Consider the following 44,110-nt stretch of genomic DNA (forward strand, 5'->3'; position numbering starts at 1 on the left):
GCACCGCGCTGATCGACTGTCCGCCCAGTTCGAAGAAGTTGTCGTGGATGCCGATGGTGTCGATGCCGAGGACGTCGGACCAGACCGCGGTGATGGTCTCTTCCGTCGAGTTGCGGGGTGCGGTGTAGGTGGTGGCGAGTTCGGGGCGGTCGTGGCCGGGTGCGGGCAGTGCCTTGGTGTCGACCTTCCCGTTGGGGGTGAGGGGCAGCCGGTCGAGGGGGACGTAGAGGGCCGGGACCATGTAGTCGGGCAGCAGCCGCTGGAGATGGGTGCGCAGTTCGAAGGTGTCGGGGTCGTGTCCCGGGGCGGGCACGATGTAGGCGACCAGCCGCTTGTCCCCGGGGGTGTCTTCGCGGGTGGTGACGGTGGTGGTGTGGATGTGGGGGTGGGTGGTCAGGGCGGCTTCGATCTCGCCGAGTTCGATGCGGTAGCCGCGCAGTTTGACCTGGTTGTCGATCCGGCCGATGAACTCCATCGTGCCGTCGGGCCGCCACTTGACCAGGTCCCCGGTGTGYTAGACCCGCGGGTCGGGGCGGGGCGGGGCMAGGGGGTTGGGAGTGAAGCGTTCCCGGGTCAGGTCGGGGCGGTCGTGGTAGTGCCGGGCCAGGCAGATCCCGCCGAGCAGGGCGTGGCCGGGGATGCCGACGGGTGCGGGCTGGTTGTGGTGGTCGACGATGTAGGCGGTGGTGTTCGTGATCGCCCGGCCCAGTGTGGTGGTGCCTCCGTGCGGGTCGGGGGCGGTGGTCAGGCTCATCACGTTGGCCACCGAGCCCTCGGTGGCACCGTACTCGTTGCTGATCGTCGTCCGTGTGCTGCTGGCCTCCAGGAGCCGGGACACCAGCTGGGGGGTGAGGTTCTCACCGCCGGCCACGATCGTGGTGATGCGATGTCGGGCGCCCCGGGTCTCCAGGTGCGCGGCCAGGACCTCCAGGTGGGAGGGGGTGGCCTTCAGGAAGCTGATCGGGGTGTCGGTGCAGATCAGGTCGATCGCCGCGTCGAACGCCGTCCGCTCCGGCCCCGTGACCGGGATGACCAGCTGCTGGCCCTGGATCAGGGGCAGGAACAGTGCCGTGATCGTCAGGTCGAACGTCACCGACGAATACAGAACCGACCCGACACCCCCCGAAGCACCGGCCGGGTAGTTCCGGTCGCACCAGTGCAGATAGTTCACAACACCCCGGTGCTCCAGAGCCACCCCCTTCGGCCGGCCCGTCGAACCCGACGTGTAGATCACATAGGCCAGATCGTCCGGCACCGCCACCGGCACGGGATCCGTCTCCAAACCCTCCGGCCACTGCTCATCGACCAGGATGCGCTCGACCCCGTCGGGCAGCCGGCCGGCCAGATCCGTGCTCGTGATGACCAACGGGGCATTCGCGTCCCGGACCATGTAGGTGATCCGGTCCGCCGGATACTCCGGATCCACAGGAACGAACGCCGCCCCCGCCTTCAAAATGCCCAACAGCGTGGCGATCAGCTCCGGCGAACGATCCAGACACACCCCGACCAACGTGTCCGGGGAAATACCCATGCCCCGCAGATGATGGGCCAGCCGGTTCGCACGCGCGTTGACCTCACCATAGGTCCAGCACCGATCCCCATGCGTGACAGCAACCACACCCGGCCCCGCCGCCACACGCTCCTCCACCAGCCGGTGAATGGTCGCCGTATCCGGATACGGACCAGCCACACCATTCCACCCGACCAACACCTCCCCCAACTCCCCCACCGTCAACATGTTTCGCACGCGCGTTGACCTCACCATAGGTCCAGCACCGATCCCCATGCGTGACAGCAACCACACCCGGCCCCGCCGCCACACGCTCCTCCACCAGCCGGTGAATGGTCGCCGTATCCGGATACGGACCAGCCACACCATTCCACCCGACCAACACCTCCCCCAACTCCCCCACCGTCAACATGTTCAGCTCCGACAGACGCGCACCCGGCGCCGCCGCGACCGACCCCGCCAGAGTCACGAAATGCCCCGCCAACCGCTCGATCGACGCCCGCTCGAACAAATCCGTCCGATACTCAAGGGCTGCCAACAGCTCACCGTCCGTCTCCGCGGCGGTCAGCTGGAGGTCGAACTTGGCGTCCTGACCGCCCACCCCGACCTGCTCGACCGTCAGGCCGGGCAGGCTCCACGATTCCCCGTCCGGGGTGTTCTGGAAGACGAAAAGGGTCTGGAAGAGGGGGTTGCGGGACAGGTCGCGGTCGGGTGCCAACTCGTCGACGAGGCGTTCGAAGGGCAGGTCCTGGTGGTCGTAGGCACCGAGCGCGGTGTCCTTGACCCGGTCCAGGAGTTCGGTGAACGCCGGATCGCCGGACAGGTCGGTGCGCAGGACCAGGGTGTTGACGAAGAAGCCGATCAGGTCCTCCGTCTCGGCACGGTTGCGGCCGGCGATCGGGGTGCCGACCGCGATGTCGTCCTGGCGGCAGTAGCGGGCCAGAACGATCTGGAACAGGGACAGCAGCGCCATGAACAGGCTCGCGCCCTGCCCGCTCGCCGTCGACCGCAGCGCCTCCGTCACCTCCGCCGGCACCGAGAAGTACACGGTGTCGCCCTCGGCACCCTCCCGCTCGGCCGGCCGGCCGTGGCCGGTCGGCAGTTCCAGGGCCGGGACCCCTGTGAGGCGTTCGCGCCAGTACGTCAACTGCCTCTCCAGGAACTCCCCGTCCAGCTGCTTCCGCTGCCAGGCGGCGAAATCCCCGTACTGGATGGAGAGCTCGGGAAGCGACGCCTCACGCCCGGCAACCGCGGCCGCGTACAACTCCCGCAACTCACGGGCCAGAATCCCGGAGGACCAACCGTCCGAGACGATGTGGTGCAGCGTGATCAGCACGTACTGGTCGTCGTCGGCGACGCGCACCACGTCGACCCGCAGAAGCTGCCCACCGTCCAGCTCGAACGGTCGTCGTGCCTCGGCCGCCATGATCTCCAGTGCGGCCTCCTCCCGCTCGGCCGTCGGGCGGTTTCGGATGTCGTGCACCACCGGAGTGACCGCCCACGGTGCGTCCACGATCTGCGAGGGGCGTCCCGAGTCGTCCGTGACGAACCGGGTCCGCAGCACCTCGTGCCGGGTCACCAGACCGGTGAACGCCGCACCCAGCGCACCGGCATCGAGCGTGCCACGCATCCGCAGGCCGAACGGCACGAGGTACTCGGCACTGTCCGGTGTCAACTTGTCCAGGAACCACAACCGCTGCTGCGCGAACGAAAGGGGCAGTGGGCCGCTGCCGCGGTCGAGAGGTATCAGCGGCGCCTCCTCGGCGGTCTCCAGCTCTCGCACGACTCCGGCCAGCGAGGCAGGGGTGGGCGAGGTGAAGAGGGCACGCACCGGGACGTCCAACCCGAGCCGCTGCCGCAGGCGCGACGTCACCTGGGTCGCGAGCAGTGAATGTCCGCCCAGTTCGAAGAAGTTGTCGTGGATGCCGATGGTGTCGATGCCGAGGACGTCGGACCAGACCGCGGTGATGGTCTCTTCCGTCGAGTTGCGGGGTGCGGTGTAGGTGGTGGCGAGTTCGGGGCGGTCGTGGCCGGGTGCGGGCAGTGCCTTGGTGTCGACCTTCCCGTTGGGGGTGAGGGGCAGCCGGTCGAGGGGGACGTAGAGGGCCGGGACCATGTAGTCGGGCAGCAGCCGCTGGAGATTCGCACGTCGCACGCGCGTTGACCTCACCATAGGTCCAGCACCGATCCCCATGCGTGACAGCAACCACACCCGGCCCCGCCGCCACACGCTCCTCCACCAGCCGGTGAATGGTCGCCGTATCCGGATACGGACCAGCCACACCATTCCACCCGACCAACACCTCCCCCAACTCCCCCACCGTCAACATGTTCAGCTCCGACAGACGCGCACCCGGCGCCGCCGCGACCGACCCCGCCAGAGTCACGAAATGCCCCGCCAACCGCTCGATCGACGCCCGCTCGAACAAATCCGTCCGATACTCAAGGACCGCGCGCAGTCCGTCCGCCGACTCGACCGCCGTGAGCGTCAGGTCGAACTTGGCGACACCCCGCTCTATCTCGACCGACTCGGTCCGTGCGCCCGCCAGTTCCCATGCCTGGTCCTCCGCGCTGCCGGGCGCCTGGAGGACGAACATCGTCTGGAACAGGGGGTTGCGGGACAGGTCACGGTCGGGGGCGAGTTCCTCCACGAGGCGTTCGAAGGGCAGGTCCTGGTGGTCGAAGGCACCGAGCGCGGTGTCCTTGACCCGGTCCAGCAGCTCCGTGAACGCCGGATCGCCGGACAGGTCGGTGCGCAGGACCAGGGTGTTGACGAAGAAACCGATCAGGTCCTCCGTCTCGGCACGGTTGCGGCCCGCGACCGGGCTGCCGACCGCGATGTCGTCCTGGCGGCAGTAGCGGGCCAGAACGATCTGGAACAGGGACAGCAGCGCCATGAACAGGCTCGCGCCCTGCCCGCCCGCCGTCGCCCGCAGCGCCTCCGTCACCTCCGCCGGCACCGAGAAGGTGACCACGTCGCCGTCGCCGCTCGGCTGCGCCGGGCGCTGGTGGTCGGTGGGAAGTTCGAGCGGCGTCACGTGGGCGAGGCGTTCGCGCCAGTAGGCCAGCTGCCTCTCCAGGAACTCCCCGTCCAGCTGCTTCCGCTGCCAGGCGGCGAAATCCCCGTACTGGATGGAGAGCTCGGGAAGCGACGCCTCACGCCCGGCAACCGCGGCCGCGTACAACTCCCGCAACTCACGGGCCAGAATCCCGGAGGACCAACCGTCCGAAGCGATGTGGTGCACCGTCAGCAGCAGGAAGTGGTCGTCGTCCGCGAGCCTCACCACGTCGGCCCGCAGGAGTCGCCCGGCCTCCAGGTCGAACGGCCGCGTCGCCTCGGTGCGCAGTACTTCGCCCGCACGGGTCTCCGCGTCCGCCTCGGCCCGCAGGTCGTGGACCGTGACCTCCACCGGCCGGGGGGCGCCGATCACCTGCCGCGGTGTGCCGTCGTCGTCCGCCCGGAACGCCGTCCGCAGCACCTCGTGCCGGGCCACCAGAGCTGACAGTGCCGTGCCGAGCGCGGGAACGTCCAGCGTGCCGTGCACCCGCAGCACAGTCGGCACCAGGTATTCCGCGCTGTCCGGCGTCAGCCGGTCCAGGAACCACAGCCGCTGCTGCGCGAACGACAGCGGCAGCGGTCCGGCCTCCCGGTCGGTCCGTACGATTCGAGCCGCTTCCGCACGCCGCCGCATGCGGGACAGCAGCCGTGCCTCCACCGAGTTCTCGCCCATGATGTTCCGTCCTCTTCGTCTTCTCGCGTGGGCAATGGGCCGCTGTTTCAGGAAAGCTGTTCCTGCGCGTCGAACAATTCGACGAGCTGTTGCTTGATGCCGATGACGGTCGGCGACTGGAAAAGTCGTCGCAGGCCGATGCGTACTCCGGTCACCGACTCGACCTGGTTGACGAGTTGGAGGGCGAGCAGGGAATGCCCGCCGGCGTCGAAGAACCCCTCGTGGATTCCCATGCGCTCGACGCCGAGCACGGCGGCCATGATCCCGGCGATCTCCGCCTCGATCTCGTCCCGTGGCGCGGTGTATCCGGCCGTGCTGTCGCCGTCGTTGCCGGGGGCCGGCAGTGCCGCGTGGTCGACCTTGCCGTTCCGGTTGAGCGGCAGTTCCGGCAGGATCGCGAACGCGGACGGCATCATGGCGCGGGGCAGGCGTTCGGCGGCCCACTCGCGCAGCGCGCCGACGTCCACCGCGGCGCCGGGTGCGGGCACGCAGTAGGCGACCAGTCGCTTGTCGCCGGGAGTGTCCTCCCGGACCACCACCGCGCAGACCCCGACCGTGCCGTGGGTGAGCAGCGTCGCCTCGATCTCGCCGAGTTCGACGCGGACACCGCGCAGTTTCACCTGGCGGTCGATCCGTCCCAGCAGGTCCAGTTCGCCATCGGCGGTGAACCGGCCGAGATCGCCCGTGCGGTACATCCGGCCGCCGCGGAAGGGGTCGGCGACGAAGCGTTCGGCGGTGAGGTCGGGCCGTTGGTGGTAACCGCGTCCGACGCTGTCGCCGCCGAGGTACACCTCGCCCAGCACCCCCGCGGGCACGGGGCGGCGGTCCGGGTCCAGGACGTACACGGTCTGGTTGACCATGGGACGGCCCGCGAGGACCGGTCCGGTCGGGTCGGTGCGCGAGGCACGCCAGTACGTCGTGTCCACCGATACCTCGGTGGCGCCGTACAGGTTGACGAGGTCGCCGGGGAAGCGCTCGGTGAACCGGCTCACCAGCGTCGGCTGGAGCGGCTCGCCACTGGCGAAGGCGTACCGCAGGTGCGCGCAGTCCTCGGGCCGCGCCTGGGAGACGAACATGTCCAGCAGGCTCGGCACGAAGTGCAGGCCGACCACGCGGTGGGCGCGCATCAGACGGGACACCTCGGCCATGTCGAGCCGGTCCGATCCCGGCACCAGCACGACCGTGGCGCCCTGCCACAGGGGCCAGAAGATCTCGTACGCCGACACGTCGAAGGACAGCGGTGTGGCCTGGAGGAAGCCCTCGCCCGGAGCGATCGGGAACGCGTGCTGCATGCCGGCCAGGTAGTTGACCACTCCGCGGTGTTCGATGCGGACGCCCTTCGGGCGGCCCGTGGAACCGCTGGTGTAGATCAGGTAGCACAGGTCGCCGGGGTCCGCGACGGGTTCCGGCGCGTCCGTGGGCAGGGTGTCCGGCAGGTCGGCGGGGCGGTCCACGGCCAGCAGGTCCGGACCGTCCGGCAGCAGGGCGGAGTGCGCGATATCGGTGACGATCAATGGTGCGCCGGAGTCCGCCACCAGGTACGCCAGCCGTTCCTCCGGGTGCTCCGGGTCGAGCGGGACGTACGCGGCGCCGGCCTTGAGGATGCCGAGCAGCGTCCACACCATGGCGGGCGAGCGTTCCAGGCAGACCCCCACGGGTACGTCGGGGCCGATGCCCGGCACGGCGCGCAGCCGGTGGGCCAGGCGGTTGGCCCTTTCATCGAGTTGACGGTACGTCATGCTTTCCGTGCCGCAGACGACCGCGACCGCGTCCGGGTCCTGTGCCGCCCGCTGCTCGAACAACTGGTGCAGTGTCGTCGCCGGAACGGGCTCGGTGGTGTCGTTCCATTCGGTGAGGACTCGGTGCCGCTCCCCCGCGTCCAGCATCTCCACCTCGGACAGCGTGCTGTGCGGGCGAATCGTGGCCGCGGCCAGCAGGTTGGTGAAGTGACCGGCCATGCGGCGTGCGGTGTCCTCGGTGAAGAGGTCGTCGGCGTAGACCACTGCGCCGTCCAGGGTGCCGTCCGCGGCCTCCGCGAGGTACATCGACAGGTCGAACTTGGCGTCCCGGACGGGGGACTCGACGGGCTCCGCGGTCAGGCCCGGCAGGTTCCAGGCGTCCGCGCCCGGTGTGTTCTGCAGTGCGAACATCGTCTGGAACAGGGGGTTGCGGGACAGGTCGCGGTCCGGGGCCAGTTCTTCCACGAGGCGTTCGAAGGGCAGGTCCTGGTGGTCGTAGGCGCCGAGCGCGGTGTCCTTGACCCGGTCCAGCAGCTCGGCGAACGCCGGATCGCCGGACAGGTCGGTGCGCAGAACCAGGGTGTTGACGAAGAAACCGATCAACTCCTCCGTCTCGGCACGGTTGCGACCGGCGACCGGGCTGCCGACCACGATGTCCCGCTGCCCGCTGTAGCGGGCCAGCAGCAGCTGGAAGACTGCCAGCAGGGTCATGAACAGGCTCGCGCCGCTCTCGGCGGACACCGTGCGGGCGCGGGCGGCGACCTCGGCGGGCACCGAGAACCGGATCACTTCGCCCCGCCCGCCCCGCTCCGCCGGCCGTACGTGGTCGGTGGGCAGCTCCAACGGCTCCAGTCCGCCCAACTGATCGCGCCAGTAGGCGAGTTGTCGTTCCAGCGGCGCGCCGGACAGCCAGCCGCGCTGCCACACCGCGTAGTCGGCGTACTGCACGGGCAGCGGATCCGGCCCGGTCGTGCCGGAGCGGTCCGAGAGGGCTTCCGCGTACCGCGCGGACAGCTCGCGCACCAGTACGCCCACCGACCAGCCGTCGAAGGCGATGTGGTGCACGGTGACCGCCAGGACGTGCTCCTCGTCGGTCAGCCGCACCAGCAGTGCGCGCAGCATCGGTCCGGTGCCGAGGTCGACCGGCCGCAGTCCGTCCTCGCGCAGCACCTCCGCCAGGGCGTCCTCGCGGGCGGCCGTGTCACCCGTCCGGCGCAGGTCCCGTACCAGCATCCGTACCGGCCGTGCCGGGTCGATCAGCTGCGCCGGGGAGCCCGTCGCGTCCGTGCCGAACCGGGTGCGCAGGATCTCGTGGCGTGCCACCACCGCGGTGAACGCGGCGTTCAGCGCGTCGGTGTCCAGGGGGCCCAGGATGCGGAAGGCGAAGGGCAGCAGGTATTCGGCCCGGCCCGGCTCCAGCTGGTCCAGGAACCAGAGCCGTTGCTGCGCGAAGCTGAGGGGCGGCGGAGTGCCGTGGCGCGGTGCCGCCGGAATGCGGTCGGCCTCCGTGCCGTCCAGTTCCGTCACGGCCGCGGCCAGCAGCGCCGGGGTCGGTGCGCTGAACAGCGTGCGCACCGGCACGTCGGCGCCCAATCGCCGGCGCAGCCGCGACACGACCTGGGTGGCCAGCAGCGAGTGCCCGCCCAGTGCGAAGAAGTCGTCGTGCACGCCGATCCGGTCGACGCCCAGCACCTCGGACCACACCTCGGTCACCGTGCGTTCGGTGTCCGTGCGCGGCTCGGTGTACGCGGCGTCCAGTCCGGACCGGTCGGAGGCGGGCGCGGGAAGTGCCCGGCGGTCGGTCTTGCCGTTCGGGGTGAGCGGGATGCGTTCCAGCGGGACGAACGCCGTGGGCACCATGTAGTCCGGCAGGTCGCGCTGGAGGTGGGCGCGCAGCGCGCTCGCGTCGAGGGGGCCCACGGGCACCACGTACGCCACCAGTCTCTGCACGCCGGGGGCGTCCTCGCGCAGCACGACGGTGGCGCCGGTGATCGTGGGGTGGGCGAGCAGCGCCGTCTCGATCTCGCCCGGTTCGATGCGGTAGCCGCGCAGCTTGACCTGGTTGTCGGAGCGGCCCACGAACTCCAGCCGCCCGTCCGGCAGCCATCGGGCGAGGTCACCGGTGCGGTAGACGCGCCGCGGCGTGCCGTCCACGTCCACGACGGTGAACTTCTCGTCGGTCAGCTCGGGCCGATTCAGGTAGCCGCGGGCCAGCCCGGGGCAGCCGATCCACATCTCGCCCGGCACGCCCACCGGCACCGGCCGGCCGTGACGGTCGACCACGAACACCTTCGCGTTGGCGACCGGCCGGCCGATCGGCACCCGGTCGACGGGGCCGTCGATCCTGGCGGTCGTCGCCTCCTGCGCGGCCTCCGTGGGACCGTAACCGTTGATCAGGGGCACCGCGCAGTGCCGGAACCACTGCCGGACCTGTTCCCGCTGGAGCGCCTCGCCGCCGAGCCGGACCAGCCGCAGCCGCGGTCCCAGCGCGTCCGGACCGTCCAGGTCGGCGGCCAGGGCCCCGAACGCCGACGGGGTGAGCCATGCCACCGTGACCCGGCGCTCGCGCAGCGCCGCCGCCAGTCGGCCCGGGTCCCAGGTGTCGTCGCGCAGCACCAGAGCCGCCCCGGAGACGAGCGGGGCGAACATCTGGCCCACCGACGAGTCGAACGCGATCGAGGCGAACTGCAGGACCCGGTCCTCGGACGTGAGCCCCAGCTCACGGCATGTCTCCCGCATCCGCGCACGCAGCGCGCCGTGGGTGATCTGCACGCCCTTGGGGCGGCCGGTGGAACCACTGGTGTAGATCACGTAGGCCACGTCGTCCGGCCCGGCCTGCGCCACCGGACCGGCGGGGGCGGTGTGCGGCGGCTCCGTCCGGTGTCCGTCCAGCAGCAGCGTCGGTGTGCGGTCGGGCAGGCGGCCGGTGTGCGCGGACTGGGTGACGATCAGTGGGGCGCCGCTGTCCTCGACCATGTGGGCGAGCCGGTCCGTGGGGTACGCCGGGTCCAGCGGCACGTATGCCGCCCCCGACTTGTGGATGCCGAGCAGCGTGCACACCATGTCCGTACCGCGGTCCAGGCAGACCGCGACCAGGGTGCCCGGCCCGGCACCGCGCTCGCGCAGCCGGTCGGCGATCCACTCGGCCCGCTCGTCGAGTTGACGGTAGGTCAGCTCGTCGGTGCCGCAGGTCACGGCCGGTGCGTCGGGGTGGCGAGCGGCCTGTTCCTCGATCAGCCGGGTCACGGTCACCGTGTCCGGCGCGTCGGTGTCTGCCCCGTTCCACTCGCCGAGGATCGTCCGGCGCTCGGTGGCGGTCAGCATCGGGAGCTCGGACAGCCGGGCGTCGGGGGTGGCGCAGGCGGCGGCCAGCAGCGTCTCGAAGTGCCCGGCGAGCCGTACCATCGTGGCCTCGTCGAACAGGTCGGTGGAGTACACGATGGTGCCGTCCAGAGCACCGTCGGCGGCCTCGGTGGCGTAGAAGGTGAAGTCGAACTTGGAGTCCTGGGCGGACACGTCGAGCTGCCGCACGGTCAGGCCCGGCAGTTCCCAGGACCGGCTGTCGGGGGTGTTCTGGAGGACGAACATCGCCTGGAACAGCGGATTGCGCGACAGGTCCCGCTGCGGGGCCAGCTCCTCCACGAGGCGTTCGAAGGGCAGGTCCTGGTGGTCGTAGGCGCCGAGCGCGGTGTCCTTGACCCGGTCGAGGAGATCGGTGAACACTGGGTCGCCGGACAGGTCGGTGCGCATGACCAGCGTGTTCACGAAGAAGCCGACCATGTTCTCGATCTCGGCCCGGTTGCGGCCCGCGATCGGGGTGCCCACCGCGATGTCCTCCTGGCCGCTGTAGCGCGACAGCACCGTCTGGAAGACCGCCAGCAGGGTCATGAACAGGCTCGCGCCGGCCTCCTTGGAGAGCCTGCGGGCGCCGTCCGCGGTCCTTGCCGGTACGCGGAAGGTGAGCATGGCGCCGTTGCCGCTGCGCCGCGCCGGGCGCCGGCGGTCGGTGGGCAGCTCCAGCGGTTCGGTGCCGGCCAGCCGGGCGCGCCAGTAGTCCAGTTGCTCCGCCAGCACCTCGCCGGTGAACCACTGGCGCTGCCAGGACGCGAAGTCGGCGTACTGGAGGGAAGGTTCGGACAGTCCGGTGGCCGTTCCCGCGACCCGTGCGCCGTACAGCGCGGTCAGCTCCCGGGACAGCACCCCCGACGACCAGCCGTCGAAAGCGATGTGATGCACCGTCAGAGAGAGCAGGTGCTCCTCGTCGGCCAGCCGGACCAGCAGTGCGCGCACCATCGGTCCGGTGCCGAGGTCCATCGGCCGGAAGCCCTCGGTGTCCACGAGCGCGGCGGCCGCCTCCTCGCGCGCGTCCCGTCCGACGACGGACCGCAGGTCGTGAACGGCGAGCGGCAGCGGCCGGGGCGGGTCGACGACCTGGCCGGGGTTGCCGTCCGCATCGCCGACGAAGCGGGTGCGCAGCACCTCGTGCCGGGCCACCAGATCCGACAGCGACGCGCGCAGCGCCGGGACGTCCAGCGGGCCGCTGATGCGCAGTCCCATGGGGATCAGGTACTCGGCCCGGCCGGGCTCCAACTGGTCCAGGAACCACAGTCGGTGCTGCGCGAACGACAGCGGCAGCGGACGTCCGTGCCGGGGCGCGCGGGGTATGGCAGGGGCGTCGTCCGGAGTCCCGGCCGCCGCCAGGGCGTCCACGGCGTCCGTCGGGTCCCCGGCATCGAAGTCGGCCGACTCGAACAGCCGGCGGGCCCGCAGCAGGGCTTCCTCCGCGAGGAACGACGCCACCGCCCGCACCGTCAACGGCTCCGGCAGTTTTTCCGCGCCGAATTCCGAACCGAATTCCTCCGCGATCCGGACCGCCATTTCCGTCGCCTGCGGGAGGGTTCCGCCGAGCCGGAAGAATTCGTCCTCCGCCCCGGTCACCTCGGTGCCGAGCACCGCGTTCCACACTGCCGCGATGCGGGCTTCCGCGGGAGAGAAACCGCCCTGCTCGACCCTCTGGCCGGAGGTCGCGGCCATCATCGGGTTCGTCGTCATGTGTCCACCAGTTCCTCGTCATCGACCGTCTGCGAAAACCCTCGGAAACTCAGCCGAATCCGATGCTCGCAGAGCGATCTGGAGGAGATAACTGGTCACTTCTGCCCGCCGGACGTGGTCACTTCTGCCCGCCGGGCGCGGACGCCCACGGCTGTCGGAGGCGGGCGCCCACGCCCTTCGGGCATGGACGCTCACGCCGGTCCGGGCGCGAACACAACACCCGGTCGGCAGGGTTCCGCCGACCGGGCAGGGCAGTGGCAGTGGTACGGGACCGGCGGCCGACGGGCGGTCCACCGCCCGGCCGGTGCCGGCCCCGTACCACCGATCACACGGCTTCCTTGACCGCGTCTTCCCCGGGAGCCGGAGCCGTGCCGGTCGCGCTCTCCTTCCCGTGCTCGGCGCCGCCGGGGCTCGTGTCGGGAACCGTCTGCTTGCGCATGCCCGACCACTCCCGGTTCAGGGCCGGCACACCGATGGCGACGAGGTAGAGCCCGCCCACGATCCACAGCGCACCCGAGGTGCCCGCCACCGTCACCAGTCCCGCGCCCAGCAGCCCGCCGAAGGGGATGCCCGCCCAGGTGACGGCCTGGGCCATCGTCTTGACCCGTCCCAGCAGCGGAGTGGGGATCAGCTCGTACGTCACGGCCCCCACGATCGGGTTGACGAAGCCCGAGCCCAGGCCGCCCACCGCCAGCACCGCCAGCACCACCCACAGGGGCGCCCCCGTGGCCATGGCCACGAAGCGCGGGACGCCGCCCAGGGTCAGGCCGATCAGATAGACGGTGCGCCGGGGCAGCCGGTCGGCCACCCCTGCGGCCACGAGCGCGGCGACGATCGACGTCGCGGCGAAGACGCTGACCACCAGGCCGATGACTCCCGCACCGTGGCCCGTCTCCTTCGCCCAGACCGGCAGCAGCACGGACATGAACGCCTGGTCGAGCAGGTTGGTCACGGCGAGCATGCCGACGATGGACCGCAGCAGCTTGGCGTCGCGCAGGAACACGGCGCCCTGACGCAGTCGCGAGAAATAGCCCTCGGCCTCCTCGACCGGCATCTCGTGCGGCTCGGGCACCGGGTCGCTGAGGGTGGTGGAGATGATCAGCGCCGACACACCGAACAGGAAGGCCGTGATCCACAGGGCGTAGAGGCTGCCGAAGGAGGCGACGACCACACCGGCGATAGCCGGTCCGACGGTCGTCGCGGTCCGTTCGACCGCCGTCGACAGACCGGTCCCCCGTTCCAGCGGCACCCGGGCCGCGCGGGTGGCCGCGGGCACGAAGAGCCCCTTGGCCCCGTTGGCCGGGCCGTCCGCCGCGCCGACCACGGCCAGCAGCCCCAGCAACAGGCCGAAGGACAGGTTGCCCGTCAGGTAGAGCAACGGGGCGGCGGCCGTCGCGACGGTGGAGGCCAGGTCACCGGCCACGCTGATGCGTTTGGGGCCGACCCGGTCGATGATCGGCCCCGCCAGCGCCTGGGCCACCACGTAGGGGACTATCTGACAGAAAGCGACCAGGCCCGTCTTGCCGACACTGCCGGTCGTCGTCAGGACGAACCAGGGCAGGGCGATCGAGAGCACCCGGTTGGCCGACAGGGACGCCGCGTTGGCCGACAGCATGCCGATCAGTCCACGCAGGACCCGGGGTTCTTCGTCCTGAGCGCCCGGGGCACCCGAGGTGTCCGGGGCGTCGGGGGTGCCCGGGGCGTCCGGACCATCCAGGGCGTCCCGGGAGTCCGGGGAGTCCGGGGAAGGTGTGCCACTGTCCGCCGCCTGCTGGGCGGCCGCGTGCCGAGAGGTCATCTTTCTCACTCCGGGTCGGTGGGGTGGGAGACGTGCCGGTCTGCGCTGGTGGGGAACAACTGGAACTGGAAGGTGACTCGTGCCGCGCCCTCGGGCAGCGGCGAACCCGCCGGTTCGGTCGAGGAGTTGCGTCGGCGGAGCAGTCGGTGGATCTCCGCCGACAGCTCCTCGGCCTCGGCCGGGGTGAGCGTGAGCGCGTAGTCGCTGAAGTCCTGGGCGTCGCGCCACTCGGGCGACAGCGAGGGGGTCGCGTCGATGGCGGTCGTCATCGCGTCGGACCAGACCCGGCCGAGCGCCTGCAGATAGGCGATCCCGAGACCGCCGTCGTCCGCCAGCACCGCATCGTCCGGCAGGACCGTGTTGACGTGCGCCGCCTGCCACCAGCGCTCACGTCGGCCACCGCCCTGGGACGGGGCCTCGACGATGAAGCCGTACTCGGCGAGCTGGCGCAGGTGATAGCTGGTCGCGCCGGTGTTCTGGTTCAGCCGCCGGGCGATCGTGGTGGCCGTGGCGGGCCCCTCCGTCCGCAGGACCGTCAGCATCTGCACCCGCAACGGGTGCGCGATGCCCCGCAGGTTACGGGCGTTCAGTTGCACTTGGGAGGGCTGCTCGGGATGTTCCATGGACCCCAAGGTAGACGACAAAGACTTCTGTGCACAGACTCCTGTGCACAGAAGTCTGTGCAGTCGCAGAGTGGCTGAATTCCATTGACATACAAGCCGGTTGACGACATCGGCTCACGGCTGGGCTCCGTCACGGAACCCGGTGTCGAGCCGGGCACGGGGATCGCCGCACCGCAGGTGAACCAGGGCGGGCAGGGCCCGTCGGCATGCGGGCGGACACCATCGGCGCGCCCCGGTCTCCCGCCGCCGGACACGCGGTTGAGCGCTCGGACAGTGCGGTTTCCGGCCGGGCGGATCGTCCGGTGGCGGGTGGACGAGCACGCGGAGCTCCTGGCGGGGCACGGCGGATCTCGGCCGTGGCTCCTCCCGCCAGGAGCTTCATCGCAGGGTGGAGCCGTCCGGCCGGCGTACACCGTCAACGGGCCGGAATCGGCTCACGGCCCCCGGTCCACGACATCCGGGCATCGTGGGCGGCCCGGCTGCGGGCAGGGAACCCGATGTCGTGTTCGCCGTCGTCCGACGGGCGAACCATCCGGTCCGTACCGACACCATCCGGTCCGCACCGACACCGACACCGACACCGTCCGCGTCGGCGCGGTGACGACGGCACTCAGCGGATCAGCGCAGTCCTGCGAAGAGGTCGTTCTCGGGTACGGCCGCACCGGTGGTGTCCTTGACGCGTACGAAGGTCTCCATGCCCATGAACTCGCCGAACCTCTCCTTGCCCATCTTGAGGAAGAAGATGTTCTCGCCCTGACTGGCGTGCGCGGCCAGCGCATCGAACTTCTGGCCGCTGAAGGCGGTGGTGTCCACCCACGTGGTGACCTCGTCGTCGGGCAGACCGATCTTGGCCATCGCGGCGATCTCGGCAGGATCCGGCTCCGGCACGTCCTCACCGAACTCGCGCATGGTCTCCCCGAACTGCTGCATCATCGAGCGGGGCATCGTCGTCCAGTACACCTTCGGGGTCAGCTCGGCCATCTCCAGCGCCGCCATCGTGATGCGGTTGGCCTGGATGTGGTCGGGGTGGCCGTAGAAGCCGTTCTCGTCGTAGGTGACGACCACGTCGGGGCGGTAGTGGCGCATGAGTTCCGCGAGTCGGGCGGCGCCTTCCTCCACGGGGGTCCGCCAGAAGGACCCGGGGGCGTCGTTGCTCGGCCAGCCGATCATCCCGGAGTCGGCGTAGTCCAGCATCTCCAGATCGCTGATCTTCAGGACGTCACAACTCGCCTCGAGTTCTTGACGGCGCATCAGGGCGACGGCCGCCGGATCGTGTCCGGGGTCGCCCGGCTTGGCACCCCCCGGTCCGTCACCGCAACCACCGTCGGTACACGTCACGAGAACCGTGCGGATGCCTTCGGCCGCGTACCGCGCGAGGACCCCTCCGGTTCCGGTGGCCTCGTCGTCGGGATGGGCGTGCACTGCCATGAGCGTCAAGGGCCGGTCAGTCATGAAAAAGTCTCCTCCTGCGGAAATACGGGTCGGTCCAAGTGTGCGGCGGGTGTACCGCGGTCCCGGGCCCGGTTCCCGGTGGGGCGGACGACCTCGCGGTCTCCGTGTCTCCCCGCCCGTGACGGCGCCGGTCCCTCGGTCGGTGCAACCGTGCCGACCGGACCCGCTGTTCCCGGCACGGCCGAACTGCCGTCCGAGCGGGCATGCCCGCTCGGGGGGAATCGGTCGGCTCCCGTCGCGGTCCGGAGAGGTCGTTGCCCGGCACGTTCGTTTCGCGTGATCGGCGGTCGGGCCGAGGGGCCGCGTTCGATGGGTTCCGGACGAATCGCTAATCTCTTGGGAAGCAAGGAACTTGATCGTCCTGATCGTGCGGGAGGCCGTGGTGACCATCGGTGACGGAGGGGCGACGGCCGAAGCGGTGCGGGCGGCCGCGGGCCGACTGCGCGACGGCGGCGTCGGCCCCCGGCGGGACGCCGTGGTTGAACTGGCCCGGCTCGGCGACGACCATCCGGACCTGCGGCAGGACGTGGCGGAGGCGGTCTGCGCGTTCGTCCGCGAGCACCCGGCCCGGGACGAACACCCGTCGGACGGCGACAGCGATCCGGCCGGGGCCGAGGTACGACGAGCGGCGCTCGCCATGCTCGCCGACCGGCTGCGCCCCGTACCGGACGCGACCGGGCAGGACACCGCCCGCTGGGGCGGCATCGCGGTGGACCTGACCGGCGCGGTCGTGGACGGCGTCGACTTCACGGACTGCCGGTTCGACCGGGCGGCCTTCGCCGACTGCCTGTTCCGCGGCACGACCACGTTCGAGGGCACGCGTTGGGCGGGCGACGCGCTCTTCCCGCGCGCGGTGTTCTCCTGCGATGCCCGGTTCACCGGCGCCCGGTTCGACGGGGATGCCGTATTCGGCCGGGCCCGGTTCCACGGCCGGGCCCGCTTCGACGATGCCCGCTTCGACGGGCTCGCCTGGTTCGGCTTCGGCGAGGAGGGCATCTGGGAGGACGAGGACGGGGAGGATCTCGACGACACCTCCCCGGAGGGACTCGGGCCGACGACCGTGATCCCCTGGAACGAGCCGAACGAGGCCGACCCCCACTGGCCCGACGCGTACCTGATGGGCGAGTACCAGAGCTGGGAGGAGGGCGGGGACGGAGCGCTGTTCCGCGGTGCCGCGTCGTTCCGCGGCGCGCGCTTCCGGAACGCCGCGTGGTTCTGGAAGGTGCGGTTCGGCGCGGCGGCGGTGTTCCGCGGCGCGCGCTTCGACTCGCAGGTGTACCTGGACCAGCCGGCCGCCGACCTCACCGACGCCCGCGCCGCGGCCACCGACCGCGAACAGCGGTGGCCGTTCGGCTGGACGACGGTACCCGCGGACGACGGCCCGGCGCGCCTGACGACCGACGCCGCCGTCGCCCCGTACGCACACCAGTTGGCCGCGGCCGAGGCGTCCGTACGGCTGGCCGGGCTGCGGATCCTCGACGGTCTCGGCGACGCCCGGCCCGAACTGCGCGCCGAGATCGTCACCACGGTCTGCGCGTACCTGCGGACGCCGCTGCCGTTCCCGGTCGGCGCCGCGGACCTCGACGACGGGCAGCGGACCGAACTGGCCGTACGACGGTCGGCCCAGGAACTGCTCACCGCACGCCTGCGGCCGTCGGACGCCGACCGGTTCTGGCCGGACGCGGAGCTGTCGCTGTCCGGCGCCACGCTGGTCGGCCTCGACCTGAGCGGCTGCCGACTGGCGTGCGCGGATTTCACGGGCACCCAGTTCCACGGCGCCACGCGGCTCGACGGCGTTCTGTTCACCCGGGGCGCGCTGTTCCGGCTGCCCGACGGCGGCGGTTCCGCGACGTTCCACGGGCCGGTCCTCCATGACGACGCCGACCTCGGCGAGGAGCACCTCGCCTCGTCCGGGCCGTCCCGTCGGCACACCGCCCGCGCCACGCTCGAATCGCTGCTCGCGGCCCGCCCCGTGCCGTGACCGCACCGCCGATCCGGCGCCGTACCAGCCCGTGACCTCGTACTTCCCACGGCCCCGTCATGCGCCTTTCTCCCGGCCCGCTCCCCCGACCGGGCCCGGCCCGCGTATCGGCTCCCCGTTCCTCCCCGCTCCCTCGGCGGAGCAGTTGTCGGCCTCCGGGGAGCGTCCGAGTCAGCGCCCGATGATCCGGTGCCATTTGATCTCGCCTTCGTGCCACTCGCCGGTGGGTGCGAGCCCGGCGGCGGTGGCGACGGCGGCGGATGCCCGGTGTTCGGGGTGGATGTGGGCGATGACGGTGTGCACCCGCTGCCCGCCGAGCCAGTCGACGAGGCCCCGGGCCGCTTCGGTGGCGATGCCTCTTCCCTGCCACGGGGTTCCCACCACCCAGGCGATCTCGGCGACGGGCCCGTGGTCGGACGGGCCGACCGTCGCCTGGACGGTGCCCGTCAGGCCGGACGTGTCACGGAGGCGGATCACCCAGTTCAACCAGGAGACGGCCGGGTCGGGAGAGCCCGCGGTCATGCGCCGATAGCGCGAGCGCAGGGCCTGCGGGGTGTCGGGAGTGCCGCCGATGAAGGTGTGCAGGGCCGGGTCGGACAGCACGTCGGCCATCTCCTCGGCATGCGCGACGCGCAGCGGCAGCAGGTCCAGCCGTCCGGTGCCGATGATCCGGGCTTCGAGGGCACTCATGCCGCGGCCTCCTCGGGGCGTCCGACGAGCCGGCCGCGTCCGCGGCGTGCTCCGGTGCGGCCGGCGGGGCGGGGCGCGTTCGTGGCCTTCCGGAAGTCCGGGGCGCCGTCGCCGACCGCGAGGGCCGGGACGTGCGCGCCCCGGCGGGCAGCCTCGCGCACGATCCCGTCGACCGGGGAACCGGTCCCGGTGGTGCCGTTGCCGGTGGTCGTGTCGAGCACGGATGAGCCTTTCCGGCCCGCGCTGCGCACACGGGCCCACTGCGGTGGCCGTCGAAGGATCACTGGGAAGGTACGCCCTTCGCGCCCCGCCGCCAAAGGCCGGTGCGCAGGTCCGGGGTATCGCTCGCGCGTCCGGCACCGGGTGCGCGACCGACCCGTTCGGCATCGCGCGTCGCGACGAACCGGTGCGGGATCGGCGCGGCTCCGTGCCGAAGTGCCGGGCAGTGCCCGGCGGTCAGGTCCGGTCGACGGGTTCGGGGTCGTGCGAGTTGACCAGGCGCACCGAACTCTCGCCCGCGAGCTCCGCCAGCAGTCGTCGTGTGTGGAGTCCGGCGGTCGCGTCGTGCTGCACGGAGGCGGCGAACGCCTCGACCGCGGGCGGTGCGGTGCGGGTGAGCTGCGCGTGGTGGTGGATCGCGTCGCCGATGTGCAGGAGTTCCTGGCCCCGGGACACGTCGTCGACGAGCACACCGACGTGTCCCGGCGAGTGGCCGGGCAGCGCGACCAGCCGGATGGACTCCGGGAGGCCGTCGAGCGTCCAGGACCCCTGCCCCCGCCAAGGAGCCGCCGGGACGGGTGCGGGGGCCCACACCACTCCGTGCGCCCACTGCGCGGGCATGACGCGCCCGTCGTCCTCCTCCACGGCGGACCGGCACTCGCTCGTGGCGTGGACCCGGGCCGACGGGAAGTCGGCGAGGCCGCCGACGTGGTCGCGGTGGTGGTGGGTCACGATCACGTCCGAGACGTCCCGCGGGTCCAGCCCCAGCGAGACGACACGGGCCATCAGCGTCTCGTCGGGATCGAGTGCCGGGCGGACCTGTTCGATCCAGTCCTTCCCCAGGCGGGGTCCGGGGGACTCGATGTCCTTGTGCCCGATCCCCGTGTCGACGGCGACGAGCCGGTCCTCCAGCTCGATCAGGAGGCATCTGCAGATGAAGTGGGGCGCCCCGAAGACGGCTTCCCCGCCGGGGACGTCGAGGGTTCCGCAATTGAGCTCATGGATTCGCATGCGGCAGACGGTAGGAGTTCGTGCCGACACGAAGTCAACGATCATGGGCACATGAGTACCCTGCTACTGCGAATCGGCGAGGCGGCCGAACGGCTCGGAGTCTCCACGCACCTCCTCAGGCACTGGGAGGCCACCGGCGTGATCACTCCGCTTCGCACCGCGAGCGGCGCCCGGCGCTACGACCCGGAACTGATGGACGCGCTGTCGATCGCGATCAAGTGCCGGCGGGCCGGCATGTCGCTCGATGCGATCGCACGGCTGCTGAACGGCCGACGGCAGGAGCGCGGACACCTCATCGCCGAACAGCGCGACGCGATCAACCGGCAACGTGCACGACTCGCACGGACCGCGGCCTTCCTCGACCACGTCCTGGAGTGTTCCCACCCCGTGGTGCGCGAGTGTCCGTCCTGCCGGGACTTCGCGTCGACGGCGTCATGACCCGTGACGGCCGGTGCGCCGCTCGAAGAGGCCGCGGCCTGCCACCTGATCCGGCACGGCAGCGGCCGGACACGGCCTCCCGGCCGGGTGCCCTGACGGGTTCGTCCGGGGTGCCCGCCATGGTCCCGGCCGACGCCGCGAGCCGGGGTCGGGAACCGGTCAAATGCCGAGCTCAGCAGGTGAGTCGCGCTTTTCTCCCCCGTCCTCCCCTGACGTATCGTCCTTCGCATGAACCTTCTGAGCCCGGACGATCCGCGTGCGATAGGCCCCTATCGGCTTCTCGGAGTACTCGGGGAAGGGGGCATGGGCCGGGTGTACCTCGCGCGGTCCGAAGGAGGGCGGACCGTCGCCGTGAAGGTCGTGCGGGCCGAGTTCGCCGGGCAGGACGACTTCCGGCAGCGGTTCGCACGGGAGGTCGACGCAGCGCGGCGCGTGGGCGGTGACTGGACCGCGCCGGTCCTGGACTTCGACACGGGTGCCGAGACCCCCTGGGTCGCCACGGGCTACGTACCGGGCCCCGACCTCCAGACCGTCGTCATCGACGACTACGGCCCGCTGCCCGAGCACTCGCTGCGCGTCCTCGCGAACCGGCTCGCGCTCGCTCTGGAGGCCGTCCACGACGCCGGTATCGTGCACCGGGACCTGAAGCCGTCCAACGTCCTCGTCGCCGTCGACGGCCCCCGCGTCATCGACTTCGGCATCGCCCGCGCCCTGCACGCCGTTTCCGGCGACGGCTTCCGCACCGGTACCGGCGCCGTCATCGGCTCGCCCGGCTTCATGTCGCCCGAGCAGGTGCGCGGGCTCGGAGTCGGTCCGCAGAGCGATGTGTTCAGCCTGGGCACCGTCCTCGCGTACGCGGCGACCGGGCGGCCCCCGTTCGGCAGCCACTCCATCGGGCTGCACGCGCAGCTGTTCCGGGTGGCCGAGGAGGAACCGGACCTGGAGGGTGTGCCGGAGGGCGTGCTCGGGCTCGTACGCCAGTGTCTGGAGAAGGATCCCGGGAAACGGCCCACGCCCGTGGAGCTCGTGGCCCGCACCACCGCCGCCGGGCAGGCGCGGCCGTGGCTGCCGGGAGAGCTGCTCGAACAACTGGGGCGACGTGCGGCACAGTTACTGGATCTGGACCCGCAGGGGCGTACGCCGGGGGTGTCCGCGGGCGAGCGGCCGGACGTACCGGCAAAGGTCCCGCCGGACGCACGGGTGGGCACCCGGCGGGACACCCCGGTGGACGCGCACGAGGAGGTGCGGCCCGACGTGCCGGGGAGCGTCCCGGCTTCCGGCGGCCTCCCGGCACGGCCGAGTCCCCCGCCCGGGCGGTCGCGATCGAAGCGGGCCGGGTTCATCGGTGCCGTCGTCGGGGTGCTGGTCCTCTCCGTCGGTGTGCCGATCGCGGTGAACTCCCGGGGCGGCGACGACTCGGCCTCCGGCGGGAGCGGCGGCCCGGCGGCGGTGAGCGTGCCGAAGGACTTCCTCGGGGCGTGGGAGGGCGTGCCGTTGAGCGACACGCGCGTACGCGTCGAGTTCAAGAAGGACGAACAGCAGCGCACGGTCGCCCGGTCCTTCTTCCTGACCGGCACGTCGCTCTGCGTGGTGAACAAGGAGCCGAAGAAGGCGTCCGGGGAGTCGGTCTCCCTGGGCGAGGCCCGCAACGAGAACGCCTTCGGCGGCGGCACGTGCGCGTTTTTGCCGTCGTACACCCTGAGGGCCCGCAAGGACGGCAATCTTGATTTCGCCACCGACGACGGCCGGTACAAGGCCGTCCTCTTCAGGGCCGGGGCGGGCAGGGCGCCCGTGCCCGAGAAGTACGTGGGGCAGTGGGTGCCCAGGGGCGAGGGGGGAAATCCGACGGCCCAGGTCACCATCGAGCAGGCGAAGACCGGGGATTTCTTCGTCCGGGGCTGGGACGACTCCCCCGGCAGGCACTGCGTCTGGAAGGAGGTCCTGGTGTTCGTGAACGACACCGGCCTCGTCTCCAGGCCGGTCTACCGGCGCGGTTCGGTGAATCCCTGCGGCATCGCTCCCACCGGCGCCCGCGGGTACTCCCTCTCCGACTCCGGTGTCCTGGCCATGGGACATGCGGCGCAGAAGCTGGAGTTCGTCCGCAAGCCCGGCACGTGACGCGTGCGTACGGCCGTGCCCCGGGCAACCGTGGACGCGGTCGTCCGCTCTTCGATTCCGTCCCGGCGTCCGATCGCCGGATGCCTGACGACCTGACCGTTTCCCACACGATCCCGGAGACACCGCCATGCCACGCGTCCTCCTCGTCGAAGACGACCCCTCCGTGCGCGAGGGCATCGATCTCGGACTGCGCCGACGCGGGCACGAGGTCCTCGCCGTCGCGACCGGCGAGGCCGGTCTGGAGGCGATGGGCTCCTTCCGCCCCGACCTCCTGCTGCTCGACCTGATGCTCCCCGCCATGAGCGGCGTCCAGTTGTGCTGCCGGGTGCGCGAGACCAGCCAGTTGCCGATCGTCATGCTGACCGCGCGCGGCGACGACGTCGACATCGTCGTCGGCCTGGACGCGGGGGCGGACGACTACATCGTCAAGCCCGCCCGTGCCGAGATCATCGAGGCCCGAATACGTGCCGTGCTGCGTCGTGTCGAGGGCCCGGTCGGGGCGGGGACCGCCGTCGAGCACCATGGTGAGCTCGACATCGACCGCGCCGGTCACACCATCCTCAAGTCGGGCGCCCCGGTCGCCCTCGCGCCCTCCGAGCTGAAGCTGTTGCTGCACCTGTCCGCGGCGCCGGAACAGGTCTTCAGCCGGCAGCGGCTCCTGGAGGAGATCTGGGAGCACAGCTACCACAGTGACGTCCGCCTGGTGGACGCCTGTGTGCGCCGGCTGCGTGCCAAGATCGAGGATCCGTCCCGCGACCCCCGGTACGTCCAGACCCTGCGGGGCTTCGGCTACCGCTTCGGCCCGCTGTGAAGATGCCCGGGGCGACCGCCGCGTTCGGGCTGCGTACCCGGCTGGTGATCGCGTTCCTGCTGGTGGCGGCCGTCAGCGCCGTCACGACCGCCGCTTTGACCTACCGGGAGGCACGCAGCGCGGTCCTCGTACGGGCGCAGGACACGGCCGTCACCTCCTTCCGCGAGGAGGTCGAGCGGTTCGCCCCCCGTCTGCCCGTGGACCCGGAGTCGCTGCGGTGGGAGCTCTACGACATCGCGGCGCGCGCCAAACCGCATCCGTGGATCGTCTTCGCCGAGTACGGCTCGGTGCGCGCCTCCTCGGGCGACCGGCCCGTCTCCGGTGTGCTGACCGCGGAGCTGCGCCGCGCCGCGCTCGCCTCGCCGCACGGAGTCTTCGAACGGGTCGTCGAGGACGGGAAGCCCTATCTGACGATCGGGATGCCGGTGATGACCCGGATCGTCGCCGGCGGCGACGCGGTGCCGAGCGGCCTGGTGCTCTTCGCCGTGATGCCCATGACGAACGAGGAGGTGGACATCGACGCCCTGGTGACCGCGGCCCGCGACGGCGCGCTGCCGGGGCTGGCCGTGGCCCTGGTGCCCGCGCTGCTCGCGGCGCGCAGTGTGCTGCGTCCCGTCCGTGAGCTGCGGCGTGCCGCGCACTCCATGGGCGGTGGGCGGCTCGACACGCGCATCCCGGTGCACGGCCGGGACGAGATGGCCGATCTGGCCAGGACGTTCAACGAGTCGGCGGCCCGCCTGGAGCGCTCCGTGCAGGAGTTGCGGGACGCCGGGACGCGGGCCCGGCGGTTCGCCTCGGACGTCTCGCACGAGTTGCGCACCCCGCTCGCCGGCATGCTCGCCGTCACGGACGTGGTGGACGAGGACGCCGCGGCGCTCGCCCCGGACACCGCCCGGGCGGTGCGTCTGATCAGTGCCGAGACCGGCAAGCTGGCCGTGCTGGTGGAGGACCTGATGGAGATCTCCCGCTTCGACGCCCGTGCGGCGGAGCTCAACACCGACGAGGTGGACGCGGCGGAGGCCGTGCGCCGCACCCTGGCCGACCGGAAGTGGCTCGACCGGGTCCACGCGGAACTGCCCGAGGGCTTCCGCATCCGCCTCGACCCGCGCCGCTTCGACGTCATCGTGGCCAATCTGGTCGGCAACGCCCTGCACCACGGTGCCGAGCCGGTCACCGTACGGCTGTCGGCGTGCGGGGGCGTGCTGGTCACCGAGGTGCGCGACAGCGGTCCCGGGATCGCGCCGGACGCTCTGCCGCACGTCTTCGACCGTTTCTACAAGGCGGACGCCGCGCGTTCCCGCTCGTCGGGCAGCGGCCTCGGGCTCGCGATCACCGAGGAGAACGTACAGCTGCACGGCGGCACGATCCGCGCGGGGAACGCACCCGGCGGTGGCGCGCTGTTCACCGTGGAGCTGCCCTTCGACGGGCCCGCGGCCGGGAGCGGTGCGCCGGACGGCCCGTCGTCCGCGCATGGTGGCACGGGGTCCGCGGACGGCCGCGACGGGACGGGGGCCGCCACATGAGGGGACCGGTGTTCCATGGGCGCCGAGCCGTGCGGCTCGCCGCGCTGCTGGTCCTCGTCGGGGGACCGCTCGTGGGCTGCGGCATCCAGGAGACGGCCGTGGTCGAGGCCGGCGAACCGGCCGTCGCCGATCTGCTTCCCCCGCGCGAGGAGCGCGTGCTGTTGTTCTTCCGCTCCCCCGACGGCGAGTTGCGGCCCGTGCCGCGGATCGTCGCGGCACCGTGGCCGGACGGCTCGGCGGCCGGCCCGGACGCGTCGCGCGGACGGGACGGTCTCGACGGTTCGTCCCCGACGGCTGGGGCGATGAGCGGGGCCTCCTCACCGCTCGCGGCCGTCACCGCCCTGCTCGCCGGGCCGGACAAGACGGAGCGGCGGGCCGGATTCCGCAATGCGCCCTCGCTGTCCCGTGCGGCGTCCGCCGTGGGCCGGGTCGTGACAAGCGGGTCCACCGTCGAGGTCGAGCTGCGCCTGCGGGTGACTCGGCTGACCGCTTCCGCCCGCGAGCAGATCGTCTGCACGGCCGCGTACGCGGCGCATGCCCGGGGGGCCGTGTCCGTGACCCTGATCGGGCGGGGGGACCGTATCGCCCCGGCCGGCTGCCCCGTTCGGCCGGTCCCGGTGCCGGCGCGCTGAGCCGCGGCGGGACCGGGACCTCATGGCGGACCCGCATGGGAAGGAGCGGTTTGCCGGAACGTCCGTTCCGGCAAACCGCTCCTTCCTGTTCACCCGGGACCGTGCCCCGCCCGCCGGGGTCTCACCCGGTCGTGCGCCGCTCGTGGGCTCCGGTCCCGGGTCGCCTCACTTGCCGAAGAAGGCGTTGTGGATCGCGACCGTCGACAGGTTGCCGTCCTTGTCGGTGACGACGGCCTTCAGCGAGATCGCCTTGTCCTTCTTCGGGGCGTTCACCGTGATCTTGCCCGCCGTGACCGGGACGGGCAGCCACGTCGTGCCGTCGTACGACACCAGGACCCGCAGGGACTTCAGGCCGGTGCCGGCCGCCGCGCCCTGCACCTCGACGGGGAAGGTCTGCCTGCTGCCTGCCGGAACGGTGGAGTCCGGCGCGAGCCGCGGCAGGAAACGGGCCGTGGAGACCGGGAGTTGCGCGGAGCTCTCGGTGCGGGCCGAGTCGAAGGTCCACGAGGCGTCGATCCGGGTTCCGGTGCGGTTGATCGCCGGGTTGCGGTGGATCGTGGTCGACACCTTGTACGCGGCGGGTTCCGACGGCAGTGTGAAGGCGCCCTGGTCGATGGCGGCGTCCTCCTTCGCGTACAGCTCGCCGTTGCGGTGGACGGTGGTGCTCGCGCCCGAGTACCGGGCGGACCCGAAGTGGCCCGCCCCGTCGCTCACCAGCGGAAACGATCCGTAGATGTCGTCACCGTCGCGTACGAGTCCCTCGTTCGCGTTCATCCGCGGGCCCGGCACGCCGATGTTGTACTCCTCGGTGTACGTCTTCCCCGCCTCGAACCGCCGCGGCTCGTCGAAGCCGTACAGGGAGTCGAAGCTCCGGTAGCCCGTGGAGTCCGCCTCGCCCAGCACGCCCGCGACGACGTTCCAGAGGGCCCCGTGGTCCGTGGACAGGTACACGTCGCGCGTTCCCGGTGCCGACTGCGCGGAGTAGGGGGCGTCGACGCCGCCGCCGTAGTCCAATATGCCGTGTGCCGCGAGGGCGCCTTCGAGGCCGGGTACGGACGACCCGATCTTCGCCTTGACCAGGGCCAGGTCCTCGGGCCGGTAGGTCTTGCCGTATCCGGTGGCCAGCTTCTGGACCGGGCCGCCGGTGATGACGTTGTACTCGGTGGTGCCCCGCTGCCAGTTCGCGGACCACTGCTGGACGAGGGATCCGTCGTCCAGCTCGGGGCCCTGGTACGCGGTGCGCAGGTTGTCGAAGCTGCCGAACTCGCCCCCCTCGATGATGAAGGTCTCGGGTGTGTTCAGGGTGTACATCATTCCGGCGCGCGTGAAGCGGGCGGCCGCGTCCGGTACTTCGACGTTCACGGGCCGGGTGGTCCGGGCGTCGAGGGTGACGGTGGTGGGGCCGGTCACCGAGAACTGCGGGTTGTTGATCAGGTCGATGCCCTTGCCCGGGGCGGCGGGGTCGACCAGCATGTCGGCCGCGAGGCTGTAGGTGCCGCGCGGCAGCCTGACCGTGGCGGAGCCGGACGACAGGTCGGGGAGGAACCGCAGGCCCGCGGCGGACTCGCGGTAGCCCTTCAGGTCGGCCTGCCAGGTGGTACTGGTCGCGCCGTCCCGTCCGATGGTCTTGAAGGTGACGTCGTACGACTCGCTCTCGCGGTCCACCGCTGCCGCGGTGCGCACGGTCCGGCCGTCCGCGGACGCGACGACCGTGGTCGAGTACGAGCCGTCGACCGTACCGCCGAGCCGGGTGTCGGCCGTCAGGTCCACGGTGGCGGTGCCGCCCGCCGGGACCGTGATCCGCTGTGCCCCGAGGGTGAAGAACCCGGCCGGGGCGGGCTTTCCGTCCCCGCCGGTGGGCGCCTCCAGCGACAGGTCCAGCGTCACGTCGGCGGTGCCGCCGTTCCGGTACTTCACCTGCTTGGTGACGGGGGTGTCGTCGGTGTGGGGCCACTGCTGGACGCCCAGATCGACCGAGCCCGGTTCGGAGACGAGTGTCTGGTCGATCGCCTTGTCGACGGCGAGCCGGCCCGCGCCCTGCTGGAAGACCGAGTGCGAGCCGCCCTTGGCCGAGCCCGTCAGGGCGGCCTTGATCTGTGCGCCCGTCCAGGTGGGGTTCTTCTGCTTGAGGATCGCCGCGGCGCCCGCGACGTGCGGGGTCGCCATCGACGTACCGCTCATGCTGACGTACCCGGCGGGGTTCTGTTCCGGGACGCCGGTCGCCGCGGCCGCCGTGATCTCCACGCCCGGCGCGGTGATGTCGGGTTTGACGGCGCCGTCCCCGATGCGGGGTCCGACGCTGGAGAAGTCGGCGATCAGGTCGTTGTCGTCGACGGCGCCGACGGTCAGGGCCGCGTCGGCGCTGCCCGGCGACGCGACCGTGCCCCGTCCCGGTCCGCTGTTGCCCGCGGCCACCGCGAACAGGACGCCCTTCTCCGCGGAGAGCTTGTTGACCTGGGCTTCCAACGGGTCGATCCCGGAGGTGTCGGGGCTGCCCAGGCTCATGTTGATGATGTCGGCGCCCTGGGCGACGGCCCAGTCGACCCCGGCGAGGATGCCGGAGTCCTCCCCGGTGCCCCGGTCGTCCAGCACCTTGGCGTTGATCAGTTGGGCTCCGGGGGCCACGCCCTTGAACCGGGCGTCCTTCGCCCCCGTGCCGGCCGCGGTGGAGGCCACGTGCGTGCCGTGCCCGACCCGGTCCTTGGCATCCGGGGAGCCGCTGAAGTTCCGCTCCGCCACCACCTTGCCCGCCAGGTCCGGGTGGGTGGCGTCGATCCCGGTGTCCACGACGGCGATCTTCACACCGGTGCCGTCGTAGGAGCGGGCCCAGGCCGCCGGGGCGCCGATCTGGCCGGTGCTGTGGTCGAGCGACGCCTTCCGTACGCCGTCCAGCCAGATCTGCGCGATGCCGGAGGTCATGGCGGCCGAACCGTCGCTCCGCCGACGGGTCAGGGCGTCCCACAGCGAGTCCGCGCCGTCGGTGGCGCCGGTGACGGCATCGGCGCCGAGGGCCGACAGGGTCCGGCGGACGGTGGTGCCGTCGGAGGACCGCACCCCGGCGCGGGCGGACCCGGCCGCCGATCCGCGGTAGCCGACGATCACCTTGAGTCCGTCCCGGTTGGCCCTGCGGCTCTCCGGCCGGGCGAGTCCGGTGACGTCGAACAGCCGCTGGTCCAGCGTGCCGTCGGCGATCAGCCGCCGGGCGTCGCGCGGCACCACGTAGGTGTGGCCGTCGTGGGTCCGGGTGAAGAAGGGCATGTCCTCCCGGCCCTTCGCCCGCTGGATACCGCCGACCCGGCCGCGGGAGTCCACGAGGACCCGGTCGCCGGTGATCAGTGCGACGGTGTGCACGGTCCGGCCGGACGACTTCAAGTCCTTTGCCGTCACCGGGAGTTCTTTGTCCGGGTCGCTGCTCTTCGCCACTGCCGGGCCGGTCGTGCCCGCGGTCAGGACGACGGCGGCCGCAGCGACGACGGCGTACGCCTGTTTCGATCGTTTACGCAAGATTGCCCCTGCTCAGGAGTGGATCGGGCGGGCGAGGGCCCGGCCCGTACGGGGCTCGGCTCGAATGTGCTCACGGCCCCGGGCTCCGAACTATTCCAGGGGCGTTCGAAGGCACTCAATGATCGTTGTGTAACAGCCGTCCGGCCCGATCCGGCCGGTCGGCCGGGCGGGACGGGGCGGGGCTCGGTGTGTGTCCCGCCGCAGGTCCGGAGGCATGCGGACCAGTGGTACCGGTCCGTCCGTTCCCGGTCGCACGCCTGGGACCGGGGCGGACCGGACGGTTCGTCCGGCCCGGTCCGCCCGCTCCCGGCAGCGCTCCGGGCGGCGGTCAGGACGAAGCGGGATCGTGATCGGTCGCCACGTGTCGGCGCCGGTAGTGCCGCGCCGCCCGTGCCCGGTTTCCGCACGACGGCTTGCACCACTCCTGCCGTCCGTGGCTCTTGACGAAGTAGCGCACGCAGCGGGGAGCGGTGCAGGCGCGCAACTGCTCACGCCGCGGGCCGCTCAGGAAGTCGATGGCCGAGCGCGCCAGGGCCGCCAGGAGGCGTACCTCCGGGTCGTCCTGCGCCGACAGCAGACGGGCCCCGGGGTCGCCCTCCTGCGGCCAGTCCAGCTGCGGGACGACCGGTTCGCGGGCGGCGACCGAGTTGAGGTGGGCCAGCGCCCGATCGGCCGGCATCAGCCGCCGGGCGTCCGCCGGGCTGGGAGGAGCGGGACTGACCGCCCGGGCGAACAACGCCCGCACCGCCCGCCGCAGTTCGGTGATCTCGATCCTGAGGTCCTCGTCCGCCGTGATCCCGCCGACCGGAGGGCAGTCGGCCAACAGGTCGGCCTGGGCCCGGATCCAGCGGGTCGTCCCGGGCGTCGTGGCGAGGTCGTCGGCGACGCCGCCCTCCCCGTCGTGACGGATCGTGCTCGCCAGTTCCAACGCGGGCCAGCGTTCCATCGGCGTCTCCCTCCCTGTCCCTGCCGGGTCGTCGACCACTTGATCACATTCCCGTGCGCACCCTAGAGTCTCTAACGGTAAAAAAATAATTTCCGTTAGACGGTGGGGTGGGGCGACGAGCCGCGCCCCGCGGTGAACCGGTGGCCGCGGCCGCCACGGGAGGGGACGGACGATGACGGTGTTGCTTGCCCAGATCAGTGATCTGCACCTGGACGGCAGTGAGCGGGCCACCGAACGGGCGGTCCGCGTCATGGACCATCTGCGCGCCCTGCCCCGCCCGGTCGACGCGGTCCTGGTCACGGGGGACATCGCCGATCACGGCGAGGAGTCCGAGTACGAGGAGGCGGCCCGTATCCTGGCGGCCCCTTTCCCGGTGCTCACCTGCCCCGGCAACCACGACGTACGCGCGGCCTACCGCAAGGCCCTGCTCGACGAGGCCCCCGACCACGGGCCCGTCAACCGGATCCACCACATCGCCGGAACCGCCGTCCTGATGTGCGACTCCACCGTCCCCGGCCGCGACGAGGGGCGTCTCGACGCCGGAACGCTCGACTGGATCGACACCCGACTCGCCTCGCTCGCGCGGGACACCCCGGCGCTGATCGCCTTCCACCAGCCACCGGTCGGGCTCCATCACCCGCTGCCCGACTCCAGCCTGCTCGAACAGCCCGGGCGCCTGGCCGCGTTGCTGGACGCGCACCCGCAGGTCGTCGCCGTCCTGACCGGGCACGCCCACACCGCGGCCGCCTCGACCTTCGCCGGCCGTCCCCTGATCGTCGGCCCGGCCGTCACCTGGACCCTGCGCATGCCCTGGGAGGGCGACCGCCCCGCGGACCGCGACCAGCCGCCCGGTCTCGCCTTCCACGTCCTGGACGACGACCGGCGTCTGACCACCCATTACCGCGTCGTGCTCTGACCCCGTCCGCCCGTCACGGAGGCATCATGGTCCACCCCTGTGCCGTCCTCGGGTTCCTGGCGGCGGTCCTTCCCCTGGTCGCCACCCCCGGAGCCAGCCTGGCCCTCCTGGTCCAGCACGTCACCGACAACGGCCGCCGCCAGGCCCTTCCCGTCGTCCTCGGCACGACCACCGGCCTGTACGTCCACGCCGCCCTCGCCGTGGCCGGGCTGTCGGCCCTGGTCATGCACTCCGGCCGGGCCTTCACCACCGTCAAGGTCGTCGGCGCGGTCTATCTCGTCGGCCTGGGCCTGTGGACCTGGCGATCCGCATCGGCGCCGGCGCGCGCCCCCGCCCGCCGGAAGCTGTCGGTGCGGCCGGACTCCGTCTACGTCCAAGCCCTGCTCGCCAACGTCCTCAACCCGAAGGCGGCCTCCATCTACCTGACCCTCGTTCCCCAGTTCATCGACGCCGACGACTCCTTCGGTGGCCAGGTCATCGCCCTGGCCACCGCCCACGCGCTGCTGATGACGCTCTGGCTCCTCGCCTGGACCGGCCTCGTCGGGCGTGCCTCGCACGTCCTGCGGAAACCCCGCTTCAAGCGCCTGGCCGCCCGGACCACGGCCGTGATGTTCCTCGCCCTCGGGGTCCGGACCGCCGCGACGTAGCCCGGGGTTCCCGCGCGACCCGGCTCGGCCGGGCCGCGCGGGAACCCCAAGTCCCGGCCGGGCCGGGGGAAAGCCTCAGTCCCCCGTCGCCCCGTCGGTCCGCTCCCGGAGGAAGTCGGCGTGGCCGTTGTGGCGGGCGTACTCCTGGATCATCAGCAGGTGGACCCAGCGCAGGCTGAGGGCGGCCCCGTAGGAGGACATGAAGGTCTCGTCGAGGTCGTGCCCGGCCACTGTCGCTTCGCAGGCGTCGACCTCGTTCCGGAACAGCGCGAAGTCCCTCTCCGCGTCGTCCGCGCGCACCCCGTCGAACCCCTCGTCGCCGTCCGACGGGCCGGTGAAGACATCACCGATGTCCTCGCCCGCGAAGGAGCGCCGGAACCACCACCGCTCCACCTCCGCCATGTGCCGGACCAGGCCCAGGAGGGTGAGGTTCGACGGCTCCACGGTCGTCCGCACCAACTGGGCCGGTTCCAGCCCGGCGCATTTGGCCAGCAGCGTCTCCCGGTGCCGACGCAGCCAGCCCTCCAGCATCCGGCGCTCGGTCACGGTGCCCAGGTCGCCCAGCTGTTCGGTGTGCTCGACCGGTGGAGCTGTCCATGTCATGGGCCCACCCTGCCCTGCCGTCCGGGAGGGATCAAGCGGGCGCCTCGACGACCTCGCGCGGGCCGCGGAAGTCTGCTGCTCCGGCGCGGGCGGGTGGGGTCGGAGCAGCAAGGCCGACGGGAGAAGTCCGGTGGCGCACGGGCTCGTCAACGGGCCCTCGGCCCCGGCCGCCGGGCTCTCGCGGTCACGATGTCCGCGAAGCGGTGGGCGACGGTGCGCCAGGCTTCGGTGGCTTCCGGTTCGTCCCGCAGCGCCAGGGCGTGCAGGGTCTCCGGGGGCGGCGCACCGTTCCGGTCCAACCGGTCGCGGTTCCAGCCTCGGATCCGCTCGGCCGTGGTCTCCGGATGGAACTGCACGCCCCATGCCGCGGAACCGACGCGGAACGCCTGGTAGGGGCAGCGCTCGCTGCGGACCAGCCAGTGGGCGCCGGCGGGAAGCGCGGTGACGGCGTCGACGTGGTTCTCGATGGCCGGAGGATGTGCGGGCAGCCCGTGGAACAGCGGGTCCCCGGCCGCCTCGGGGCGCAGGCTGAGCCGGGTGCTGCCGAACTCGGGCGGTCCGTGCCGCCCCCGTACCTCGCCGCCGGCGACGTGGGCGAGCAGCTGGCCCCCTAGGCAGATGCCGAACATCGGTGTCCCCTCGTCGACCGCCTGGCGCACGAGGGCCCGGGTCGCGGGCAGCCAGGGCGCGCGGGCGTCGTCGTCGGGAAGGCGGGCGCCGCCGAGGACGACGAGCCCGGGGTGCTCCAGCCGGTCGGGAAGCGGGGCGCCCTCGTACGCCCGGACCACGCTCATCGTCACACCCCGCTCCTCCAGCCAGGCCGCCCAACGGCCCGGTCCTCCCCCGGGCTCGTGCTGGACCACCAGTGCCGTGGCCGTCACGCCGTCGGTGCTCATCCCTCTGCCCCTTGTCGTCGTCCGCGTTTCCTGTCCGGCGGTGCCGGGCAGTTCCCGCCCGGCCTCCGCGGGACCACACTGCCCCGGGGCGGCACCGGCGACACCGGCGAGGAACTCCCCGCCGGGCCGGTGGGGGCGTCGGGCGGCGGGAACGCCGGGGCGGCCGGGCCCCGCACCCCGGCCCGTCCGTCCGCGCGGCCTCTGGCATCATGTGACGTTCTGCCGTCGGACGCCGGTGCCCGCCGGGGCCGTGTCCGGCGYCCGACGTCCACGACATCCGCCGCACGGCGCCGGGGTCGGGCAACGAGCAGTCGAGGAGAGGAACGTTCATGCGTGCTCGGAACATCGGCGCGGCCGCCGCGACAGCACTGGCTCTGGTGGCTGCCCGCGACCTCGTCCAGAAGAAGCACGCGCTGCTCAGGAACTTTCCCGTGATCGGGCACGCCCGGTACCTGCTGGAGACGATCGGGCCGGAGCTGCGGCAGTACGTCGTGACCTCCAACGAGGAGGAACGCCCGTTCAGCCGTGACCAGCGCACCTGGATCTACGCGTCGGCGAAGGAGGAGAACAACTACTTCGGCTTCGGAACCGACGTGGACGTCGAGCATGTGCAGGGGCACGCGTACATAAAGCAGCGCACGTTCGCCGACGCACTGCCCGACCTGCACGACCCGCAGTCCCCGCTGCCCTCGGCGAAGGTGCTGGGCGGCCCGCGCGGGCGCGCCGGGGCGTTCCGGCCGGCGAGCGTCGTGAACATCTCGGCGATGAGCTTCGGGTCGCTGTCCGGCGCGGCCGTCACGGCGCTCAACAAGGGCGCGGCGCTGGCCGGCGCGATGCAGAACACGGGCGAGGGCGGCCTCTCGCCGTACCACCGCAACGGTGGTGACCTCGTCCTCCAGATCGGGACGTCGTACTTCGGCTGCCGCAACGAGGCCGGCACCTTCAACCTCGACAAGCTCAAGGACGTGGTCGCCGGCGCCCCGGTCAGGGCGATCGAGATCAAGCTCTCCCAGGGTGCCAAGCCGGGGCTCGGCGGAATGCTGCCGGGTGCGAAGGTGACCCCCGAGATCGCCCGGATCCGCGGCATCCCGGTCGGTGAGGACTGCGCCTCGCCCTCGCGGCACACCGCGTTCCACGACGTCGACTCGATGCTCGACTTCGTGGAGCTGCTCGCCGCCGAGACCGGGCTGCCGGTCGGGATCAAGAGCGCCGTGGGAGAGATGGAGTTCTGGCAGGAGCTGGCCACGCTGATGGCGCGTGGTGACCGCGGGGTCGACTTCGTGACCGTCGACGGCGGCGAGGGCGGCACCGGGGCGGCTCCCCTGATCTTCAGCGACTCGGTGTCGCTGCCGTTCCGGATGGGCTTCTCCCGCGTCTACGGCACGTTCGCCGAGCGGGGCCTGACCGACGACCTCACCTTCATCGGCTCGGGCAAGCTCGGCCTGCCCGAGAACGCCGCCGTGGCCTTCGCCCTGGGTGTCGACATGATCAACGTCGCCCGCGAGGCGATGCTGTCCATCGGCTGCATCCAGGCGCAGAAGTGCCACACCGACAAGTGCCCCACCGGCATCGCCACCCAGAACCCGTGGCTGGTGCGCGGCGTCGACGCACCGTCGAAGGCCACCCGGGCCGCCGTCTACCTGCGCACCCTGCGCAAGGAGCTGCTGAAGGTCTCGGGAGCGGTCGGTGTCGCCCACCCGGCGCTCATCACCACCACCGACATCGAGATCATGAACGGCGACTACGACGCCCGCACCCTGGCGAGCGTCTACGGCTACAAGGACGGCTGGGGCGAGCTCGGACCGGAACTGGCCCGGGAGATCACCGCGCTGCTCACCACCGGGCCGGCCCCGCTCCAGAAGCCGACCGACTGACGCGCGACGAGTCGCCGGTGGCAGCCGGACGGCCGGGGGTTTCGGGCCTGCCCGGCGGGCCGGGAACGGAGCCGTCCGTCCGGCTGCTGCGGAACACTTCGATGCCGGGGGAACCGGGTGCGGATGCATGACTGCCACGGGGACGTCGATCGTGTCCCCGTGCTTCTGGAGCGGGTGGAGTCCGAGGACGACGCCGAGGCGTGGGACGAGCTCGGGCGCCGGCTGGTCCTCGAGTGCGACCTCGTCCTTCCCGCCGGCTTCGCCGCCCTGCCGCGTCTGGTGTGCCTCGCCCGGGGAAACGCACGGGCGCGTGGGCTGGCCGGGACGATCCTGCGACGTGCGGCGGGACACCACGGCTGCGACGGCCTGTTCGCGGGCTGTGCCGGTGCGGTGGCGGAATTCCGCGAGCTGCTGGACCGGCATCTGGAATCGCGGCCGGCCGACTACCTCCCGGCCTTCCGCGACCTGCTCGCGGCGAGGGAGCAGTACCACTGGAGTGCCGTCCTGGAGGACTTCACGGACGACTTCTACCATCTCGCCTGCCCCCACTGCGCCGTGGAGGTGACGATCGCCATCGGGGACCACGGGCGCTATTCGGCGATCCGGGACTGGCACCTGGGCGACGTGGACCGTCGCGACCTGCGGCCGGCGTCCCCCGAGGAGCTCTCCGGCACCGGCCTGTGGATGCACGGGACGGCCGTCCGCGACGGGCAGGAGGCGCTCGCCGACGGAATCGCCCACCTCTTCGGCAGGGGTGAATGCCCGCGCTGTGCCAGTGTGTTCGACATCGCGGCCGAGTACACGTGCGCCAACCTCCCCGTCCTGCGGCAGGGAGGGGCGGATCAGGGGTGACCGGGGGCGGGGACGGGGGCGGGGACGGAGCCACGATCGGCCCCGGTGTCCGCGCCCGGGCGTCCGGGCCGTGTCAGTGGTGGTCCATAAGGTGGGCGCAACATTTCGGAGGAGGTCCTGTGGGGTTCTCGGGTCATCTGGTCTTTGCCAGGAGCGAACGTCCGCTGCTGGAAGCGCCCACGTTCGACGGCGTCTTCCGGGGACCGGCGGGGACCGTGCACGCGTGGTGGCCGCGTCCGGGCGGCTGGCAGACCCTCCAGTTCGTCCATGGGCGGTGGAGCGACGACTTCCTGTCCGCCCTGGTCGAATGGACCGGTGCGCCGGTCTGCGTCGCCGATGTCTCCGACAGCAGCATCGCCCTCGTCACCGGGCTGGGAACGGACGGTCGGCGCTGGCAGGCATGGCTCAACCTGGACAGCGCGGCGGCGCTCCTCGTCGAGGAGCCCGAGGACGTGGACGACACGATCCTGTGGACGGACACACCCGAATTCGACGAGGCGGTGGGCCGCAAGCGCGCGGAGCTCCGGGCGGAGGTTCCGGCCGACGCCGAAGGGGCCGTCGCCTGGGCCGCGGCGGCCGGCATGCCGGTGACGGCGGCGCGGCGGTCCCGGATCGAGGAGACGCTGTGCTCGCGGGAGACCTTCGTGGAGGATCTCTTCGACACGCTCCTGGACGAGTTGGGATTCCCCGGGGCCACCGAGCCCTCGCCGGAGCCGGAGGACGCCGCTTCCGGTCACTGACGTCAGGACGGCGGGACCCGTGGCCGCCTCGCACCATGACCAGCACGATGCCGCCGCCGGGCCGTCACGGGAACCGCATGCGCCAACTCGGTTTCCTTGTACGGGACTTGAGCCCAGCTGAACCATCCCTGTCGCCGCCCCCGCATATTAGCTATGTTGACATAGCTATCCACCTCTACCTATGGTGGCGGACATGTGTCGGCACAGCGCCTCCTCCCAGGACATCGACCACGTGGCCTCCGGGCTCGTGGCCTGCCTGCCGGTGCTGTCCCGCGCCCTGGAGCGGCGCACGGACCAGGAGTACCCGCAGCCCAAGCCGCCCGAGGCCCAGCTCGCCCTGCTCCGGCACGTCGAGGGCCACGAGGGAGTGACGGTGCGCGCGGCCGCCGAGGCCCTGTCGATGAAGCCCAACAACGTCAGCGCCCTGGTCACCCAGCTGACCGAGCAGGGCCTGCTGGAACGCCGGCAGGACCTCGCCGACAAGCGGATCGCGCACCTGCATCTGACCGCGAGGTCCCGGCGCGAGCTGGCGGACGTCCACCGTCTGATGAGTTCCTACGTCACCGACGCGTTGAGCACCCTGTCCGAAGGCGATCTGAACGCCCTCGGCGCGGCCCTGGGTTCGCTCAACGCGCTCGCCGAGCGCCTCCACTCCGAGAAGTGACGACGCGTACCGGACCCCTGACGGTCCGGTACGCGCCTCCCCGAGGAATCCCCTCGCACTCCCCGCGGTGCCTCTTCGCGGCTTCGTCGACGACGGCCGCGCTCTCCTCGGCACCGCCCCCTTTCCCGCGGACGCCTTGCCGCCGTCCGCTCCTTCCGCATGCCCGACTCCGCATGCCCGACAAGGATTTGAGCGTCATGCCCTCCGAAGTTCTCAGCCCCTCCGCGCCCGCGACCGGGGTGCGGCACGCGGACCGCCCGCACGGTCTGCGCGCCAACCCGTGGCTGACCCTGATCGCCGTCGCCTTCGGCCTGTTCATGGTCGGCCTCGACGGTTCGGTCGTCTCCATCGCCAATCCCGAGATCGGCCGGGACCTCCACGCCACCACCGCGGACCTGCAGTGGGTGACCAACTCCTATCTGCTGGCACTTGCGGCGGCGCTGATCCTCGGGGGCAAGCTCGGCGACCGGTTCGGACGCCGCACTTTCTACCTGATCGGCGTCGCCGGTTTCACGGCCGCTTCCGTCGCCATCGGCCTGTCCGGCTCCATCGGGGGCGTCATCGCCTTCCGCGCGGTGCAGGGGTTCTTCGGCGCGCTGCTGATGCCCAACACCCTCGGCATGCTGCGCGCCGCCTTCCCGCCGCGGAAGTTCGGCATGGCGGTCGGCATCTGGGCCATGGTCTCCTCCGTCTCCACGGCCCTCGGCCCCATCGTGGGCGGGCTGCTCGTCGAGCACGTGAACTGGGAGTCGGTCTTCTACATCAACGCCCCCATCGGCGTCGTCGCCCTCGTCTTCAGCGCCGTCGTCCTTCCGCCGGGCAGGAGCACGGCAGCGGCGCGGGAGAGGTTCGACATACCCGGCGTGGTGCTGCTGGCCGCCGGTCTGCTCGCCGTGGTGTTCGGTGTCGTCAAGGGCGAGACCTGGGGCTGGACCTCGGGCGGCACCCTGGGAGCCATCGCCGCGGGTCTCCTCCTGATCGTGCTGTTCGGCCGGTACGAGGCGCGGGTGGCGCATCCGCTCCTGCCCATGCGCCTGTTCCGCAATCCGGCGCTGTCCATCGGTACGGTCGTCACCGCGCTGAACTTCTTCGTCCTGCTCGGTGTGATCTTCTTCGTGATGCTCTACCTGCAGAACGTCCGGGGCTTCACCCCGGTCCAGGCGGGTGTGCGCACCCTGCCGCTCAGCCTGGCCTCGGTCGTGGCCTCTCCCCTGGGTGCCGCGCTCACCCAGAAGTTCGGTCCCCGGCTGACCATGCCGCTGGGCATGGGGCTCCAGGCCGTCGCCTGCTTCGTCATGGCGGGCTGGGGCACGGACTCCTCGTACGCGCTGATGTGGCCCCCGTTCATCGCGCTCGGCCTGGGTGTCGGCATGGTCATGGCGTCGTCGTCGGACGCCATCGTCGGCAACGCCCCCGTCGAGGACGGCGGTGTCGCCGGCGGTCTCCAGGCCACGGCCCTGCAGGTCGGCGGTGCGCTCGGCACCTCCGTGCTGATCTCGCTCATCAGCAGCCGGGTCGGTTCCACCCTCACCGGCGAGCTGACCTCTGCCGGTGTGCCCCCGGCCGTGGCAGAGGGGCTGAGCGGGGCCGAGGACGCGGTGTCCATGGGCGTCGCCCCGGTCCCGGGCCGGACCCCCGAGGGGCTCGGGGCGGCGATCGTCGAGGGAAGCCACCACGCCTTCATGAACGGCGTGCACACCGCGGCGCTGGTCTCCGGCTCGCTGGCCGTCATCGGCGCGCTGGTCGCGGCCGTCTGCGTACGGCGCGGCCCCGAAGCGGCCCGTCACTGAAGAGACGACGGGCCGTCGTGGGACGGCCCGTGCGGGGCTCCTTCGTCCCGGCCACCGCGCGGTGGCCGGGACGTGGTGTCAGCCCGCCATCGGCAGGCTCCTGCGCGACGGCACCGCGTCGAGTTCGTCCACGGCCACCGCCTCCCCGCTCTCCGCGTCGACGTAGCCGACCCGGACGACCGGATCCTTCCCCGCGTCGCGCACGGCCGTGGCGTCGAGCGCGAACAGCACCACCACCGGGCGTGCGTCCGCCCGGTCCCCGTGGACCCCCGAGTACTGGAGGATGCGCCAGCCGCCGTCCTCCCAGTGGTCCAGCAGGGCGGACCTGACCACGGGCGCGGCGGTCTGCCAGGCCAGGGAGTTCTCCAGGAGTTCGACGCTCGCCGCGACCGGCACCCGGTCCCTCCCCGCGGTGCCGAGGAGCGGGTGGCCGAAGACGCGCAGTCTCGTCCGGCGCAGCGGCAGCAGCCACCACCGGTCGAGGTCGGCCGAGAGGGCGACCAGAACCGCCGCCGCCCCGGCCAGGAGGGCGAGGGCGGCGACGGGCCGGTCCCGGAGCGTCGGCCACCAGGTGTCCTGCGCCACCGCGACGGTCGCACCGCCGGCCAGTACCACGGCCGCCCGTGCGAACGCCCGCCGGCCGATGGGGGTGTCATCACCGGCCGAGCAGCCGCAGGAGGACTCCGGTGCCACGGCCCGGCCGTAGCCGAGGTATCCGAGGAAGCCCGCCCCGAGGACCGCGGTCGCGGCTCCCGGCAGCGGGTTCGTGGGGACCGCCAGCAGGCCCGCGGCGATCAGGAGTTCGGCCGCCCCGGTCAGGCGCAGCACCGTCGTGGCCCGTTCGCTGCTGCGCAGCATGCGGGCCAGCGCCGTCTTCGGCGCCTGCCGTGCGGTGTCCCGGCCGAACGCCTTGACCGCCCCGGTCCACCCGAGCAGGCCCGCGAGGACCAGCGGGGCGAGGCTCGTCGTCAGTGACAGCATCTCTTCCTCTCTCCGTTTCCTCGGGGCCGCGTCAGTGACCGACCGAGATGCGGACGACGTCCACGGAGTCGTCGGACGGCCGCCAGGCGCCGAGCACCTGGGCGCTCTGCCCGATGCGCAGCCGGGACAGGTCGGACGTCAGGGCGCGGCCGGCGTAGGAGGCGCTGGTGTCCGGGGCGACATGGCCGACCAGTTCGTGCTGTCCGTGGGCGAGGTGCAGCCGGTTCTTCGCGATGCCCCGGATCTGCGTGTCCAGGTTCACGATGTTCACCCAGACCGCGTCGGCGGCCACGGTGCCGTCGGGCATCTCGACGCCGCGCGCGTAGAGCCCGTCGCCGATGTCGATCGCCTCGGCCGTGGTGGCGCGCACCTTCCACACGCTGGTCACGTTGGTCATCTGCACCCGGGAGTGGCCGCCGTTGGATCCGGCCACCTCCAGGACGCTGCCGGTGATGCCCGTGATGCGGCCCTCCACGAAGGCGGACCGGGCTATCGCGGGGTCGAGCGAGGGTTCCGCGGCGAACGCGGCGTCCGCGTCGAAACCGCCGAGCGCGGACGCGCCGATGATGGTCGCGCCGCCGAGGGCGGCGTTGGTGAGGAAGCGGCGACGGCGCATCCCGTCGGTCCGGTCGTGTCGTGCGGTCATGCCGATGCTCCTCACTCGTAGATGTAGACCGGCAGCTTGCCCGAGCTCAGGTTGCCGATCGCCGAGAAGGCGGCCGGGGTCAGGTCGAGGACGCGGTTGGTGCGGCAGGTGCCGTTGCAGCAGGTCGCCTCGCCGCACCACTCCTTGGTGCGCGGGCCGCAGTCGGTGATCGTGATGCACACGGTCGCGCCCGAGCACTGGTGCCTGACGTTCATCACCGCGCCGCAGCCGCGTCTGGGGATGTTCTCGCCGCAGAGGTCGGGCCGGGTGATGTTCCAGCAGGCCTGTGAGGCGTTGGGCCACGCGCCGTGGTGCGCGCCGGACTGGCAGTTGCCGCAGGCGCCGCCGCCGGCGCTGGAGCACGGTCCCCAGGAGTTGCCGCAGCAGAACCAGCTGGTCTCGCCCGCCCACAGGCTGGTCGATCCGCAAGCCATCGTGTTCCCTTTCTCGGAGATTGACGCGTGCATGACAATTCCGGAATCGGGTGTCACCCGGGAGTCGAGGAAGGGGTGCCCGCGTTCCGGCCGAGGACGGTTCGTTCGTGCGAAGCACCTCAATGATGCGCGTAGACAAGCCCGTTGTACAGACGGCCGCGTTCCGCCCAGCACGATCCGAACGAGAGGCCCTACCTCCTGCCGCGCCCCTGTGCCCGGCCCAGCCACGGGCCGAACTCGCTCTCCATGACCAGTCGGCCGAGCTTGCGGTACTCCTGGAGCACGGCCGAGACGATCTGCTCCATGCCGAGCGGTCCCCCCGCTTCCGCCGCCCGGTAGGCGGCGGTCACCGCGCAGGAGCGGATCGATCCTCCCGCCAGTTCGAAGCGCTGCGCGCAGAATTCCAGGTCGAGGTCCGCGGCGCGCGGGATCTCCGCCCCCAGGCAGCGGTCCCACAGGGCCAGTCGCTGCCGGGCGTCCGGCATGGGGAACTCCGCGATCACGTCGAGGCGGCGGGTGAACGCCTCGTCGAGGTTGGCCCGCAGGTTGGTGGTGAGCACCGCGATCCCGTCGAAGGACTCGATGCGCTGCAGCAGATAGGCCGACTCCACGTTGGCGTGGCGGTCGTGCGCGTCCTTGACCTGCGAACGCTTCCCGAAGATGGCGTCCGCCTCGTCGAACAGCAGGATGCCGTTGACGTCGGACGCCTCGACGAAGATCCTTTCGAGGTTCTTCTCGGTCTCGCCGATGTACTTGTCCACCACGATGGACAGGTCCACGACATAGAGCTCCATGCCGAGCTCCGACGCCACCACCTCGGCGGACATGGTCTTCCCGGTGCCGGACTCACCGGCGAACAGCGCGACGACCCCCCTCCCCCGGCCGCCTCCCGGCCGCATCCGCCACTCGCCGAGCACCTGTCCGCGGTGGCGTGCGCGCAGGGCGAGTTCGGACAGTTGGCGGTGGGTCCCGGGAGGCAGTACGAGGTCGTCCCAGCCGACCGCGGGCTCGATGCGGCGGGCGAGCCGTTCGAGCCCCGCGCCGTTCTGTGCCCGGACCGCCGTACGCAGGTCCCGCACGCCCACCGGACGCTCCTCCAGGGCGGCCAGCCGGGAGGCGACGGCGGCTGCCCTGCGCACCTGCTCGGAATCGAGCCGGTAGGCGGTGGTGGCCTCCACGACCCCCGCTTCGACCCCCGCCTCCCCGGCGGGCAGGCCGACGGACGTGCCGGCCCGGTCGAGCGCCCGGCGCCACTGCCGTGTCACGGCCGCGGGGCCGGGGGGCGGGACATGGACCGGAACCGGGCTGTCCCCGGCCCACAGGGGGTCCCAGTTCTTCGTTCCGTGCACGACCAGAGGGGTGCCGCGGAGCGCCGCGCACAGGTCACCGAGCAGCCGGGCCCCCTCGGGCCGTTCGGGGGCCAGCGTTTCGAGCGGCCCGAGGACGACACCGCCGCGGCTCAGCCGGACCTCGGCCGCCAGGGTCCGTACGAGGTCGGCCGGTCCGGGGGCAGCGGCGAACGCCGCGATGTCGACCACCAGCGGACGGCGCCCCGCGGCGAGGATCGCCTGGACCGCCAGTCCGCCCGGGTCGCCGCCCCGGTCGAGCAGATGCACCAGGCCGCTGCCCGTGCCCAGGGCCGCCGCGACCCGCGGCGTCCCGGGTGCCGGGTCGGACTGCTCGTCCCCGGGCCCGGCCGCCCGGACCAGTCCGCGCAGCCTCCCGTCGGGTTCGTCGTCGCCGAGCAGATGGGCGGTGACCCGGTCCGGTACCCGCAGCACCCGGGAGAGCAGCGGTCGGTCGGCCTCCAGGACGGTCAGCAGTCCGCCCGCGACCAGGGGCGCGGACGGCGAGAACCGGAAGCGGCCGGAGCTCGCGGCGGGCAGCCCGCAGAGTTCGAGGGCCAGACCGATGGTCGGTCTGCGCCGGTTGAGGTCGTCGTTGAGGTAGCCGTAGAGCCGCTCGAACCGGGCGTCGATGTCCGGCGCCGTCGCGACCATCAGCAGGTCGACGTCGAGCGGGGTCAGACCGAAGTCCTCCACGAGCCGGCCGAGCCGGCTGCCGGGGCGCGGCCGTGCCGGGGGCTCGGACGCGTACTGCGGTACGGGCCCGAACGCGTCGCGGGCCGCCAGGATCCGCTCGACCCCCTCGGGGGTGAGGTACTGCCCCCGGTAGGGGTCGTCGGGCTGCGGATCGACGGCCCGCCGGGCCGCGACGGCGTTCCTGACCCGTTGCTCGACGTGGCCCAGCCGCTCCCAGAGCTCCTCGACGGCCGTCGGGACGCCGGGCGGTTCCGCGGTGGTCCGGGGGGTGTCCTGCGCGGTGGTCATCGGGCGGCGCCCCCGCGTCGGCGCCGACCGGGCGGAAGTCGCCGTTCACGTTCCGCGGCGAAGCCCTGACCGCCGGGGTCGGACGCCCCGTCGTAACGCAGCCGGCGCCCGGGGCCCGCCCCCTCGCCGTCGCGGGCGGGCGCGGCCCGCACCACCAGTCCTTCGGTGACCGGCGGGCCGGCGGGCTCCTGCTCGCCGGCCAACGGTGCCCACACCCGCAGGTCGATCGCGGCCTTGAGCTCGCCGCCGAGCGCGGACCACACGTCGGCGGTGGACTGCCGGTCGATGCTCGGGCCCGCCGCCTCGATGTCCACGGTCAGCCCCAGTTCGGCGAGGCTGCCGGTGAGCATCCGGGCGGGCAGCACGTCCGCCCGTACCAGGCAGCGCAACACCTCGGAGAGCAGCCGGTGTTCGTCCTGCGGGCGGTTGGTCCAGGCGGTCACCAGATAGGTCAGCTCGAACCAGCGCGGCGGGGTCCGCCACCCGACCACCAGCCCCTGCTCGTCGTGCTCCTCGGCGGCGCCGGTGCGGCGCCGGGTCGCGTCCTCGCGGATGCCGTGCAGGAAGACGCTGACCGTGGGTGCGTTGCGCCGGGCGGACCACTCCTTCGTCGGCGCGTCGAAGACCAGGTCGACACCGCTCTCCTGGAGGCCCGCCTCGACCAGCAGCAGCCGCAGCCCCTCGTCGACTTCGTGGATCACCGGCGTCCCACCTCGTCCGGCGGGACCATGGTGCCGTCGACCACCAGGAAGCGGGTGGTGACCGGGCTGAACCCGGGCCCCGTGGCGGTGATGGTGCGCGGCCCCGTCCGGTCCTTCACCAGGACCAGCAGCTGTGCGATGAACGTGCGGTCCGCACCCGGGACGGCGGGCGGCGCGGCCGCCGTGATCCCCGGTTTCCAGGTGAGCCGCACCGGGGCCCCGGGCGGGAAGTCCTTGCCCCGTACGGAGGTGACGAAC

33 protein-coding genes and 1 pseudogene are annotated in these 44,110 nt (G+C 72.0%); 13 read left to right on the forward strand and 21 right to left on the reverse strand.

The window, feature by feature from the left end; genetic code table 11:
• The 8 genes and pseudogenes from EAO76_RS45820 to EAO76_RS03110 all read right to left on the reverse strand — a co-directional run.
• The coding region (locus tag EAO76_RS45820) for an AMP-binding enzyme (protein WP_262375258.1) at positions 1-475 on the reverse strand (475 nt) is incomplete at its 3' end.
• Positions 476-514: 39 nt separating this feature from the next.
• Complete coding sequence (locus EAO76_RS45825; RefSeq protein WP_262375259.1) at positions 515-1,690, reverse strand: AMP-binding protein; 1,176 nt, start codon at positions 1,688-1,690, stop codon at positions 515-517.
• On the reverse strand, positions 1,575-3,665 hold the full coding sequence (locus EAO76_RS45315; RefSeq protein ID WP_222872135.1) for a condensation domain-containing protein: 2,091 nt from the start codon (positions 3,663-3,665) through the stop codon (positions 1,575-1,577). The genes EAO76_RS45825 and EAO76_RS45315 overlap by 116 nt, the downstream gene beginning before the upstream one ends.
• Before the next feature lie 226 nt (positions 3,666-3,891).
• Positions 3,892-5,241: pseudogene (locus tag EAO76_RS45320) on the reverse strand (condensation domain-containing protein); the annotation flags it as partial.
• Positions 5,242-5,288: 47 nt separating this feature from the next.
• Positions 5,289-12,032: a non-ribosomal peptide synthetase gene (locus EAO76_RS03090; protein ID WP_262375254.1), complete on the reverse strand. Its 6,744-nt coding sequence runs from the start codon at positions 12,030-12,032 to the stop codon at positions 5,289-5,291.
• A gap of 325 nt (positions 12,033-12,357) precedes the next feature.
• The gene (locus tag EAO76_RS03095; RefSeq protein ID WP_187438447.1) at positions 12,358-13,830 is read right to left on the reverse strand and encodes an MFS transporter; all 1,473 of its coding nucleotides are present in this window, start codon (positions 13,828-13,830) and stop codon (positions 12,358-12,360) included.
• Between the two features lie 5 nt (positions 13,831-13,835).
• Positions 13,836-14,453 (reverse strand): winged helix-turn-helix domain-containing protein, encoded by a 618-nt coding sequence (locus tag EAO76_RS03105; RefSeq protein WP_148833053.1) that lies wholly within the window; start codon positions 14,451-14,453, stop codon positions 13,836-13,838.
• A gap of 618 nt (positions 14,454-15,071) precedes the next feature.
• Entirely contained in the window at positions 15,072-15,905 is an 834-nt protein-coding gene (locus tag EAO76_RS03110) for a PIG-L family deacetylase (protein WP_148833055.1), read from the reverse strand.
• Positions 15,906-16,257: 352 nt separating this feature from the next.
• On the opposite strand from EAO76_RS03110, the gene EAO76_RS03115 reads away from it, so the two are divergent.
• Positions 16,258-17,886, forward strand: coding sequence for a pentapeptide repeat-containing protein (locus EAO76_RS03115; protein ID WP_148833057.1), 1,629 nt, complete (start codon positions 16,258-16,260; stop codon positions 17,884-17,886).
• 171 nt (positions 17,887-18,057) lie between these two features.
• On the opposite strand, the gene EAO76_RS03120 is transcribed toward EAO76_RS03115, so the two are convergent.
• The 3 genes from EAO76_RS03120 to EAO76_RS03130 all read right to left on the reverse strand — a co-directional run bounded on the left by EAO76_RS03120 (position 18,058) and on the right by EAO76_RS03130 (position 19,806).
• On the reverse strand, positions 18,058-18,576 hold the full coding sequence (locus tag EAO76_RS03120) for a GNAT family N-acetyltransferase (RefSeq protein WP_148833059.1): 519 nt from the start codon (positions 18,574-18,576) through the stop codon (positions 18,058-18,060).
• On the reverse strand, positions 18,573-18,797 hold the full coding sequence (locus tag EAO76_RS03125) for a hypothetical protein (RefSeq protein WP_148833061.1): 225 nt from the start codon (positions 18,795-18,797) through the stop codon (positions 18,573-18,575). The genes EAO76_RS03120 and EAO76_RS03125 overlap by 4 nt, the downstream gene beginning before the upstream one ends.
• A 235-nt stretch (positions 18,798-19,032) precedes the next feature.
• On the reverse strand, positions 19,033-19,806 hold the full coding sequence (locus tag EAO76_RS03130) for an MBL fold metallo-hydrolase (RefSeq protein WP_187438448.1): 774 nt from the start codon (positions 19,804-19,806) through the stop codon (positions 19,033-19,035).
• A 51-nt stretch (positions 19,807-19,857) separates the two neighbouring features.
• Between EAO76_RS03130 and EAO76_RS03135 the strand changes: the two genes are divergently transcribed.
• The 5 genes from EAO76_RS03135 to EAO76_RS03155 all read left to right on the forward strand — a co-directional run bounded on the left by EAO76_RS03135 (position 19,858) and on the right by EAO76_RS03155 (position 25,328).
• Positions 19,858-20,244 carry a MerR family transcriptional regulator gene (locus EAO76_RS03135; protein WP_187438449.1) on the forward strand — a complete coding sequence of 129 codons (387 nt, stop codon included), beginning with the start codon at positions 19,858-19,860 and terminating at the stop codon, positions 20,242-20,244.
• Positions 20,245-20,472: 228 nt separating this feature from the next.
• The gene (locus tag EAO76_RS03140; RefSeq protein WP_148833067.1) at positions 20,473-22,362 is read left to right on the forward strand and encodes a serine/threonine-protein kinase; all 1,890 of its coding nucleotides are present in this window, start codon (positions 20,473-20,475) and stop codon (positions 22,360-22,362) included.
• A 127-nt stretch (positions 22,363-22,489) separates the two neighbouring features.
• Positions 22,490-23,173, forward strand: coding sequence for a response regulator transcription factor (locus tag EAO76_RS03145; protein ID WP_148833069.1), 684 nt, complete (start codon positions 22,490-22,492; stop codon positions 23,171-23,173).
• A gap of 2 nt (positions 23,174-23,175) precedes the next feature.
• Positions 23,176-24,696 carry a HAMP domain-containing sensor histidine kinase gene (locus EAO76_RS03150; RefSeq protein WP_148833072.1) on the forward strand — a complete coding sequence of 507 codons (1,521 nt, stop codon included), beginning with the start codon at positions 23,176-23,178 and terminating at the stop codon, positions 24,694-24,696.
• Positions 24,693-25,328, forward strand: coding sequence for a hypothetical protein (locus EAO76_RS03155; RefSeq protein WP_148833073.1), 636 nt, complete (start codon positions 24,693-24,695; stop codon positions 25,326-25,328). The genes EAO76_RS03150 and EAO76_RS03155 overlap by 4 nt, the downstream gene beginning before the upstream one ends.
• A gap of 165 nt (positions 25,329-25,493) precedes the next feature.
• On the opposite strand, the gene EAO76_RS03160 is transcribed toward EAO76_RS03155, so the two are convergent.
• Together EAO76_RS03160 and EAO76_RS03165 are read right to left on the reverse strand one after the other, a co-directional pair.
• Positions 25,494-28,832 (reverse strand): S8 family serine peptidase, encoded by a 3,339-nt coding sequence (locus EAO76_RS03160; protein ID WP_148833075.1) that lies wholly within the window; start codon positions 28,830-28,832, stop codon positions 25,494-25,496.
• Between the two features lie 328 nt (positions 28,833-29,160).
• Positions 29,161-29,778: an ABATE domain-containing protein gene (locus tag EAO76_RS03165; RefSeq protein WP_148833077.1), complete on the reverse strand. Its 618-nt coding sequence runs from the start codon at positions 29,776-29,778 to the stop codon at positions 29,161-29,163.
• Positions 29,779-29,950: 172 nt separating this feature from the next.
• On the opposite strand from EAO76_RS03165, the gene EAO76_RS03170 reads away from it, so the two are divergent.
• Both EAO76_RS03170 and EAO76_RS03175 read left to right on the forward strand, forming a co-directional pair.
• On the forward strand, positions 29,951-30,694 hold the full coding sequence (locus EAO76_RS03170) for a metallophosphoesterase (RefSeq protein WP_148833079.1): 744 nt from the start codon (positions 29,951-29,953) through the stop codon (positions 30,692-30,694).
• Positions 30,695-30,720: 26 nt separating this feature from the next.
• The gene (locus EAO76_RS03175) at positions 30,721-31,341 is read left to right on the forward strand and encodes a LysE family translocator (protein WP_148833081.1); all 621 of its coding nucleotides are present in this window, start codon (positions 30,721-30,723) and stop codon (positions 31,339-31,341) included.
• A gap of 75 nt (positions 31,342-31,416) precedes the next feature.
• Here EAO76_RS03175 and EAO76_RS03180 read toward each other — a convergent pair whose 3' ends face one another.
• Positions 31,417-31,944 (reverse strand): DinB family protein, encoded by a 528-nt coding sequence (locus EAO76_RS03180; protein ID WP_148833082.1) that lies wholly within the window; start codon positions 31,942-31,944, stop codon positions 31,417-31,419.
• A gap of 146 nt (positions 31,945-32,090) precedes the next feature.
• Positions 32,091-32,840, reverse strand: a complete 750-nt coding sequence (locus EAO76_RS03185; RefSeq protein ID WP_148833085.1) for a type 1 glutamine amidotransferase — start codon at positions 32,838-32,840, stop codon at positions 32,091-32,093.
• Positions 32,841-33,169: 329 nt separating this feature from the next.
• Between EAO76_RS03185 and EAO76_RS03190 the strand changes: the two genes are divergently transcribed.
• The 5 genes from EAO76_RS03190 to EAO76_RS03210 all read left to right on the forward strand — a co-directional run bounded on the left by EAO76_RS03190 (position 33,170) and on the right by EAO76_RS03210 (position 38,760).
• Entirely contained in the window at positions 33,170-34,714 is a 1,545-nt protein-coding gene (locus EAO76_RS03190; protein ID WP_148833087.1) for an FMN-binding glutamate synthase family protein, read from the forward strand.
• Between the two features lie 159 nt (positions 34,715-34,873).
• On the forward strand, positions 34,874-35,566 hold the full coding sequence (locus EAO76_RS03195; RefSeq protein ID WP_148833089.1) for a hypothetical protein: 693 nt from the start codon (positions 34,874-34,876) through the stop codon (positions 35,564-35,566).
• A gap of 119 nt (positions 35,567-35,685) precedes the next feature.
• The gene (locus EAO76_RS03200; protein WP_148833091.1) at positions 35,686-36,306 is read left to right on the forward strand and encodes a hypothetical protein; all 621 of its coding nucleotides are present in this window, start codon (positions 35,686-35,688) and stop codon (positions 36,304-36,306) included.
• Between the two features lie 193 nt (positions 36,307-36,499).
• On the forward strand, positions 36,500-36,970 hold the full coding sequence (locus tag EAO76_RS03205) for a MarR family winged helix-turn-helix transcriptional regulator (RefSeq protein WP_148833093.1): 471 nt from the start codon (positions 36,500-36,502) through the stop codon (positions 36,968-36,970).
• Positions 36,971-37,167: 197 nt separating this feature from the next.
• Entirely contained in the window at positions 37,168-38,760 is a 1,593-nt protein-coding gene (locus EAO76_RS03210; protein WP_148833095.1) for a DHA2 family efflux MFS transporter permease subunit, read from the forward strand.
• A gap of 78 nt (positions 38,761-38,838) precedes the next feature.
• Here the strand turns inward: EAO76_RS03210 and EAO76_RS03215 are convergent, their stop codons facing one another.
• The 6 genes from EAO76_RS03215 to EAO76_RS03240 all read right to left on the reverse strand — a co-directional run.
• The gene (locus tag EAO76_RS03215) at positions 38,839-39,741 is read right to left on the reverse strand and encodes a MauE/DoxX family redox-associated membrane protein (protein ID WP_148833097.1); all 903 of its coding nucleotides are present in this window, start codon (positions 39,739-39,741) and stop codon (positions 38,839-38,841) included.
• A 31-nt stretch (positions 39,742-39,772) separates the two neighbouring features.
• Complete coding sequence (locus EAO76_RS03220) at positions 39,773-40,387, reverse strand: cell wall protein (RefSeq protein ID WP_148833099.1); 615 nt, start codon at positions 40,385-40,387, stop codon at positions 39,773-39,775.
• An 11-nt stretch (positions 40,388-40,398) separates the two neighbouring features.
• Positions 40,399-40,821, reverse strand: a complete 423-nt coding sequence (locus tag EAO76_RS03225; RefSeq protein WP_148833101.1) for a hypothetical protein — start codon at positions 40,819-40,821, stop codon at positions 40,399-40,401.
• A gap of 191 nt (positions 40,822-41,012) precedes the next feature.
• Positions 41,013-43,151 carry an ATP-binding protein gene (locus tag EAO76_RS03230; protein ID WP_148833103.1) on the reverse strand — a complete coding sequence of 713 codons (2,139 nt, stop codon included), beginning with the start codon at positions 43,149-43,151 and terminating at the stop codon, positions 41,013-41,015.
• Positions 43,148-43,852, reverse strand: coding sequence for a DUF4255 domain-containing protein (locus tag EAO76_RS03235; RefSeq protein ID WP_148833105.1), 705 nt, complete (start codon positions 43,850-43,852; stop codon positions 43,148-43,150). The genes EAO76_RS03230 and EAO76_RS03235 overlap by 4 nt, the downstream gene beginning before the upstream one ends.
• On the reverse strand, positions 43,849-44,110 hold a 262-nt coding region (locus EAO76_RS03240; RefSeq protein ID WP_148833153.1), incomplete at its 5' end, for a hypothetical protein. The genes EAO76_RS03240 and EAO76_RS03235, both read right to left, overlap by 4 nt.

This window comes from Streptomyces sp. sk2.1 (assembly GCF_008120935.1).
Lineage (GTDB): Bacteria > Actinomycetota > Actinomycetes > Streptomycetales > Streptomycetaceae > Streptomyces.

Bases quoted from the DNA above. Each gene is read 5' to 3' on its own strand.
- EAO76_RS03090 (WP_262375254.1), bottom strand. From the start codon at position 12,032: ATGACGACGAACCCGATGATGGCCGCGACCTCCGGCCAGAGGGTCGAG.
- EAO76_RS03095 (WP_187438447.1), bottom strand. From the start codon at position 13,830: ATGACCTCTCGGCACGCGGCCGCCCAGCAGGCGGCGGACAGTGGCACA.
- EAO76_RS03105 (WP_148833053.1), bottom strand. From the start codon at position 14,453: ATGGAACATCCCGAGCAGCCCTCCCAAGTGCAACTGAACGCCCGTAAC.
- EAO76_RS03110 (WP_148833055.1), bottom strand. From the start codon at position 15,905: ATGACTGACCGGCCCTTGACGCTCATGGCAGTGCACGCCCATCCCGAC.
- EAO76_RS03120 (WP_148833059.1), bottom strand. From the start codon at position 18,576: ATGAGTGCCCTCGAAGCCCGGATCATCGGCACCGGACGGCTGGACCTG.
- EAO76_RS03130 (WP_187438448.1), bottom strand. From the start codon at position 19,806: ATGCGAATCCATGAGCTCAATTGCGGAACCCTCGACGTCCCCGGCGGG.
- EAO76_RS03135 (WP_187438449.1), top strand. From the start codon at position 19,858: ATGAGTACCCTGCTACTGCGAATCGGCGAGGCGGCCGAACGGCTCGGA.
- EAO76_RS03140 (WP_148833067.1), top strand. From the start codon at position 20,473: ATGAACCTTCTGAGCCCGGACGATCCGCGTGCGATAGGCCCCTATCGG.
- EAO76_RS03145 (WP_148833069.1), top strand. From the start codon at position 22,490: ATGCCACGCGTCCTCCTCGTCGAAGACGACCCCTCCGTGCGCGAGGGC.
- EAO76_RS03150 (WP_148833072.1), top strand. From the start codon at position 23,176: ATGCCCGGGGCGACCGCCGCGTTCGGGCTGCGTACCCGGCTGGTGATC.
- EAO76_RS03155 (WP_148833073.1), top strand. From the start codon at position 24,693: ATGAGGGGACCGGTGTTCCATGGGCGCCGAGCCGTGCGGCTCGCCGCG.
- EAO76_RS03165 (WP_148833077.1), bottom strand. From the start codon at position 29,778: ATGGAACGCTGGCCCGCGTTGGAACTGGCGAGCACGATCCGTCACGAC.
- EAO76_RS03170 (WP_148833079.1), top strand. From the start codon at position 29,951: ATGACGGTGTTGCTTGCCCAGATCAGTGATCTGCACCTGGACGGCAGT.
- EAO76_RS03175 (WP_148833081.1), top strand. From the start codon at position 30,721: ATGGTCCACCCCTGTGCCGTCCTCGGGTTCCTGGCGGCGGTCCTTCCC.
- EAO76_RS03180 (WP_148833082.1), bottom strand. From the start codon at position 31,944: ATGACATGGACAGCTCCACCGGTCGAGCACACCGAACAGCTGGGCGAC.
- EAO76_RS03185 (WP_148833085.1), bottom strand. From the start codon at position 32,840: ATGAGCACCGACGGCGTGACGGCCACGGCACTGGTGGTCCAGCACGAG.
- EAO76_RS03190 (WP_148833087.1), top strand. From the start codon at position 33,170: ATGCGTGCTCGGAACATCGGCGCGGCCGCCGCGACAGCACTGGCTCTG.
- EAO76_RS03205 (WP_148833093.1), top strand. From the start codon at position 36,500: ATGTGTCGGCACAGCGCCTCCTCCCAGGACATCGACCACGTGGCCTCC.
- EAO76_RS03210 (WP_148833095.1), top strand. From the start codon at position 37,168: ATGCCCTCCGAAGTTCTCAGCCCCTCCGCGCCCGCGACCGGGGTGCGG.
- EAO76_RS03215 (WP_148833097.1), bottom strand. From the start codon at position 39,741: ATGCTGTCACTGACGACGAGCCTCGCCCCGCTGGTCCTCGCGGGCCTG.
- EAO76_RS03220 (WP_148833099.1), bottom strand. From the start codon at position 40,387: ATGACCGCACGACACGACCGGACCGACGGGATGCGCCGTCGCCGCTTC.
- EAO76_RS03225 (WP_148833101.1), bottom strand. From the start codon at position 40,821: ATGGCTTGCGGATCGACCAGCCTGTGGGCGGGCGAGACCAGCTGGTTC.
- EAO76_RS03230 (WP_148833103.1), bottom strand. From the start codon at position 43,151: ATGACCACCGCGCAGGACACCCCCCGGACCACCGCGGAACCGCCCGGC.